The organism is Cedecea sp. B1(4) (assembly GCF_059414925.1).
This window is the reverse complement of the sequence record NZ_JCAHMZ010000008.1, coordinates 169182-226852: the sequence shown is the minus strand read 5'-3', so window position 1 is coordinate 226852 and position 57671 is coordinate 169182. Positions and strand designations below refer to the sequence as shown.

Below are 57671 nucleotides of genomic sequence, written 5' to 3'. Positions count from 1 at the left end.
TGGTTTTTTTATTGTAAAGCGTGGTACTTGGATTCATGGAAAACACCAACAAGCTCAAGCGCGGTTTGAGCACCCGGCACATTCGATTTATGGCGCTGGGGTCGGCGATTGGCACAGGGCTGTTTTACGGGTCGGCGGACGCCATCAAAATGGCGGGGCCGAGCGTTTTGCTGGCGTATATCATCGGCGGCGTGGCGGCCTATATTATTATGCGCGCGCTGGGCGAAATGTCGGTGCACAATCCCGCAGCCAGCTCGTTTTCTCGCTATGCTCAGGACAACCTTGGGCCGCTGGCTGGCTATATTACCGGCTGGACCTACTGCTTTGAGATTTTGATTGTTGCCATCGCCGACGTGACCGCATTCGGGATCTACATGGGTATCTGGTTCCCGGCGGTGCCGCACTGGGTCTGGGTACTGAGCGTGGTGCTGATTATCTGCGCCATCAACCTGATGAGCGTGAAGGTGTTCGGCGAGCTGGAGTTCTGGTTCTCATTCTTTAAAGTAGCCACCATCATCATCATGATTATTGCCGGGATCGGCATTATCGTGTGGGGGATTGGCAACGGCGGCCAGGCGACCGGTATCCACAACCTGTGGAGCAACGGCGGCTTCTTTAGCAACGGCTGGCTGGGCATGATCATGTCTCTGCAGATGGTGATGTTTGCCTACGGCGGGATTGAGATTATCGGCATCACCGCAGGCGAAGCGAAAGATCCGCAAAAATCCATTCCGCGCGCGATAAACTCCGTGCCGCTGCGTATTCTGGTGTTCTACGTGGGGACGCTGTTCGTCATCATGTCCATTTATCCTTGGAACCAGGTGGGCACCGAGGGCAGTCCGTTTGTGATGACCTTCCAGCATATGGGCATTACCGCTGCAGCCGGTATTCTGAACTTTGTGGTTATCACGGCTTCGCTCTCGGCGATTAACAGCGATGTGTTTGGTGTGGGCCGCATGCTACACGGCATGGCCGAGCAGGGGAGCGCGCCTAAAATCTTCGCCAAGACTTCCCGCAACGGTATTCCGTGGGTCACCGTTGTGGTGATGGCCTGCGCGCTGCTGCTGGCGGTTTACCTGAACTACATCATGCCGGAAAACGTCTTCCTGGTGATTGCGTCGCTGGCAACGTTCGCCACCGTTTGGGTCTGGATAATGATCCTGCTGTCGCAGATTGCCTTCCGCCGCCGCCTGTCGCCGGAAGAGGCGAAAGCGCTGAAATTCCCGATCCCCGGAGGCGTAGCGACGACCATAGTGGGCCTGGTGTTCCTGGTGTTTATTATCGGGCTGATTGGTTACCACCCGGAAACCCGTATTTCGCTGTACGTGGGCTGCGGCTGGATTGCGCTGTTGCTTATTGGATGGGTTGTTAAGCGCCGGGTTAAGGCGCAGTCATTGCCAGTTTAGTGGCCGATTCGGTTAGAACGTCGTGTCAGGTTTTACCCTCTCCCGGAAGGGAGAGGGGATAAATAGCGTTCCCCTCATTCGCTTTTCCCCCTCGCCCCTTTGGGGAGAGGGCCGGGGTGAGGGGAATAATTTCTCCCGCCTCCACCCCTCCTGTCCTCCCCCAAATTAACCCGGAATGATGAGTGATAAAGCCTTATGCTGTGGCAAGGTGGCGTCATTTTTAAGCGATGGGAAAGTTACTATGTTGAATGCCTGGCACCTGCCGGTGGCACCGTTTATCCAGAAGCGGGAACGCAGCCTTGTCATTACCCTGTGGCTGGCGGGGGACGACCTGCCGGAAAAAGTGATTCTGCGCGGCGAAAAAGATAACGAAGAGATTTCTCTGGTCATGGTGCGCCAGAAACAGGCTCCCCTTGAGGGCGCTGTCGCCTGGAAAGTCACCCTCGATACCGCCGAAGGGCAGCCGCGCCGTCGCTACAGCTTTAAGCTACTCTGGCAGGACAGGCAGCGCTGGTACACACCTCAGGGCTTCCAGAAAACGCCGCCAGCCCGGTTGGAACAGTTCGCTTTTGATACGCCGGATGATGGCCCGGATTGGGTGCAGGATCAGGTGTTCTATCAGATCTTCCCGGATCGTTTTGCGCGCGGGGCTCATCGCCAGCCGGAGCAGGATAACGTTTATTTTCATCACGCGGCCGGGAGGGATATCGTCCGCCGGGAGTGGCATGAGCCTTTAACCGGGGAAGCCGGAGGATCGACGTTTTACGGCGGCGATCTGGACGGTATCAGTGAAAAGCTGCCGTACCTGAAAAAGCTTGGCGTGACGGCACTTTATCTGAACCCTATTTTTACCGCGCCCAGCGTGCATAAGTACGACACTCAGGATTACCGGCAGGTAGACGAGCAGTTTGGCGGTAATGCCGCTTTCCTGCGGCTGAGGGAAAATACGCGCCGGCAGGGGATGAAGCTGATGCTGGACGGCGTTTTTAACCACAGCGGCGATACGCACGGCTGGTTTGACAGGCATCAGAACGGTGAGAATGGCGCCTGCCATCACCCACAGTCTCCGTGGCGCGACTGGTACAGCTTTTCTGACGAAGGGTTGGCGCTGGACTGGTTGGGCTATTCCAGCCTGCCTAAGCTGGATTATCGCTCGGCCACGCTGGTGGATGAGATCTATCGCGGCGAGCAAAGCATTGTGCGGCACTGGCTGCGGGAGCCCTGGGGCATTGACGGCTGGCGGCTGGACGTAGTGCATATGCTGGGAGAGGAAGGCGTGGCGAAAAATAATCTTCAGCACGTCAGCGGCATTACCCAGGCGGCAAAAGAAACCAAACAGGAGGCTTACGTCCTCGGCGAGCACTTTGGCGATGCCCGGCAGTGGCTGCAGGCCGATGCCGAAGATGCCGCCATGAACTATCGCGGTTTTACTTTCCCGCTGTGGGGATTTTTGGCAAACACCGATATCTCTTACGAGCCGCAGGATATTGACGCCCAAATCTGTATAGCCTGGATGGAAGAGTATCGCTCGGCGCTTTCCCATCAGCAGCAGCTGCGTATGTTTAACCAGCTCGACAGCCACGATACCGCCCGTTTTAAGTCGATTCTTGGTAAAGATGTTGCCCGCTTGCCGCTGGCCGTCATCTGGCTGTACGCCTGGCCCGGCGTGCCCTGTATTTATTACGGCGATGAGGTGGGGCTGGATGGCAACAACGATCCTTTCTGCCGCAAGCCTTTCCCGTGGCAGAAACAGGATCAGGATTTAGATCTGCTGGCGCTTTATCAGCGGCTCGGCAAGCTGAGGAAGCAAAGCCGGGCGCTTCGTCACGGTGGTTGCCGGATCATCTACGCTGAGCAGGACGTCGTAGTGTTCGTGCGTGCTTATCAAAACGAACGTGTTCTGGTGGCCATCAATCGCGGCAGCGAGGTTCAGGCCACGCTCCCGTGGGATGCCTTGCTGAGCGGCAGAGCCTGGACGCAGATCGAAGGCGAGGCGGCGCTCAATAACCGCGAGCTGAGCTTGCCTGCCGTCAGCGCCGCGGTCTGGCGCAGTCTTTAGGTCGGTGACCCGACGGGGAATGATTTAGCTCTCCGTCGGGGGCTGATAAAGGGCGTTGACCAAATCCCCTTCAATAATCTTTTCTCGCCACCAGCGTGCGGCCAGGCCTTCACCCCGGTTATGCCAGCCGATGTAGGTCACGTCCGTCTGGCGGAACGATACAACCGGTTTTTCAATTAATTTGCCGCGGCTCAGGAGTGGCTGGGCGATGTGGCGGGGTAAAAATCCGCAGGCCAGGCCCGATACTAAAATAGCGACCTTGCTCGGGAAGTCGTACACCACCACGCGTTCTTGTTCTTCAATGTAATTGGTGTTGATTGGCTGGCAGTAACGTGCCGTATCGCCAATGATGGCCGCACGATGGCGGCAAACTTCGTCGCTGGAAAGCACATGTTCCGCTTTTGCCAGCGCGTGCTTGGGGGAGACGACAAACACGTTGTCCAGCGTGCCCAGCATCTTGTAGGCGTACTCGGATGACGTCGGCGGCTCGTTAATGGCGCCGAGAATAATGTTCGCGCCGTTGTGGGTCAGTTCTTCCCAGGCACCTGCCAGCGTATGGTGGGTAAAATTAAGCGTGGTTTGCTGATCGAGGGCGTAGAACTCCTCTATCAGCGGCAGCAGCAGGTGGAAGGGAAATGAACCATCCAGCGCAATAGTCAGCGTTTTTTCCCAGCCGGAGGTGGAGCGCAAAGCCTGGCTTTCCAGATCCTTCGCGGCGCTGAGCACCATCCGTCCTTTTTCCAGCACAATTCTGCCGGTGTCGGTAAATTTTGCCCGATGGCCTGAGCGATCCAGCAGTTTAATATTCAGATCGTTTTCTAGCTTCTGCACCATATAACTCAGCGCCGCAGGTGTTTTAAACAGCGATTCAGCGGCGGCGGCAAAGCTGCCGTGTTTGTCTAAGGCATCAAGAATAAGCAGCACATCTAAATTTACACGCATAGTGATAATCCGTTCGGGCTTGTCCTTGCAAAAGTCTATCACCAAAAAATTAAATAAGACGTTAGAAAATTCCGGCTATCAACCCTGCAGCAGTATGCAGAAAATAAAGCGTCATCCAGAGATGGATACCTTAATAACTCATTGATAGCTGAGGGAATAAAATGTCTATTCGTGAACTGATTGACCCAACTAACTCCGCCCTTATTTTTATCGATCACCAGCCGCAAATGGCTTTCGGCGTGGCGAATATCGATCGCCAGACCCTGAAAAATAACACCGTGGCGCTGGCAAAGGCGGGCAAAATATTTAAGGTGCCGACGATTTATACCTCCGTCGAAACCAAAAGCTTCAGCGGCTATATCTGGCCTGAATTATTAGCCGTTCATCCTGAAATTAAGCCCATTGAGCGTACTTCCATGAACTCCTGGGAAGATAAAGCCTTTGTTGAGGCGGTGAAGGCGACGGGCCGTAAAAAACTGATTATTTCAGCGCTGTGGACCGAAGTGTGCCTGACCTTCCCGGCGCTGATGGCGCTGGGAGAAGGCTTTGAAGTGTATGTGGTGACCGACACGTCCGGCGGGACTTCTGTGGATGCCCACGAACGCGCCATTGACCGGATGGTGCAGGCCGGTGCCGTGCCGGTGACCTGGCAGCAGGTTCTGCTGGAGTACCAGCGCGACTGGTCACGCAAAGAAACTTATGACGCGGTGATGAACCTGGTTCGTGAGCACAGCGGGGCTTACGGCATGGGCGTCGACTACGCTTATACGATGGTTCACGGCGCGCCGGAACGTAAAGCCTGATGGATCACACTCGGGGCGGGTTCGCCGCTCCGTTTTTCCTCCCCATTCTGACTCAGGAATTGCGGCATGGCCGACAACAATACCGTTACGCTGGTGATCACCCACGCAATCCGGCCAGGCGAGGCAGTTCGCTACGAGCAATGGCTGGAAAAGATCATGCCGACCGCCGCTCGTTTCCCCGGTCACCTTGGGGTGCATGTGATTCGCCCCACGGCCGGGAACGACACCTATAACGTGGTGATTCGCTTCGACACGCTCGAGCATCTCAATGCCTGGACTGACTCCCCTGAACGCCATCGCCTTGTGGCAGAGATCAAATCCTCCCTTGCCGATGACGACAAAGTGCAGGTGCACACCGAAACGGCCTTCTGGTTTACCCCGGAAAGCGCCACGGTGAAACGCCCGCCGCAGTGGAAGCAGTTCCTGATCACGCTGCTGGTTATCTTCCCCAGTACCAACCTTGTGCCGTGGGTGACGGGTATGTTGTTCCCAGGTTTACGCGGCACGCTTCCCGGGCACTTGCTTAACGATGCCTGCGTGGTAGCGCTGGTGGTCTGGCTCTGGATGCCGATGGTGACGAAGCTGTTTGCCGGTTGGCTAAAAAAAGCATGATTTCTCAGGAGTCCCTGATTATGTCTCAACATGCCTCACTGATTTTGACTCATGGCCAGTTTCACACGCTGGATAAAGAGAATCCGCTTGCCGAAGCGGTAGCGATTAAAGAGGGTAAAATTCTGGCGGCGGGCAGCACCGCCTATGTGATGAGCTTTGCCGGAGAAGGTAGCCAGGTCGTCGATTTGAAAGGCCACACGGTGATCCCCGGCCTGAACGATTCGCACCTGCACCTGATTCGCGGCGGGCTGAACTACAACCTTGAGCTGCGCTGGGAAGGTGTGCCTTCGCTGGCCGATGCCCTGCGCATGCTAAAAGAACAGGCGCTGCGCACGCCGTCTCCGCAGTGGGTACGCGTGGTGGGTGGCTGGACAGAGTTCCAGTTTGCCGAACGCCGCATGCCTACCATCGAAGAACTTAACGAGGCCGCGCCCGATACGCCGGTATTCGTTCTGCATCTGTACGACAGAGCTTTGCTCAACCGTGCCGCGCTGAAAGCGGTGGGCTATACCAAAGAGACGCCAAACCCGCCAGGTGGCGAGATTGTCCGTGACGGCAACGGGAATCCGACAGGAATGCTGGTGGCGAAGCCTAACGCGATGATCCTTTATTCTACGCTGGCAAAAGGGCCGAAACTGCCGCTGGAGATGCAGGTGAACTCAACGCGGCAGTTTATGCGTGAGCTGAACCGCCTGGGCGTGACCAGCGCGATTGACGCGGGCGGTGGTTTCCAGAACTACCCTGAGGATTACCAGGTTATCGACGAGCTGCACAGTAAAAAGCAGATGACGGTGCGCATTGCCTATAACCTGTTTACCCAGCGCCCTCAGCATGAGCTGGAAGATTTTGAAAAATGGACTGACATGCTGACGCCGGGGCAGGGTACCGATTTCTACCGCGCCAACGGGGCCGGCGAAATGCTGGTGTTCTCAGCGGCGGATTTTGAAGACTTCCTGCAGCCCCGCCCGGATTTGCCGGACGGCATGGAGCAGGAGCTGGAGCGCGTGGTGCGCCATCTGGTTGAACACCGCTGGCCGTTCAGGCTGCATGCCACCTACAACGAGTCCATCAGCCGTATGCTGGACGTGTTCGAAAAGGTTAATCGCGATATTCCGTTCAACGGCCTGCACTGGCTGTTTGACCACGCGGAGACGATTACCGAACGCAATATCGACCGGGTTAAGGCGCTGGGCGGTGGGATTGCGGTTCAGCACCGCATGGCTTTCCAGGGCGAATACTATGCAGAGCGCTACGGGATTGAGGCGGTGAAACAAACGCCGCCGGTGGCGAAAATGCTCGCGGCGGGCGTACCTGTGGGGTTAGGCACTGACGCCACGCGCGTGGCCAGCTACAACCCGTGGACAGCGCTTTACTGGCTGGTGTCCGGGCGCACGGTGGGCGGTATGCAGATGTACGACGAGAATAACCGTATGTCCCGCGATGTTGCCCTTGAGCTATGGACCGCAGGCAGCGCCTGGTTCTCTAACGAGCAGGGCAAGAAAGGGCGGATTCAGGCGGGGCAACTGGCTGACCTGGTCGTGCTGTCTCAGGACTACTTCAGCGTGCAGGAAGAGGCTATCAAGGGTATTGAATCAGTGATGACCGTGGTGGATGGAAAAGTGGTTTACGCCACCGGAGCCTTTACGCCTCTGGCTCCGCCAGCCATTCCCGTTGTGCCTGACTGGTCGCCTGTGGTGAACGTGCCGGGGCATTACCGTTCCGCACCGCCAGCGGCGGCAAAAGTGGGGATGATAGCATCGGTGCATCAGTGCTGCGGGAGCTGCAACGTCCACGGGCACCAGCATGATGTGGCGCGTAATTCCTCGATTCCCGTCGGCGATGAGACGGCGTTCTGGGGCGTGATGGGCTGTTCCTGCTTCGCCTTCTGACAAAAACAAAACAGGCCGCAATCGCGGCCTTTTCTTCGAACTTGCTTAGCGATTACAGCTTAGCAACGTTCTCGCTCAGGTACTTAGCAACGCCGTCCGGAGACGCGTTCATGCCTTCTTTCCCTTTTTCCCACTGAGCCGGGCACACTTCGCCGTGCTCTTCGTGGAACTGCAGCGCGTCAACCATACGCAGCATTTCGTCGATGTTACGACCCAGCGGCAGATCGTTCACAACCTGGTGGCGAACGATACCGGCTTTGTCGATCAGGAAGGAACCGCGCAGCGCAACGCCCGCTTCCGGGTGTTCGATGCCGTAGGCTTGCTGGATTTCACGTTTGATATCAGCAACCATCGCGTATTTCACTTCGCCGATGCCGCCTTTATCTACAGGGGTTTTACGCCATGCGTTGTGAACGAACTCGGAGTCAAAAGATACACCAACGACTTCTACGCCACGTTTCTGGAATTCTTCGTAACGCTTGTCGAACGCGATCAGTTCAGACGGGCAAACGAAGGTGAAGTCCATCGGCCAGAAGAACACAACGGTGGCTTTACCGTTGGTGTGTTTTTTGAAGTTGAAGTTTTCAACGATTTCGCCATTGCCCAGAACGGCAGCAGCGGTAAAGTCAGGGGCTGGACGAGTAACCAGGACCATATGTACTCCTGTTAATTTTGTTAAAGTGAATGTTAACGCAACGGGGGGAGTATAGGGGCTCCATTCCATGTAGCTCAATGGCATCTTGCCAATCAATCAGATAGGTTTTGGCTATCAAAAAGACGCATATCTTGATGCCGATAACCAAGATAGCCCTTTTTCGAAAAAGGGCAAGTTGTTCTAACGTGAACCGGGAACGATCACAAACTTTTTTGTTCCGCCATCGCCATCATGCGCGGGTAGAACTGCCAGAACAACGCCTCCAGTTGGTCATAATGGGCGTCGAGATCGTGCCAGGAATCTCGCAGGGCATCGAGTTTTGGTCTACGGCTTGCCATCCCATTGAGAACGTTAGCAATAAAGTCCATATCCTGATAACGCTCCAGCCAGCGTTCACGCCACAAATAGTTATTAAGATTAATGAAACGCGGCGGCGTGTCGTCAAGCTTGGGCACAATTTGCCCGCGAGCATAGGCGACAAAATTTTCAAGCTCGATATCCGGGCAGACTTTATGCCAGTGGCGCGACAGGAAGTGGTCCCACATGACATCCAGAGAAATCGGCGACACTCGCCGCGTCTTTGGGCTGAACCAGCCGCGGGCTAGAGCCACTTCCGGCAGTCCGTCCGTCAGGACATCGACTCTGCGGTGCATATAAATGCCGGCCACGACCTCGGGTGAAAAGCTGTCGTCCGGGCTGCCACGCACGAAATCCGCCAGCAAATTTCCCAGCAGTGAACTTTGGGCCAGATGTGCCAAATGCAGGTGGGCAAGAAAATTCATCGAATAGTTATTCCATTTATGGCGTTAAAACGGCTTGAGCAGGGTAAACGTGTTGCAGGGAAAGCCCCCTGCCACTAGACTAAGCCGCCTGTTTTTAAGTCTGAGTGCTATACCATGCGCGTTGCTGATTTTTCCTTTGAACTGCCTGAATCCCTGATTGCTCATTATCCGCAAGCCGAGCGCAGCAGCTGCCGCTTGCTGTCACTTGACGGGCCGACGGGCGCATTGGCGCATGGCACTTTCACCGATTTGCTCGACAAGCTCAACCCCGGTGACCTGCTGGTGTTCAACAACACCCGCGTAATCCCGGCTCGCCTGTTTGGCCGTAAAGCCAGCGGCGGGAAAATTGAAGTACTGGTCGAGCGTATGCTGGATGATAAACGCATTCTGGCACACATTCGCGCCTCTAAAGCGCCAAAACCTGGCGCTGAGCTGCTGCTGGGTGATGATGAAAGCGTACACGCCACCATGGTTGCGCGCCACGATGCGCTGTTTGAAGTCGAGTTTAACGACGAGCGCGCCGTACTGGATATCTTAAATAACATCGGCCATATGCCGCTGCCACCGTACATCGACCGCCCAGATGAAGAAGCCGACCGCGAGCTTTATCAAACGGTTTATAGCCAGAAGCCGGGGGCGGTTGCTGCGCCGACAGCAGGTCTGCACTTTGACGAGCCGCTGCTGGAAAAACTGCGCAATAAAGATGTCGATATGGCGTTCGTCACGCTGCACGTCGGGGCGGGGACGTTCCAGCCGGTGCGCGTGGACAGCATCGAAGACCACATCATGCACTCTGAGTATGCCGAAGTGCCTCAGGACGTTGTGGACGCAGTGCTGGCCTGTAAAGCGCGTGGCAATCGCGTTATTGCGGTCGGAACCACGTCGGTACGTTCCCTGGAAAGCGCTGCTCAGGCTGCGAAAAACGACCTGATCGAGCCGTTCTTCGGCGATACCCAAATCTTCATCTACCCGGGCTATCAGTACAAAGTGATCGACGCGCTGGTGACGAACTTCCACCTGCCGGAGTCTACGCTGATTATGCTGGTCTCCGCGTTTGCTGGTTATAAAAATACAATGCACGCTTACCACGAAGCGGTGAAAGCGGAATATCGCTTCTTTAGCTACGGCGACGCGATGTTCATTACTTGTAATCCGCAGGCGATAAACGAACGCCCGGGGGCGTGATTGCCCCTCACCCTAACCAGGTCTTCTTTTCCCCTCTCCCTTCCAGGGAGAGGGCCGGGGTGAGGGTAACCCACCCCAGCTTATTCCGCCGTGAGCACCGCCCACGGCGTTAATTGACTCACCAGACTGTTTCTCTGGTGCTGGAGGAAATGTGAAATTTGAATTAGATACCACCGACGGCCGCGCACGACGCGGTCGCCTGGTCTTTGAACGTGGCACCGTCGAAACCCCGGCCTTCATGCCGGTGGGCACTTACGGCACCGTAAAAGGGATGACGCCGGAAGAAGTTGAAGCCACGGGCGCGCAGATTATCCTGGGCAATACCTTCCATTTATGGCTGCGTCCTGGCCAGGAAATCATGAAACTGCACGGCGACCTGCATGATTTTATGCAGTGGAAGGGCCCAATCCTGACGGACTCCGGTGGTTTCCAGGTATTCAGCCTGGGCGACATCCGTAAGATCACCGAAGCGGGCGTGCATTTCCGCAACCCGATCAACGGCGATCCTATTTTCCTCGATCCTGAAAAATCCATGGAAATTCAGTACGATCTGGGTTCCGATATCGTCATGATCTTCGACGAATGTACGCCGTACCCAGCGGACTGGGATTACGCGAAACGCTCCATGGAAATGTCCCTGCGTTGGGCGCAGCGTAGCCGCGATCGCTTTGATTCCCTTGAGAATAAAAATGCGCTGTTCGGTATTATTCAGGGCAGCGTTTACGAAGATTTACGAGATATCTCGGTAAAAGGTCTGGTAGAGATTGGCTTTGATGGCTACGCTGTCGGCGGCCTGGCGGTAGGTGAGCCTAAGGAAGACATGCACCGTATTCTGGAGCACGTTTGCCCGCAGATTCCTGCCGATAAACCACGTTACCTGATGGGCGTAGGTAAGCCGGAAGACCTGGTTGAAGGGGTTCGTCGCGGTATCGACATGTTCGACTGCGTCATGCCAACTCGTAATGCTCGTAACGGTCACCTGTTCGTGACGGACGGCGTAGTGAAAATCCGCAATGCTAAGCATAAAGATGACACCGCCCCGCTCGATGCCGAGTGTGATTGCTATACGTGTCGCAATTATTCACGTGCCTACTTGCATCATCTCGACCGTTGCAACGAAATACTGGGCGCGCGTCTCAATACCATTCATAACCTGCGCTATTACCAGCGTTTAATGGCTGGTTTACGTCAGGCCATTGAAGAGGGTAAATTAGAGCACTTCGTGACTGATTTTTACGAGCGGACAGGTAAGCCGGTTCCACCTTTGAACGTTGATTAATTTAATAATGAGGGAATTTTAATGAGCTTTTTCATTTCTGATGCTGTCGCTTCTGCGGGTGCTGCTCCAGGACAGAGTCAATGGACTTTGATTCCAATGTTGGTGGTCTTCGGCCTGATTTTCTATTTTATGATCCTGCGTCCGCAGCAAAAGCGTACCAAAGAGCATAAAAAACTGATGGACTCCATCTCCAAGGGTGATGAAGTGCTGACCAACGGTGGCCTGGTTGGCCGCGTAACTAAAGTAGCTGAAACTGGCTACATTGCTATCGCGCTGAACGATACCACCGAAGTGGTTATCAAACGTGATTTCGTAGCTGCCGTTCTGCCGAAAGGCACCATGAAGGCGCTGTAATTTTCGTTTTCCCTAAGGGAACTACACGTGTTAAACCGTTATCCTTTGTGGAAGTACATCATGCTGATCGCCGTGTTGGCGATTGGCCTGCTGTATGCGCTTCCCAACCTGTATGGTGAGGATCCGGCAGTTCAGTTAACTGGCGTGCGCGGTGCCGCCGCCAGTGAACAAACGCTGATCCAGGTCGAAAACACCTTAAAACAAGAAAATATCACCGCTAAGTCTGTGGCGCTTGAAGAGGGCGCTATTCTCGCTCGCTTCGACTCTACCGATACCCAGCTCCGTGCGCGTGAAGCGCTGATGAGCGTGATGGGTGACAACTATGTCGTGGCGCTTAACCTTGCTCCTGCAACCCCTCGCTGGATGTCGACTATCGGTGCGAACCCGATGAAGCTCGGCCTTGACCTGCGCGGTGGCGTCCACTTCCTGATGGAAGTCGATATGGACACAGCGCTGGGCAAGCTCCAGGAACAAAATATCGATGGCCTGCGCAGCGACCTGCGTGACAAGGGCATTGCTTATACCAACGTGCGTAAAGCCGACAATTACGGCGTAGACATCGTCTTCCGTGATTCAAGCGCGCGCGACTCTGCAAGAGATTACCTCTCCTCCCGCCATCGCGATCTGGTGTTCTCCAACCAGGGGAGTAATACGCTGCGTGCCGTGATGAGCGATGCTCGTCTGAGCGAAGCGCGTGAGTACGCGGTCCAGCAGAACATCAACATCCTGCGTAACCGTGTGAACCAGCTTGGCGTTGCCGAACCGCTGGTACAGCGCCAGGGTGCTGACCGCATCGTGGTTGAGCTGCCGGGTATTCAGGACACCGCACGTGCGAAAGAAATCCTGGGTGCAACCGCTACGCTGGAATTCCGCCTGGTAAATACCAACGTGGATGCCTCTGCGGCAGCGTCTGGCCGCGTGCCGGGTGACTCCGAAGTGAAGCAGACTCGCGAAGGCCAACCGGTTGTGCTGTACAAGCGCGTGATTCTGACCGGGGACCATATCACTGACTCCACGTCCAGCATGGATGAATACAACCAGCCTCAGGTAAATATCTCCCTGGACAGCGCTGGCGGTACCATCATGTCTAACTTCACCAAAGACAACATCGGCAAGCCGATGGCGACCCTCTTTGTGGAGTACAAGGACAGCGGTAAGAAAGACGCGAATGGCCGTTCCGTCCTGATGAAAGAAGAAGAAGTTATCAACGTGGCGAACATTCAGTCTCGCCTGGGTAACAGCTTCCGCATCACCGGGATCAGCAATCCGAATGAAGCTCGCCAGCTCTCTCTGCTGCTGCGCGCGGGTGCGCTGATTGCGCCGATTCAGATTGTTGAAGAACGTACCATCGGCCCAACGCTGGGTCTGGAAAACATCAAGCAGGGCCTGGAAGCGTGTCTGGCAGGTCTGGTGGTCTCTATCATCTTTATGGTCTTCTTCTATAAGAAGTTTGGCCTGATTGCGACCTCTGCGCTGCTGGCTAACCTGGTGCTGATTGTGGGGATCATGTCCCTGCTGCCTGGGGCGACGCTGACCATGCCGGGTATTGCAGGTGTTGTCTTAACCCTTGCGGTAGCGGTGGATGCCAACGTACTGATTAACGAACGTATCAAAGAAGAACTGCGAAACGGGCGTTCGGTACAGCAGGCCATTGATGAAGGCTACAAAGGCGCGTTCAGCTCCATTTTCGATGCCAACATCACCACGCTTATCAAAGTTATCATCCTGTATGCCGTGGGCACCGGGGCGATCAAAGGGTTTGCTATTACCACCGGTATTGGCGTTGCGACCTCGATGTTTACCGCAATCGTCGGCACCCGTGCCATCGTGAACCTGTTGTACGGCGGCAAACGCATCAACAAGCTGTCTATCTAAGGAGTGCGTTGTGGCACAGGAATATACTGTTGAACAATTGAACCACGGCCGTAAAGTCTATGACTTTATGCGCTGGGACAACTGGGCCTTCGGCATCTCCGGCATTCTGCTGATCCTTTCCGTCGCGATTATCGGCGTGAAAGGCTTCAACTGGGGCCTGGACTTTACCGGCGGTACGGTTATCGAAATCGGGCTGGAAAAACCAGCCGAGCTGGACACCATGCGCGCCGCGCTGCAGAAGGCGGGCTTTGAAGAGCCGCTGGTGCAGAACTTCGGCAGCAGCCGTGACATCATGGTTCGCATGCCGCCTGCTAAAGGCGAAACCGGCGGCCAGGTGCTCGGCAGCAAGGTTGTGAGCGTGATTAACGAAGCGACCAGCCAGAATGCGGCAGTGAAGCGTATTGAGTTTGTCGGCCCAAGCGTGGGTGCGGATCTGGCTCAAAATGGTGCGATGGCGCTGCTCGTCGCGCTGTTGTCGATTCTGGTGTACGTAGGGTTCCGCTTCGAGTGGCGTCTGGCTGCCGGTGTGGTTATCAAGCTGGCGCACGACGTGGTGATTACCATGGGTGTGCTGTCGCTGTTCCACATTGAAATTGACCTGACCATCGTCGCGTCGTTGATGTCGGTTATCGGCTACTCGCTGAACGACAGCATCGTGGTTTCGGACCGTATTCGTGAAAACTTCCGCAAGATCCGCCGCGGGACGCCTTACGAGATCTTTAACGTCTCCCTGACCCAGACGCTGCAAAGGACCTTGATCACTTCCGGTACCACCTTAGTGGTTATCCTGATGCTGTATCTGTTCGGTGGGGCGCTGCTGAAAGGCTTCTCCCTGACGATGCTTATCGGTGTCACCATCGGTACCGTGTCTTCTATCTACGTCGCCTCTGCGCTGGCGTTGAAGCTGGGCATGAAGCGCGAGCATATGCTGCAGCAAAAGGTAGAGAAAGAAGGGGCAGATCAGCCGTCCATTCTGCCGTAATAGCGTTAAGCGTTTGATAAAACCGCAGCCTTCGAGCTGCGGTTTTTTTTCGCCCGGTGTTTTTCTCCTGACAGTATGGTGTCAGGAGGGGGTCAGCAGACTCGTGGTTACTGACAACACAGGAGAAACACAATGAGCACACTCATCAACTGGTTTGAGATCCCCGTTACCGATATGGCGCGAGCGGTCGCTTTTTACCAACGTGTACTGAACGCTGAATTTCGTCGCGAAACGATAGCTGGCGTGGAGAATGCGGTATTTTCGTATAACCAACCTGCCACCGGCGGCTCTTTGGTGAAGGGGGAGCGGTTTGTGCCTTCAGAGACAGGCGCGGTGATTTATCTTTATACGCCCGATATCGTTAAAGCATTACAGCAGGTAGAAGTGGCGGGAGGCCGGCTGGATTTTGGTCCGCAGGTGTTGCCCTATGATATCGGCACGATTGCGTTAATGATCGACAGCGAGGGCAATCGCGTCGGGTTGCATCAGCCGGTTTAAGTCTTAATACTGACGCTAAAGCCTGCCGCCCGGGCAGGCCTTATTTTCCCGGAACGCCCATGAGCCGAAGAGCCGATCGATTATTTCAGATAGTGCAAATCCTTCGCGGCAGGCGGCTGACGACGGCTGCACAGCTTGCCGAACGGCTGGAGGTCTCGGAGCGAACTATCTACCGCGACATTCAGGATCTCTCCCTCTCCGGCGTGCCGATAGAAGGGGAGGCGGGCTGCGGCTATCGCCTGCTGGCAGGGTACGATCTTCCTCCGCTGATGCTGACGACCGGGGAAGTTGAGGCGGTGATTGCGGCGTTAAGAATGGTGCAAACCTGGAGTGGAGAATCGCTGGCCAAATCTGCCGAGTCCGTGCATGAAAAACTCCTCGCAGTGCTCACTCCGGAAAAGCGTAGGGTTGCCGAACGTAGTCGTATAATTTCGCCTAATTTTAATAAGTTTCCGCAGGTGAAAGCCCGGTTCGATCTGTTTCATGCCGCCATCGACAAATTCCAGGTTGTTCATCTTCTTTATGAGGATGAAAAAGGGGAATTGACGGAGCGGGATATTCACCCTCTTGGGCTGTCATTTTGGGGAGAGGTCTGGCTGCTGGTGGCCTGGTGCGAAGCCCGGAATGATTATCGTAGCTTCAGGCTGGATCGCTGTCGGGATATCCATTTAACCGGACGGGTGTTTCAGGAGCGCCACGATCGTTCTCTGCAGGCTTTTATTGCGCTTCAGAAGGCCAAAGGCTATCTGCCTGAGAAATAAAAAAACCGGCCAGTTGGCCGGTTTTTTACAGGTGGCGGCGATTAGAAGTTGTAACCTACCACGAAGTAGCCGCCCCAGCCGGTTGCGCGAACGGTTTCAGTCATCCAGTTCAGCTGGGTGCCGTCGTTCCACTGGCCGCCGTTATGGAAGTAACGGGCCACGATGGAGTAGTGCAGGTGATCGTAGTTCAGCGACAGGATGTGGCTGGAAGCGATGGAGTTGCTGGTACGCTGCTTCAGACCGTTAGTGCCGTAGCCGCTGTCTTTGCCCAGATCTGAACCCCAGTCAAAGTTGGTGAAACCGATATAGCTCAGGTTACCGCCCCACAGGGAGGTGATCGGCACGAAGTATTTCACCTTGAAACGGTAGCCGTCCCACTCGTTTTCGTTGCTCGCTTTATAGTTCTGCCACTGGTATTTGGCATACACGTTCATCGACAGGCTCATCGGCAGGCCGGTATCGATGTCGGTACCCAGACCCATGTACCAGGTGCTTTGGCGACCCGTCGCGTTACGGCCCATATCGTAAATGTAGTTGTTCGCGAAGTACCACTCTTTGAACGGACCAAAGCTCAGGTCGGTCCCGGTCAGCTTATCGATGGAGAAGCGAGGTTCGATTTCCATAAACAGTGGGGAACCGTGGTTCCAGATCCCTTTCGCCTGGGTGTTACCGCCGAAGAAGACTGGCGCATCCACGTAGCCGTAGAAATCGAACCAGTCTTTTTTGGCGAATGCTTCATATTCCAGGTAGGTATCGTTGCGCAGCTGAGGCCCGAAACGGGTGTGATAGCTGCCGACAACGTTAACGCTCTGGTGCCACCAGTCGGAGAGGTATTCGCTGTTTTTTGCTTCTTCTGCGCTGGCAGAGAAAGAGCTGGAAAGCGCCAGAACGGTGCCGGCTGCCAGAATAATTTTTTTCATATTTTTAGCCACTGTTTACGTAATTTTGGTGCGATGCGGATGTGAGATGTCATCCCTGGCCGCCGGTCTCAGGGGAAGGACCTTTGCAGCGCGACTATTATAGAAATCCCTGCTCACAAAAATATGTTCTATTTCACATTCTTCTCATATGCGTAATCGATTGCGTTCACGTTTGCGCACATTAAAAACGGCGTGATTGTACCTGCTTCGTCAAATTACGCAAACGTATGCCGGGTTGTTACATCTAAATGTGATGTGGATCACTCTAAGGGCGAAGTGATAATAGTGGGGCTGCTTCACATATTGTGCGGGGCGTGAGAAAGAGTGTGACAAGCTCTCTCGTCGAAAAATGTATCTTAGTCACCTTTTTGTTTCATCGCTTTCGGGAGAACGGGGTGACTTCGACCCTCACCCCGGCCCTCTCCCAGAGGGAGGGGGGGAAAACTGCCGATGATTTATTCCCTCTCCCTTTTAGGGAGAGGGCTAGGTGGAGGGTAAGAAGCGAAGCTGTGGTTGAAGCGAGCGCCGGACAAGGGGGCGAAAGAATTATTGCGCCGGTGCTGGCTGCGCGGAAGAAACTGGCTGGATATCATGAACGCGCACAAACCCTAATTGATCGGGCGTGATACCGGACAGGCGAAGCGGAATCGACACGTCGCTTGGGGCGAGAATGCTGGCCGGGGCGTCTATGGACTGCGTTTGCACATTAACTTCCTGGAAACTGTCGGTGGTGCCCTGGATCTGCCCCCATTCTACTTTGCCGCTAAATGCCGGCAGCGGATCGTTCGACTCCCCTTGAATCAGCAGCGTGGCGCGGGTGCCGTTGGCTTCAGCCGCAACGTTTGTCAGCGACATTTTCAGGTTACCAATCTGGCTGTTGAGGCGCGCTGCCGTGTTTGAACCCGGTAGCAGATAAACGCCGCTGGTCGACTTCGCGTTCAGGGCATTCTGCTGGGTCAGCTTCACCGTTTGCTGGCTAAGTTTAGTCATTTCCTGATTTAGCGAACCAATTTGGCTGCGCATCTGACGCACTTCAGTTTGCTGGGCACAAGCGGTCAGGCTTATCAGGCTTGAAACCAGGATGATTCTTAAGTAAGTCTTTGTCATGGTTAGTTTTTCCTTGCTAAGGTTCGCTGATTTAAGCGTAGTACTTCGCGCTTGAAAAGTCATATTTGATGTTGCAGTGTCGGCGCTGTCTTTGTACTCCCACAACTTCGCGGTAAACTATTGTTCATCTTTATAATCCCAGCAGGAAACGCTATGCATTGCCCATTCTGTTTCGCCGTGGACACCAAAGTTATCGACTCTCGCCTGGTGGGTGAAGGTTCCTCCGTACGCCGTCGGCGCCAGTGTCTGGTCTGTCACGAACGCTTCACGACTTTCGAGGTTGCGGAGCTGGTGATGCCGAGAGTGGTGAAGAGTAATGAGGTGCGCGAGCCGTTTAACGAAGACAAACTGCGCAGCGGCATCCTGAAAGCGTTGGAAAAACGTCCGGTCAATTCTGACGACGTGGAAATGGCCATCAGCCATATTAAGTCGCACCTTCGAGCAACCGGCGAACGCGAAATCCCGAGTAAACTCATCGGTAACCTGGTGATGGAGCAGCTCAAAAAGCTGGATAAAGTCGCCTATATTCGGTTTGCTTCGGTCTACCGTAGCTTTGAAGATATCAAAGAATTTGGTGAAGAAATCGCCCGTTTACAGGATTAATGCCGATGTCCCTTGATGAACAGTTTATGGCTCGAGCGCTTGAGCTGGCTAAGCGCGGGCGTTTTACCACTGCACCGAACCCGAATGTCGGCTGCGTGATAGTTAAAGACGGCAAGATTGTGGGGGAAGGGTTCCACTTTCGCGCCGGTGAACCTCATGCGGAAGTTCACGCTTTGCGCATGGCAGGCGAACAGGCCCGGGGCGCAACGGCTTACGTTACGCTCGAACCCTGCAGCCACCATGGCCGCACGCCACCGTGCTGTGATGCCTTGATTGCCGCAGGCGTTTCTCGCGTGGTAGCCGCCATGCAGGATCCTAACCCGCAGGTTGCCGGCCGGGGCCTCTACCGCTTGCAGCAGGCGGGCATTGAAGTCAGCCACGGCCTGATGATGAACGAAGCTGAAGCGCTGAACCGCGGGTTCCTCAAGCGTATGCGCACGGGTTTTCCATTTATCCAGCTTAAGCTTGGTGCTTCGCTGGATGGCCGTACCGCGATGGCAAGCGGAGAGAGCAAATGGATTACCTCTCCCCTGGCGCGTCGCGATGTGCAGCGCCAGCGTGCGCAAAGTGCCGCGATTCTTTCCAGCGATGCGACCGTATTGGCAGATAACCCGTCATTAACGGTGCGCAGGGATGAGCTGGATAGCGCCAGCCAGGCTATTTATTCCCAACAGGATTTACGTCAGCCGATTCGTATTGTGCTGGATCGTCAAAACCGGGTAACGCCACAGCACCAAATTATTGCCAATCCGGGGCAAACCTGGCTTGCCCGCAGCCAGGCGGATGAACAATCCTGGCCGGAGGACGTCGAGCAACTGCTGGTGCCTGAACATAATGGGCATCTTGATTTGGTCGTGTTAATGATGCAGCTTGGCAAACGGCAGGTGAATTCTGTCTGGGTTGAGGCCGGGGCAACGCTTGCCGGGGCGCTGTTGCAGGCAGGCCTGGTGGATGAGCTGATTGTCTATGTCGCACCTAAATTATTAGGCAATGATGCCCGCGGTTTGTGCGAGCTTCCTGGCCTTGAAAAACTTGCTGATGCGCCGGAGTTCAGCTTTAGCGAAGTCCGCCAGGTTGGCCCCGATTTGTGCCTGCATTTGACGCCCATTTACGGACGCCAGTAAAACGTAAGCAGTCACGAAAAGATTATGATAAAATCCGCCCCCCTGCGGGGCTAAACAGAACCCGTAAAGGAAGATTATGAACATTATTGAAGCTGCTGTTGCTACTCCTGACGCTCGCGTCGCCATCACCATCGCGCGTTTTAACAACTTCATCAATGACAGCCTGCTGGAAGGTGCTATCGACGCCCTGAAACGCATTGGTCAGGTGAAAGACAAAAACATCACCGTAGTTTGGGTGCCGGGCGCTTACGAGCTGCCGCTGGCCGCTGATGCACTGGCTAAAACCGGTAAATACGATGCTGTTATCGCGCTGGGTACCGTGATTCGCGGAGGCACTGCACACTTCGAATACGTTGCCGGCGGTGCCAGCAACGGTCTGTTAAGCGTAGGCCAGGACAGCGGTATTCCCGTTGCCTTCGGCGTGCTGACCACTGAAAGCATTGAACAAGCCATCGAACGCGCTGGCACTAAAGCCGGTAACAAAGGTGCAGAAGCTGCACTGACCGCGCTTGAAATGATTAATGTATTGAAAGCCATCAAGGCCTGATTTTTGTAAGGGGAAATCCGTGAAACCTGCTGCTCGTCGCCGCGCCCGTGAGTGTGCCGTCCAGGCGCTCTACTCCTGGCAGTTGTCTAAAAACGACATTGCTGATGTCGAATACCAGTTCCTGGCGGAACAGGACGTCAAAGATGTTGACGTTGTCTACTTCCGCGAGCTGCTGAGCGGCGTGGCTACCAACAGCGCGTATCTGGATGGGCTAATGAAGCCTTACCTGTCCCGTCTGCTTGAAGAGCTGGGTCAGGTGGAAAAAGCGGTACTGCGCATTGCGCTGTTTGAACTGTCCAAACGTGATGATGTGCCATATAAAGTGGCCATCAACGAAGCGATTGAGCTGGCGAAAACCTTCGGTGCCGAAGACAGCCATAAGTTCGTTAACGGCGTTCTCGATAAAGCTGCTCCCGCTATTCGTCCCCACAAGAAGTAATCTCCTGGCCGGGTTTTCCCGGCCTTCTTTTTTCCTGCAACTGACATTCCTGAGGTATCACGCATGGCATGCGGTGAGTTTTCCCTGATTGCCCGTTACTTCGATCGCGTTACAAGTTCTCGTCGTGATGTGGAAGCCGGTATTGGCGACGACTGTGCGTTGCTGTCGGTACCCGAAAAACAACTGCTGGCGATCAGCACCGATACGCTGGTGAGCGGTAATCACTTCCTGCCGGATATCGACCCGCGTGATTTGGGCTACAAAGCGCTGGCGGTGAATTTAAGCGATCTGGCCGCAATGGGCGCAGATCCGGCCTGGCTGACGCTGGCGATCACGCTCCCGGAAGTGGATGAAGCGTGGCTGGAGGCATTCAGCGACAGCCTGTTTGAACAGCTGGATTATTACGATATGCAGTTGATTGGCGGCGACACAACCCGTGGCCCGCTCTCTTTGACGCTGGGTATTCACGGCATGATCCCGGCTGGCCGGGCGCTGAAGCGCAGCGGTGCAAAAGCAGGGGACTGGATCTATGTCACCGGCACGCCGGGCGACAGCGCGGCTGGTCTGGCAATTCTGCAAAAGCGTCTGCAGGTTTCGAATACACAGCATGCGGATTATCTGCTTAAGCGGCATCTGCGCCCAACGCCGCGTGTTTTACACGGGCAGGCGCTGCGCGATCTGGCCAACAGTGCCATCGATCTCTCAGATGGGTTGATTTCCGATCTCGGTCATATCCTGAAAGCCAGCGACTGCGGGGCGCGTATCGATCTCGATTTGCTGCCGTATTCCGAAGCGTTGCGTGAGCACGTGGAGCCAGAACAGGCGCTGAAATGGGCGATGTCCGGGGGCGAAGACTATGAGCTGTGCTTCACCGTGCCGGAGCTAAATCGCGGGGCGCTGGAAGTGGCTATCGGCAATCTGGGCGTGCCTTACACCTGTATCGGGCAGATTGTTTCTGCCTCTGAAGGGCTGCAGTTTACCCGTGAAGGGAAGCCGGTGACGCTGGAGATGAAGGGTTACGATCACTTTTCCTGGTAGCTGGTCATGACCCTTACCCCAACCCTCTCCCTTTAAGGGAGAGGGAGCAAAACCCAAAGTCGAAAGAGTGAACCTGCGAGGGCGATTATTTATATCCCGCCACGGGATGCCGTTGATACGGCGTCTCCAGCTCGGCAATCTCCTCGGGTTTCAACGTTAAATCTACCGCACCAAGCAGGTCGTCCAGCTGTTCCTGCCTTGATGGGCCAATAATAGGTGCGGCAATACCCGGTTTACTAAGTAGCCAGGCCAGCGCCACCTGCGCGCGTGAAACGCCCCTATCTGCCGCGATATTTGCCAGCCGCTCGGCGATAAGCGCGTCGTTTTCGTTATTGGTCTGGTACAGCGATTTGCCCACTTCATCCGAGACGGATCTTGCTGTGGTATCTCCCCATGGACGAGTCAGCTTGCCTCGTGCGAGCGGACTCCAGGGGATCACCGCAATTTTTTCTTTGTAGCACAGCGGGAGCATCTCCAGCTCTTCTTCACGGTAAATCAGGTTGTAGTGATCCTGCATGGTAACGAATCTTGCCCAGCCTGCCTGAGACTGCAAAGTCAGGGCCTGAGCAAACTGATCGCTGCGCATTGAAGAGGCGCCGATATAACGTGCTTTCCCGGCCTTAACCACGTCGTTAAGTGCCTCTAGCGTCTCTTCAATAGGCGTGCTGTAGTCCCAGCGGTGGATTTGCAGCAAATCGACGTAGTCGGTGCCGAGCCGTTTCAGGCTTTCGTCGATCGAACGCAGGATCTGTGGGCGGGAGAGGCCCTGAGGCAGATCGCCAACTTTGTTGTAAACCTTAGTGGCAACCACAACGTCCTGGCGGCGAGCGAAGTCGCGCAGCGCGCGGCCTAAAATCTCTTCGCTGCTGCCGTCGGAGTAGTTATTTGAGGTGTCGAAGAAATTGATGCCGTTTTCCAGCGCGCGGCGGATTATTTCCCGGCTGCTCTCTTCGGGAAGCGTCCAGGCATGGCTGCCGCTGTCCGGTTCGCCAAAGGTCATACAGCCGAGGCAAAGGCGGGAGACATTGAGGTCGGTGGTGCCTAGCGGGTTGTATTGCATGATATCGCTCCTGCTATGTAGGAAGATCTATTAAGCATAGCAGGCCGTACACGTCATCCTTCAAACCACAGCGGTGTTGGCGGCGCTCTCATACCCGAATCACTTACCTAAGTAAGCTCATCGGGATATGCTCGCTTGCCGTCGTGCTGTGGGTTGAATTATTGAGTGTACGGATGAAGTTAACCCACCCAGCTCCGAATCTTAGCTTCGATCCCGGCCGCATCAAGGCCAATCGCAGCGCGCGCTTCTTCCTGGGTGCCCTGAGGAATGAAGAAATCAGGCAGGCCGAGGTTAAGCACCGGAACCGGTTTACGGTGAGCCATCAGCACTTCGTTAACGCCGCTCCCGGCCCCGCCCATAATGGCGTTCTCTTCAATCGTCACCAGAGAGTCGTGGCTGGCGGCAAGTTCCAGAATCAGGGCTTCATCCAGTGGCTTAACAAAACGCATATCGACCAGCGTGGCATTCATCGCTTCGGCTACCGCTGCGGCTTCCGGCAGCAAAGTGCCGAAGTTGAGCAGCGCAATTTTTTCGCCTTCGCGTTTCACTACACCTTTACCCAGCGGCAGCTCCACGAGCGGTTCCAGCTCTGCGCCGGTTCCGGTCCCACGCGGGTAACGCACGGCGCTTGGACCTGCGCTGTAGTGGTAACCCGTGTGCAGCATCTGGCGGCATTCGTTTTCGTCGCTTGGCGTCATGATAACCATATCCGGGATGCAGCGCAGGAAGGAGATATCAAAAGCGCCCTGGTGCGTCTGGCCGTCAGCACCGACAATGCCTGCGCGATCGATGGCAAACATCACCGGCAGCTTCTGAATCGCTACGTCGTGAATCACCTGGTCGTAAGCGCGCTGCAGGAAGGTGGAATAGATCGCAACCACTGGCTTATAGCCGCCAATCGCCAGGCCCGCAGCGAAGGTCACTGCGTGCTGCTCGGCAATCGCCACATCAAAGTACTGGTCAGGATACTGGCGCGAGAATTCCACCATGCCGGAGCCTTCACGCATGGCAGGCGTGATTGCCATCAGCTTGTCATCGTGGGCTGCGGTTTCGCAGAGCCAGTTGCCGAAAATCTTCGAGTAACTTGGCAGGCCACCGGTGCTTTTCGGCAGTGTCCCGCTCTGCGGATCGAACTTAGGCACCGCGTGGAAGCTGATCGGATCTTTTTCTGCCGGGGCGTAGCCGCGCCCCTTTTTGGTCATGATATGCAGGAACTGCGGGCCTTTCAGACTGCGCATGTTCTTCAGCGTATTCACCAGGCCAATGACATCGTGGCCGTCGATAGGCCCGATATAGTTAAAGCCGAGCTCCTCAAACAGCGTCCCTGGCACCACCATGCCTTTGATATGCTCTTCGGTACGCTTCAGCAGCTCTTTGATTGGCGGCACGCCGGAGAAAACTTTTTTGCCACCCTCGCGTAGCGTGGAGTAAAGCTTGCCGGAAAGCAGCTGCGCCAGATGGTTGTTCAGCGCGCCGACGTTCTCGGAAATCGACATTTCGTTGTCGTTAAGCACCACCAGCATGTCCGGGCGGATATCGCCGGCATGGTTCATCGCTTCGAAGGCCATCCCGGCGGTAATTGCGCCATCGCCAATCACGCAAACGGTTTTCCGGTCTTTCCCTTCCTTTTCAGCGGCAACGGCGATCCCGATACCCGCGCTAATGGAGGTGGAAGAGTGGCCTACGCTCAGCACGTCGTACTCGCTTTCCGCGCGCCATGGGAACGGATGCAGGCCGCCTTTCTGGCGAATGGTGCCAATTTTATCGCGGCGGCCGGTCAGAATTTTGTGCGGGTAGGCCTGGTGGCCGACGTCCCAGATGAGTTGATCGAACGGCGTGTTATAGACGTAGTGCAGCGCCACGGTCAGTTCGACCGTGCCGAGGCCGGAGGCAAAGTGCCCGCTGGAGCGGCTTACGCTGTCGAGCAGGTAACGGCGCAGCTCATCGCAAAGCTTAGGTAAGCTCTCTTTAGGCAGCACTCGCAGATCCGGGCTGGCATCCACCAGAGCGAGGGTCGGGTATTTGGCGATATCAAAACTCATCAGAAATCTAAACTCATCGTTGTTATACGTTATTTATCACGGTGGATAATGTAGTTGGCTAACGCTTTCAGTGCCGCCGTGTCCAGCGACAGCTCGGCAAGTTCGGCCAGAGCCTGCAGTGCTTCCTGATAGAGATCCTGCGCTTTTGCCTGCGCCTGTTCAAGCCCCAGCAGCGCCGGATAGGTACTTTTGCCCAACTGCTGGTCGGCACCCTGGCGTTTGCCTATCGTAGCGGTATCGCCGACAACGTCCAGGATGTCATCCTGAACCTGGAAAGCGAGGCCGATGCTTGCAGCATAGCGGTCCAGAATCGGCAGGGCTTTTCGGCCTGCTTCACCAGCGCTCAGCGCGCCCAGGCGAACGGCGGCGCGAATCAATGCCCCGGTTTTATGGCGGTGAATGCGTTCCAGGGAAGCCAGGTCAACTTGCTTGCCTTCGGCTTCTAAATCCAGCGCCTGGCCGCCACACATACCTGCCACACCGCTGGCGGTGGCTAATTCCGAAACCATGGCTAAGCGATCGGCAATATCAACGCCGGGCATTGGCGCATCACTCAGTATAGAAAACGCCAGCGTTTGCAGGGCGTCTCCGGCCAAAATGGCGTTCTCTTCGCCAAATTTTATGTGGCAGGTCGGCTGCCCACGACGTAAATCGTCGTTATCCATGGCCGGTAAATCATCGTGAATCAGGGAGTAGGCGTGAATGCATTCCACTGCCGCAGCAGGCGCGTCGAGCGCTTCGTCGGCGACGCCAAACATTTCGCCGGTGGCGTACACCAGGAACGGGCGCAGGCGTTTACCGCCCAATAGTGCGCCATAGTGCATCGCTTCAACCAGTGGACTGTTCTGAAACGGCAGCGGCGCCAGAAAGCGCGCAATAGCGTCGTTAACCCGTACAACGTGGGCCTGAAGCTGTTGATTAAAATCCATATTACTCGGCGTCCGGGGTAAAGGGAGTCAGAGGGGCATCTTCGTTGTCGCTCAGTAAGATCTGTACGCGCTGCTCTGCCTGCTGGAGTTTCACTTGCCCCTGGCGAGCCAGCTGCACGCCGCGCTCAAATTCGTTTAACGCCTCTTCAAGGGCAAGATCGCCGCTTTCCAGACGAGTAACTATTTGCTCAAGTTCGACCAGTGCGGTTTCGAAGCTGGCCGGAGATTCGGTTTTTTTCGGCATGGTGAATGTCTGACTCTGTTTTAATTCGACGCCGACATGGTAGCGGAGTCAATGTGATTATCAAGCTAGCTCGTGCAAGTCGGTTAAGGTGCGCAGTCTTTGTGGGATGGTGATATACTTGCGCGCCTCGGATGCAGGTGGCATGACGCCGCTGCAAGTACTTCTTTCTATGCCCGCGTGCTGCGCAGCCAGCCCGGCTGACTAAACGAACCCTTACCGCCATGAAGTTTATCATTAAATTGTTCCCGGAAATCACCATCAAGAGCCAATCTGTGCGCATACGCTTTATTAAGATGCTCACCGGGAATATTCGTAACGTTTTAAAACACTACGATGAGAGCCTGGCGGTTGTTCGCCACTGGGACAACATTGAAGTTCGCGCCAAAGATGAAAACCAGCGTATCGCCATTCGTGAAGCGCTGACCCGCATTCCGGGTATCCACCACATTCTTGAAGTTGAAGATGTGCCGTACACTGACATGCACAATATCTTTGAGCAGGCGCTGGAGCTGTACCGCGACAAACTGGAAGGTAAGAGCTTCTGCGTGCGCGTAAAACGCCGTGGCAAACACGAATTTAGCTCCATTGAAGTTGAGCGCTACGTTGGCGGCGGCCTGAATCAGCACATCGAATCCGCGCGCGTTAAGCTCAACGATCCGGACGTGACGGTTAACCTTGAGATTGAAAACGATCGCCTGCTGCTGGTTAAAGGCCGTTACGAAGGTATCGGCGGTTTCCCAATCGGGACTCAGGAAGACGTACTGTCGCTGATTTCCGGTGGCTTCGACTCCGGCGTGTCCAGCTACATGCTGATGCGTCGCGGCTGCCGCGTGCATTACTGCTTCTTCAACCTGGGCGGTGCTGCTCATGAAATCGGCGTGAAGCAGGTGGCACATTATCTGTGGAACCGCTTCGGCAGCTCTCACCGTGTGCGTTTTGTTGCCATTAACTTTGAGCCAGTGGTCGGCGAGATCCTGGAGAAAGTGGAAGACGGGCAGATGGGCGTTGTGCTGAAACGTATGTTTGTGCGCGCCGCCTCTCAGGTTGCCGAGCGCTATGGCGTTCAGGCACTGGTGACCGGCGAAGCGTTAGGCCAGGTGTCCAGCCAGACGCTGACCAACCTGCGCCTTATCGACAACGTTTCCGATACGCTGATCCTGCGTCCGCTGATCTCTCACGACAAAGAGCACATTATCGATCTGGCCCGTGAAATCGGTACCGCTGATTTCGCTCGCACCATGCCAGAATACTGCGGCGTGATCTCGAAAAGCCCGACCGTGAAAGCTGTGAAGGCGAAGATTGAGGAAGAAGAGCAGAAGTTTGACTTCTCGATTCTGGATCGCGTGGTTGCCGAGGCGACCAATATCGATATTCGCGATATTGCGACCCAGACGAAGCAGGACGTCGTGGAAGTCGAAACGGTTAATGCGTTTGGCGCCAACGAGGTATTGCTGGACATTCGCTCCAACGACGAAGTGGACGAGAAACCTTTTGCGCTGGAAGGCGTTGAGGTTGTGGCGCTACCGTTCTACAAGCTGAGCACTAAGTTCGGCGATCTCGACCAGAGCAAAACTTACCTGCTGTGGTGCGAGCGTGGCGTGATGAGCCGCCTGCAGGCTCTGTATCTGAGCGAGCAGGGCTTTAAGAATATTAAGGTTTACCGCCCGTAAAGGACTGACCCTCACCCCGGCCCTCTCCCTAAAAGGGAGAGAGCTCTGGTTAGCTCGATTTCTCGAAAGAAGAGGGCGTGCACCGTCCTGGTTCCCTCGTCCCTCTGGGGAGAGGGTTAGGGTGAGGGGTTCTTACTGGTAATCCCTGAAGCTATAAATCCCCGCCGCCAGCACCAGCTGCTGCGACACTTCATGAGCCTTTTCGCGGCTCACCAGCAAATCGATAATCTTCAGTGCAAAATCAATCGCGGTTCCCGGCCCCTGGCTGGTGAGCAGGTTAACTCGTGGGTCCCAGACAACACGTTTATCCTGCCATTGCCCTTCGGGAATGGTGTCCTTCAGGCCTGGAAAACCGGTCATGTTGCCTATCGGGAACAGCTCGTGCGGGACCAGAACAGTGCCTGCCGCCGCACAAATGGCGGCAACGATTCGGCCTGACAGATGAAACTGGCGCACGGTCTCGACCAGCAGCGGGCTGTCGCGGAAGCATTCGGCACCTTTCAGGCCGCCAGGGAGCACCACGATGTCAAAATCGCCGTCGGCGACTTCAACCAGCGGTGCATCCGCCAGTAATTTCACGCCGCGTGAGCAAACAATTTTCAGGTCGCCATCGGGAGCAACGCTTGCCGTCGTCACCTTGATCCCGGCGCGGACCAGCAGATCGATAGTGGTAACCGCTTCGGTCTCTTCAGTGCCAGGTGCCAGGCAGACCAGCGCTTGTGCGCTCATATTCATTCTCCTTACGTTTAACCTGCTCATAGAGCCGGGCATTCACAGGCACAGGGACGCCGTGAGCTCTCGCTCTGCGCAACAGGTAGCCGGTGATATAGTCAATTTCCGTGTGGCGCTCCAGGTGGATGTCCTGCAGCATCGATGAGGTATTTTCTGCCGTGCTTTCAATCACCTGCCCGACATAATCCAGCAGGCTTTCGGGCGAGGTGTGGTGGCCCTCGCGCGTCATCACCTGGGCTACTTCTTCACAAATGCTGGCCACTTCATCGAGATGATTCTTCAATTCGCCGTTAGTGCAGTTGTACAGCGTGGTCAGCGGGTTTATCACGCAGTTTACCGCGAGTTTGTTCCAGCTCGCCGGCTGAATATTGTTGTGCCAGGCCACATCGGGCAGCGCGGCATGGAGTGTATCTGCAAGGTAGCTGAAGTCGCTGGCTTTAGCGTTCCCCGGACCAACGTGAGTGATGCCGGAAGCGACGTGCACAATCACGTTTCCGTCTCTTTTCGCGGCCTGAGTGGTTAATCCGAGCAACAAAGGTTGGGGCAATCCGTTTAGCTCATCCAGCGTCCCCATCCCGTTATGCAGCAACAATATCGGACAGCTCGAAGGCAGTTGGGCTGCCAAAGTGCGCACGGCATCGGAAACCTGCCACGCTTTGAGCGTCACCAGCAGGAGGTCGCTGGTGGCGAGAAATTCGGGATCGTTAGCCGTGAAGGACTCGTTAAAGACGCTGCCATCGGTGGTATCGAGCAGATTGACGTGGCAATACGGCTGCGGCACACGCAGCCAGCCCTGAAGCTCATGCCCTTGCTTGTGAAGTGCGGTCAACCAGAGCTGACCCAGCGCACCGCAACCCAGCACGGTGATTTTCATTATTGCCTCCCCATTCGCACACTACGCGAATGCTAAACTTACTTTCTATTATAGCGTTATCGGCTTCCCGGCTCTTTAACAGGTTGTTTTGCGCAGCCCAGCGGGTATTATGCAACGCAAACCAGAGAGGGAGAAAACACATGCCATCTTTTGATATCGTTTCTGAAATCGACCTGCAGGAAGTAAACAACGCGGTAGAGAACGCCGAGCGCGAGCTGGCGACCCGTTTTGACTTCCGCAACGTGCCGGCAAGCTTTGAGCTGAATGAAAAAAATCAGACCATCAAAGTTGCCAGCGAATCTGACTTCCAGGTAAACCAACTGCTGGATATCCTGCGCGCCAAGCTGCTTAAGCGCGGCATCGAAGGCAGCTCTATTGATGTGCCTGAAGAGTTTGTTCACAGCGGCAAAACCTGGAGCGTGGAAGCTAAGCTGAAACAGGGTATTGAAGCAAGCGTTGCGAAGAAAATCATTAAGCTGATTAAAGACAGCAAGCTGAAGGTTCAGACCCAGATTCAGGGCGAAGAGATCCGCGTGACGGGTAAAGCTCGCGATGATTTACAGGCCGTAATGGCGCTGATTCGTGGCGGCAATCTGGGGCAGCCGTTCCAGTTTAAGAACTTCCGCGACTGATTCACTCCCTCTCCTGAAAAATGAGAGGGAATGCTGCTTAATCCCTCACCGCATCAGGTGAGGGATGTTCTATCCTTTCACTACCTGCTCAATCTCATATCTGTTCGTCAGCTTGCTGTCGATTTTCACATACGCGCTGCGTTCTTCTGGAATGATATTCGCTTCACTCACGCCTGGCTGAGCCAGCAGCCTTTCACGCAAATGTTCGTCGTTCGCACTGCTTTCTGGCAGCTCAATGCGCAGGCTGCTGACGTAAGGCGGCTCCTGCATTGTCCAGCTGACGAATAGCCAGACCATCGCCAACACCGCGCCCGCCAGGAAGACGGTTTGCGAATCAAACAGCCCGTTCAGCCAGCCGCCGAGCGAGCCGCCGATGGCTACGCCGATAAACTGGCTGGTGGAGTAGATGCCCATGGCGGTGCCTTTGTAGCCCGCCGGAGATTCTTTGCTGATAAGTGAAGGCAAAATCGCTTCCATCAGGTTAAAGGCGAGGAAGAACAGCTGCACGCCAATCACCAGATCCCAGAAGTGCGGGCCCGCCCCCCAAAGCACGATCTCAGCAATCAAAAGTACCACCACGCAGCCGACAAAGACGTGCTTCATGCGGCGTTTAACTTCGGCATAAATAATAAAGGGTACGACCGAAACAAACGAAATCAGCATGGTGCAGAGATAGACTTTCCAGTGCTGAGCCGCTGGAAACCCCGCTTGTTCAAGCTGGCCCGGTAGGGCGACAAAGGTGGACATCAGCATGATGTGCAGGCACATGATGCCGAAATTCAGCTTCAGCAGCTTTGGCTCCATCATCACTTTGCGGAAGCAGCCTTTGACCATTCCCGACTCGCGGTTAAGCACGTGCGTTTTGCTATTCGGGACCAGCCAAATCGTAATCAGAATGCCGCAGCTGGCTAAGACGGCAATCATCCAGAACAGCGCCTGCAGGCCAAGCGCCTGAGTAATGATCGGGCCGAGCACCATCGCGATGGCGAAGGTTACCCCGAAGCTGACGCCGATAAAGGCCATCGCTTTGGTTCGGTTCTGTTCACGGGTTAGATCGGAGAGTAGCGCCATAACAGCGGCGGCGATTGCGCCGGATCCCTGCAGTGCACGGCCTAAAATGACGCCCCAAATGGCGTCGCTCAAGGCGGCAATAACGCTGCCGAGCACAAAGATAGCCAGCCCGCCAACGATAAGCGGCTTGCGGCCAATACGGTCAGAAAGCAGGCCGAAAGGGATCTGGAAGACGGCTTGCGCCAGGCCATAAATGCCGATTGCCAGGCCGATGAGCGCTTCGCTTGCGCCCTGCAGCGCCATACCCCAAGTGGTAAGAACCGGCAATACCATAAACATACCCAGCATACGCAGGGAAAAGACAGTGCCTAAACCCCACGTCGCACGCAGCTCGACGGGCGTCATTTTGTAATCGTTCATTACCACCTCAGATAAAAAGTCGGCCTTAGTGTAGTGCGAGGGCAGGGGTGGGTAAATCGTTAGTTATTTAGCAGATATTACAGGGCAGGTGCTTTGATGATACTGATAAAAAAGGGCACCGAGGTGCCCTTTTATGCTTTTCGCGACTTACCAGACGTAAGTCAGCAGATTATGTGAGTCTGGCACCATGAAATCGACCGACATCATGACGCTCAGCGAGGTAATGGCCACGATAGAGAAGATGAACAGCTTGCGCGCCCAGACCTTATCGTCTTCCACTTTATAGCCCCGCAGCGCCATACCCAGCCACCAGACGCTGACCGCCGCGGCGACGATCAGATATTTGTATCCGGCATAGCCGCCCAGAGAAAGCATCAGCGTCGCCACCGCAAAAGCGATGATGTACAGCGTGATGTGGTTCTTGGCGACGGAAATGCCTTTTACCACCGGCAGAACCGGAATATTGGCGGCCTGGTAATCTTTAAAGCGGAAGATGGCAATCGCATAGGAGTGCGGCATCTGCCACAGGCTAAAGATAGCCAGCAGGATAGCGGCGCCGGTGTCGAACTCGTTGGTCACGGCGCAGTAGCCGATAACCGGAGGAGCCGCACCGGACAAGCTGCCGATGAGCGTGCCGTAGACCGAGTGGCGTTTCATGTAGAGGCTATACACCCCGACATACACCACGAAGCCCATCACGGCCAGCCACATTGCCAGCGGATTTGCACCAAACCACAGCAGCATGAAGCCAGCAATACCCAACACGGTGGCGTACACCAGCGAAATTTTCGGTGAAATCAGGCCTTTAACCAGCACCCGATTTTTCGTTCTCTCCATCTTCTGGTCGATATCGCGGTCGATAAAGTTGTTGTAAACACAACCTGATGCGACCACCAGTGATACGCCAACCAGCGTATAGAGGAACAGCGGGTAATTAATATTGCCCTTCGAGGCCAGTAAAAATCCCCCAATGACAGAAATTAAATTACCGAAAATAATTCCTGGTTTCGTTACTTGCAGGTATTGCTTAATCATACATGCCGCTCTTAGTGAACCATCATGTTCAGGTTGAGGTTCCACATAATCCAGATCGAGCCAATCACCAGAATGGCAATAATCAGCACCGTAAAGGCGAAGGCCACCAGGTTCCAGCGCTCACTCGACGAGGTGTTCAGATGCAGGAAGCACACGAGGTGCACCAGAATCTGGACGACTGCAGTTACCAGGATCACGGCAAGCATGGTGCCGTGAGAGGCCGTGCCTTCCATTACAATCCAGAACGGAATAGCCGTCAGGATGATAGACAGGATAAAACCTGTCATGTAGGTCTTCACGCTACCGTGGTGGGCGCCGCTATGTTCAGTTGAATGACTCATTACATTGCCCCCATCAGATAGACTACAGAGAATACGCAGATCCAAACCACGTCAAGGAAGTGCCAGAACAGGCTCAGGCACATCAGACGCGCACGGTTAGTGCTGGTCAGGCCGCGGCGGGAAACATGAATCATCATGAATGCCATCCACACCAGACCGGAAGTTACGTGCAGACCGTGGGTACCGACCAGCGCGAAGAACGCTGACAGGAAGCCGCTGCGATCCGGGCCGAAGCCTTCTTTGATCAGGTGATGGAATTCATAGATTTCCATCCCAACGAAGCCTGCACCGCACAGGAAGGTCAGCGCCAGCCAGGAGATAACCTGGCTTTTGTTGCCTTTATTCATGGCGATGATCGCCATGCCGTAGGTGATGGAGCTCACCAGCAGCAGGGCAGTTTCAACGGCCACGAACGGCAGCTCGAAGATGTCTTTCCCTGCCGGGCCACCTGCGGTGCCGTTCACCAGAACGGCATAGGTCGCGAACAAGCAACAGAACAGAATGCAGTCGCTCATCAGGTAGATCCAGAAACCAAAGACCTTATTGGTTCCCGCATCGTGGTGCCCGTGCTCCGCGGCGTGGGCGTTATTTACAGTCTCAGTTGCCATTTTTCAGCCCTGCTTTGGTGAGTTCTTCGAAATGCTGATTTTCCAGTTTTTCGACTTCAGCCACCGGAACATAGTAATCCACATCTTCGTCGAAGCTTTTCGCAATCCAGGTGATAACGATGCCGGCAAAGCCAACAATCGCCAGCCACCAGATGTGCCAGATCATGGCAAAGCCAAACACGGTGCTGAATGCAGCGATGATGATACCGGCTGCGCTGTTACGCGGCATATGAATCTCTTCATAGTGCGCAGGCTGCTTGTACGCTTCACCTTTCTCTTTCATCTCCCAGAATGCATCACGCTCGTGAACGTGCGGCAGGTGGGCGAAGTTATAGAACGGAGGTGGGGAAGACGTTGCCCACTCCAGCGTACGGCCACCCCATGGGTCACCGGTCAGATCGCGGTTCTGCTCGCGGTCACGGATAGAAACGTAGAACTGAATCAGCTGGCACAGAATGCCCAGAGCGATCAGCGCCGCACCACAGGCTGCAACAACCAGCAGGGTGTGGAACTGTGGATCGATCTGCTGGCTCAGACGACGGGTCATGCCCATGAAGCCCAGCACGTACAGCGGCATAAATGCCACGAAGAAACCGATAATCCAGAACCAGAAGGCGCGTTTGCCCCAGGTTTCGTTCAGCGTGAAGCCGAACGCTTTTGGCCACCAGTAGGTCAGACCTGCGAAGCAACCGAAGACCACGCCGCCGATGATAACGTTGTGGAAGTGTGCAATCAGGAACAGGCTGTTGTGCAGCACGAAGTCCGCGCCCGGCACCGCCAGCAGAACACCGGTCATCCCACCGATAGAGAAGGTGACGATGAAGCCAATGGTCCACAGCATCGCGGAGTTAAAGACGATGCGGCCCTGATACATGGTGAACAGCCAGTTGAAGATCTTCACCCCGGTCGGGATGGCGATAATCATGGTGGCAATACCGAAGAAGGCGTTTACGTTCGCCCCGCTGCCCATGGTGAAGAAGTGGTGCAGCCAAACGATGAACGACAGAACGGTAATCGCGATGGTCGCCCACACCAGGGAGGTGTAACCGAACAGACGCTTTTTAGAGAAGGTTGCAACCACCTCAGAGAACACACCAAACACCGGCAGCACCAGGATATAAACTTCCGGGTGGCCCCATGCCCAGATGAGGTTGATGTACATCATCATGTTGCCACCCATATCGTTGGTAAAGAAATGGGTGCCAAGGTAGCGGTCTAGGGTCAGCAGCGCGACGGTCACGGTGAAGATTGGGAACGCGGCGATAATTAGTACGTTAGTACACAGCGAAGCCCAGGTGAACACCGGCATTTTGAACATGGTCATACCCGGGGTACGCATGTTCAGAATGGTCACAAAGAAGTTAATACCCGTCAGTGTCGTACCGATACCGGACAGCTGGAGACTCCAGATCCAGTAATCGACCCCGACGCCTGGACTGTACTCAATCCCCGATAGCGGTGGATAAGCTACCCAGCCGGTCTGAGCGAATTCGCCCACGCCCAGTGACAGGTTAACCAGCACCACGCCGACAACGGTGAACCAGAAGCTCAGGTTGTTCAGGAACGGGAAGGCAACGTCACGCGCGCCAATCTGTAAAGGCACAACGATGTTCATCAGGCCGATAACAAATGGCATCGCCACGAAGAAGATCATGATAACGCCGTGGGCGGTAAAGATCTGATCGTAGTGGTGAGGCGGCAGGAAGCCTGCTTCGCCGGCGGAGGCCAGCACCTGCTGGCTACGCATCATTACCGCATCGGCAAAGCCGCGCAGCAGCATGACGATAGCGACGATAACGTACATCACGCCGAGGCGTTTGTGGTCAACGGAGGTTAGCCACTCTTTCCATAAATATTCCCACTTACCGAAGTAAGTGATAGCCGCAAGCAGCGCCAGTCCCCCGACGATGATTGCCGCAACCGTAACCATGACAATTGGCTCATGGTACGGGATTGCATCCAGTGTAAGTTTTCCGAACATCGTATTATTCCTCGGCCCCTTAGTGAGAGGTTTCCGCGTGACTCATGTCCATGCCTTCCATACCTTCCATGCCTTTCATATCGTCATGGGAAGCCTGTTCACCTTCCGGCTTGGCCATGTGCATGCTCCCGTGTCCCATAAATTTGTTAATCACGTCTTTAAACAAATCAGGTTTAACACTGGAGAAGTATTCGACTTTGTTGTATTCGCTTGGCGCGGCCAGTTTCTCGTAGGTCGCCATATCGTTCATGACTTCAGGAGACTGTTTCGCTTTAGCAACCCATTGGTTAAAGGTGTCCATGTCCGGCGTGGCGATAGCCTTGAACTTCATGCCGGAGAAACCTTTACCGCTGTAGTTTGACGAAATACCGTCGTAGGTGCCGGCTTCATCGGCAATCAGGTGCAGTTTGGTCTGCATACCTGCCATTGCGTAGATTTGGCTACCCAGGCGCGGAATAAAGAAGGAGTTCATCACCGAGTTAGAGGTGATTTTGAATTCCACTGGGGTATTGGCCGGGAAGGCGATTTCATTCACCGTAGCGATACCCTGCTCCGGATAGATGAAGAACCATTTCCAGTCCATGGCGATAACTTCGATGGTCACCGGCTTCGCTTCATGTTCCAGCGGGCGGCTAGGTTCAAGAGAGTGAGTGGTTTTCCAGGTCAGTACCGCGAGGAAGATAACGATAAGGATAGGAATCGTCCAGACTACAGCTTCCACTTTGTTCGAGTGCGACCAGTTAGGGCTGTATTTGGCGTCTTTGTTGGATGCCCGATACTTCCAGGCAAAACCGATAGCCATTGCAATTGCAGGGATAACGACAATCAACATCAGGCCGATGGCCGTCAGTATCAGTGAACGTTGTTCCAGTCCGATCTGTCCTTTGGGATCCAGGAGTGCAGAATCACAGCCACTGAGTAAAAAAGCGCCTGCGATTAATGACAACCATCCCAAACTTTTATTGTATTTCCTGAGTCTCATTTAACGACCTCAATTCCAGGGAGCTCTATTGTCGTTTAAAGTGTGCCGGCATTTTACGGGAAGGTTACATTACTGTAAACATGAATGGCGCAGTGTCAGTAGGGTGTTACCGGGTTCTGCCTACGATGTCACACAGAATGCAACAAACTGTAAAATCTAGCGTTGGTGCGCGGGCTCCGCAGGTTATAACGAAAACCTATGTTGGCGGAAATAGTCCGGGGAAATGAGTATAACCAGTCAAATTAAAATACATTTGATTAACAATGCGGCAGCATTTGTCACATGTTTCCAACAAATATTAATTTCTCACCGGGCTGAATCGTTAAGGATAATCTTTTAATGCTTATTGAACAAAGTAATTAAAGAAAACTGTATTTAATTACGATAAATCGTCCTCGACGGTAACATTTAATGGCCTGGGTAATTAATAGACAAAAAAAGTAACTTTCCGGTATTAATTACATTTCATCTAGGGCATTAAACGCCGATTGCTTTTGGTTTTGGGTGTTTTATATACAGACAGGGTGAGTGTCTTTAAGGCGCGTCTGGTCATATTTTATCCGACACCTGGCACGCTAACTTTACTGTGCGAGCGTCGCTGCCATGTCTCATAAAGCAAAAAAGCCCCCGGTTTATGCCGGGGGCTTTTGCATCAAACGTTGTGCATCAGAACATCAGTACCATCCACGGGTAGCTGATAAGCATCAGCGAACAGAGGAAAATGGCGCCAAAGATGGTACCCATTCGCCAGTAATCTTTGGTTGGCAGGTAGCCGCTGCCGTAGTAAATCGGGCTTGGGCCGGTGCCGTACGGGGTGATGATCCCCATCACGCCGAGTGAAGTCACCATCATCAGGCAGAAGACAGGCATATTGATACCCGGAATTGATGCGGCGATGGTCAGCGTGGCCGGCAGCAGGGCGGTGGTGTGCGCCGTGGTGCTGGCAAACAGATAGTGCAGCAGGTAGAACGCCACCAGCAGCATCACCGCCGATACCTGCGGGTCGAAGCCGTGCAGCAGCGCGGCACCTTCTTTACCCAGCCAGGCAATAAAGCCCACGCGCGCGAGGCCATCGGCCAGCGCTACCAGGGTGGCAAACCAGGCAAAGGTATTCCAGGCCGGTTTATTGCTGATAATGTCGTTCCAGTTCAGCACGCCGGTCCACAGCATCAGGATAATAACCAGCAGAGCGGCCATTGCAGGCTCAATCCACGCGGCGGCAAAAATCCACATCAGCAGGGCGCTACAGACAAACAGCAGCAGCAGGATTTCGTTGCGCGACAGTTTGCCCAGTTTTTCCAGTTCTGCGGCAGCCCATTTCGGCACTTCGTCATTCACCTTCACTTCCGGCGGGTAGAACCAGTAAGCCAGCAGCGGCATGGTGAGGATCAGCAGCACGCCCAGCGGCAGGAAGGCCAGGAACCACATGCCCCAGGAGATCTCAAAGCCGATGATGCTTTTCACCAGCGCCAGCGCCAGCAGGTTCGGTGCCAGCGCGGAGAGGAACATCGAGCTGGTGATACAGGCCGCACTGATCGCCACCCACATCAGGTAAGAGCCAATCCTGCGCGAGCTTGGGTCATTGGGCAGAGAGCCATACAGCGGCGGCAGGTTAGCAATAATCGGGTAAATAGTGCCCCCACTGCGCGCGGTGTTAGACGGAGTGAACGGGGCGAGAAGCAGATCGGCGAAGGTGATCGCGTAACCCAGCGTCAGGCTGCGTCGGCCCAGGTACTTCACCAAAATCAGCGCCAGGCGGCGGCCAAACTGCGTTTTGTCGTAGCCGGCGGCAAACATAAAGGCGCCGAAGATCAACCACACGGTGGAGTTGCTAAAGCCGCTGACCGCCCACTGGAAGGACTGGCTCGCCAGCTTAAATTTAGGATCTGCCAGCTCGGCCGGGCTAAACAACAGCCACTGGCTGAAAAGTGCGATAACCACGATGCCTGTCAGCCCGATAACTGCTCCTGGTAAGGGTTCGAAGATCAGCCCGACAATCATGCCGACGAAGATGGCGAAGAAGTGCCATGCGTAGGGCTCTAATCCGGCCGGAACCGGAAGCAGTAATATAATGATGCTGATAAGGATAGGTAAAAATAGCAATATCAAGCGCTTTTTATTCCCCGCATCCGGGGGCGATGCTTTCGCTGTCGCGCTTATTGGTGAGGTGTTAGTCATAGCCTGTGCCTTAAAGTTATCATGATGAATTCGATTAATATTCCCTGCAAAACCTGTTTCCCGACTTTTATTTCCACCTCATCTTTTATAGGCAGAATTTTATACATTCATGATAGTTTTTTTAACCGGTGCAAATCTGACCGCCCATCGCACCTGCTACCTGTCTCCATTTAACCTCATATTTATTGAGTGATAAGCGATTGTTTCTTGAATCCTTCATCATACTGAAACAATAGGAGATTATCCCTTCTTTTGCGCTCCTGCTGGCCGTGTCAGGTATTTGATTTTGGTTTCTGTATAGCAAAAAGCCAACGATTATATTTAACTAAAAAAATCCGGTTCATTTATATCCATAGTCTTTAGGTGGTTAAAGATCAAATCGTAACCTGATGTAAATATGCCACTTCGCTGATTGCCATCGACTATTCAGTAGAAGCAGAGTGATATAAAACCTTTTGTTATTTATGGTTATTATTTGTATTTGCTTTTTTTAAGGTGTTGACTAACATTCGAAAAATATATTCCGCAAAATTGCCGTTTCTGTTCCCTAATTCAAATTACGTTACTCCTGATAATTGTGTTGCCTGCCGGGGCTGTTCATTGAGTGCCGGACAATGTCGACCTCACCTGCTGGAATGATAAAGAATGAACTCCAAAACTCCGATCCTGAAGCCACTTACCCTGCCCAACGGCGCGGTGCTGAAAAATCGCCTGATCATGGCGCCGATGACCACCTGTACCGGTTTTTACGACGGTAGCGTGCCGAGCGATTTGGTTGAGTATTATCGCGAACGTGCCGGCACGATCGGTACCGTCATTGTTGAATGCTGCTTTATCGATCCTAAAGGCCCCGCTTTCCCTGGCGCGCTGGCTATCGACAGCGATAACAAAATCCCAGGACTCGCGCGCATTGCCAGCGCGATTAAATCCCGCGGTTCTAAAGCCATTCTGCAGATTTATCACGGCGGCCGAATGGTTGAACCGGAGCTGATTGGCGGCAAGAAGCCCGTCGCGCCAAGCGCGATTGCCGCACCGCGTGAAGGAGCCACGACGCCAGAAGCCCTGACCACCGAAGAAGTGGATGTGATGATCACCAAGTTTGGCGATGCCGTTAACCGTGCCATTAAAGCCGGGTTCGACGGCGTGGAGATCCACGGCGCAAACACTTATCTGATTCAGCAGTTCTATTCGCCAAACTCCAACCAGCGTGACGATAAGTGGGGCGGCAGCCGCGACAACCGCGCTCGCTTCCCGCTGGAAGTGCTCGAAATCACCCACAAAATGGCCAGCCGCTTCGCCGATGCTTCCTTTATTATCGGCTACCGTTTCTCGCCGGAAGAGATTGAGGTGCCGGGCATTCGCTTTGACGACACCATGTACCTGCTGGAAAAGCTGGCGGAAAGGGGCGTGGATTACCTGCACTTCTCCGTGGGTTATTTCAAACGTGCGTCGATCGTCGATACCAAAGATCCGACCATGTTGATCAACAAGTATCTGACGATGCGGTCTGAAACGCTGGCGAAAGTGCCGGTTATCGGGGTGGGCGGGGTTGTTAACCGCAGCGATGCCGAAGAAGCGCTGGGCCTGGGTTACGACCTGATTGCCGTCGGTAAAGCCTGTATTGCCTACCCGGACTGGGCCGATCGCATTCTAAAAAATGAAACGCTGGATCTGTTCATTGACAGCACCAAGCGCGAAGAGCTGCTGATTCCCGAGCCGCTGTGGCGATTCTCGCTGGTCGATGCCATGATCCGCGACACCAGTACGTCTGGCCGTAAATACAAAGCCGGGGTCTTCCAGGAAAAAGTGGAGGCCGAAGCGCTCAAGCTCAAAATCAGCGTCACGCTCGACACTGACCGTATCACCGACATTACTCTGGTGCAGGACGATTCGGTGGATGTCGATTTCACCCCAAGTTTCGAAATTTTGCGCTCGCGTATGCTGGTGGCCAACAGCCCGTATGTGGATGCCGTGACCGGGGCAACGGCACAAAGTGAGGCCCTGAAGAAAGCGGTCTCCCGCGCGATGACCACCTCCAGCAAAGAGCATGTGATTGAAGAAGGCGGCAACCCGGATGCACCTCAAAGTTATGATGTGGCGGTGATCGGCAGCGGGGGCGCAGGCCTGGCGGCGGCTATTCGTGCTTCCGATGCCGGTGCCCGAGTGGTGATCATCGAGAAGATGCCAACCATCGGCGGTAACACCATCAAAGCCTCCGTGGGTATGAACGCCGCGGAAACGCGCTTCCAGGCGATGAAGGGCATCAAAGACAGCAAAGAGCTGTTCTACGATGAGACGCTGAAAGGCGGTAAATTCAGAAACAATACCGAGCTGCTTAAAGAGTTCGTCGAGCGCGCGCCAGGCGCCATTGACTGGCTGGCAAGCCTGGATATCGTCCTGAACGACATTACCATCACCGGCGGGATGAGCATTGACCGTACACACCGCCCGGCAGACCGCTCGGCCGTTGGTGGCTTCCTGATAAGCGGCCTGGTCAACAACGTCAACCAGCGCAGCATTGACGTTCTGCTGGATACCACCGTGGAAGAGATTCTGCATGAAAACGGCGTGGTAACCGGGGTTAAGGTCGCGAACGAATATAACGAACACCATATTCTGCTAGCGAAAAGCGTGGTTGTGGCTACCGGTGGCTTCAGCGCCAACCGTAAAATGGTTGTTCACTACCGCCCTGAGCTGAAAGGTTTTGTGACCACCAACCATAAAGGTGCGACCGGGAGCGGTATTGCCCTGCTGGAGAAGATCGGCGCCGGTACGGTGGACATGGATCAGATCCAGATCCACCCGACCGTGGAGCAAACTACTTCTTATCTGATCTCCGAGTCCATTCGCGGCGGCGGGGCCATTCTGGTCAGTCAGGAAGGGCAGCGCTTCTTCAATGAGCTGGAAACCCGTGACAAGGTTTCCGCAGAGATTATCGCTCTGCCGGAGAAAAGTGCCTGGATCCTGTTTGATGAGCAGGTACGCCAGAACAACAAAGCGGCGGATGAATATATTGCCCGTGGGTTTGTGATCAGTGCGACAACGGCGGAAGAGCTGGCGGTGAAGCTGAATATGGATGCGCATGCGCTGCAGCAAACGTTGGATCGCTACAACGGCTTTGTGAAGCAGAAAAAGGACGAAGACTTTGGGCGTACCACCGGAATGCGTTTCCCACTGGACACCGGGCCATACTACGCGATCCGCATTGCACCTGGGGTTCACCACACGATGGGCGGTGTCACCATTAACACCAGCGCAGAAGTGGTAACCGAACAGCATCAGGTGATTCAGGGCGTCTGGGCTGCAGGTGAAGTGGTGGGCGGCATTCACGGTGCAAACCGCATCGGCGGCAACGCCGTCGCCGATATCATCATCTTTGGTACACTTGCCGGGCAAAACGCGGCAGCACACGCGCTGGCTTAAGGTGATAAAAAAGCCGGAAGGGTGACCTTGCCGGCTTTCTCATACCGGGCGGTCATCCGCCCGGTTTTTTATTCTTATCAGATAAGTGCCGTTTTGCGCAGGGCGAGGAAGTCCAGCAGACCGCCAAACAGAATCCCACCGATGGCGAACAAAGCGCCCCATTCCAGCAGCTGTAAACCAAACGCCCATTCGGTCAGCCCAAGCGCATTGCTGATAATAACCAGCAGCCACGCCGCCAGCAGCAGGCAGCCAAAGCCCAGAATACGCAGCGCCAGGCGGTAAGCCGGAGCAAATTCACTGCGCGTCATGAAGGTTTCGTTTTGCTGGGTGAACTCCAGCGTGCGCTTACAGACCAGTAATAATAGGATCCCCGGTACTGCGGCGACGACGGAGAACAGGTAGAACGTCGGCCAGCCGTGGGCTTCCACGAACCAGCCGGCAATCGGGCCGACATACACGCGGCCCACGGCGGAAAGCGCGGAAAGCAGAGCAAACTGGGTGGCTGAAAATGACTTATTGCACAACGTCATCAGCAGCGCCACGAAGGCTGCAGTACCCATGCCGCCGCAGAGGTTTTCGAAGAACACCGCGCTCGCCATGGTAATCATGTCTTTATCCGTTACCGACAGCAGCCAGTAACCGGCGTTGGACACGCCCTGCAAAATGCCGAAGATCAGCAAGGCGCGGAACAGCGTCAGCTTTTGCATCAGCATTCCGCCAAGCAGCGCGCCGAAAATGGTGGCGCACAGCCCCAGCGTTTTATTCACCACGCCGACTTCACCGGCATCAAAGCCAACGCCGCGGATCAGGAACGTGGTGGTCAGGCTCATGGCGAAGGCATCGCCCAGCTTATAAAGCACAATCAGCAGCAAAATCAGCCAGGCATTGTTGCGGCCAAAGAAGTCACGCAGCGGTTCAACGACGGCGCGCTCCAGGCTTTTAGGGACGGGGACGGCATCTGTAGGCTCTGGCGCCAAAAGCGTGGCGATAATACAGGGCACAAGCAGGGCTGCCATCAGCCAGTAGGTGGCCTGCCAGCCTAAATAGCGGTCCGCCAGCCAGAGCGCGAGACCGCCGGAAACCAGCATTGCCAGGCGGTAGCCCAGCACGCTGATGGCGGCACCGGTCCCGCGTTCCTCGGCAGACAGAACGTCAGTTTTCCAGGCATCAAAGACGATATCCTGGGAGGCAGAACAGAAGGCGATGATCACCGCCAGGGCAGCCATCCAGCGCAGCTGCGAGGAGGGTTCAAGGAACCCCATGGCGGCAATTGCCACCAACAACAGAATTTGCGTGATTAGCAGCCAGCCACGACGACGCCCGAGCAGCGGCGGGGTATAGCGGTCCATTACCGGCGACCAAAGAAACTTAAAGACGTAGGCCTGGCCCACAAGCGAGAAGAAACCGATGGTTTTCAGGTCGATATTTTCGACGGTCATCCAGGCCTGAAGCGTACCTGAAGTCAGGGCTAGAGGCAGGCCGGACGCAAAGCCCAGAATCAGTAAAATGGCTGATTTTGGCTGCTGAAAGATGCGCAGATAATGATTGGACATAGGGGAATTGTACAAACTCTGTTGTTGGCCCGCGTGAGCAGGCCAGCGGGGTAAAAATTAACGAGCGTTCTGCTTGACGAAGTCGTGAACGCTGGTGTCCTGAGCCATATCCGCGATGGTATCGGTCAGCACGGAGTTAACCGCGTCAGCGATATTTTTATTGGTAGCCTGGAACGCGCCTTCAACGTTATAGCTGGAGCGGTAGTTCTTAGTCATTTTGTTACCGTTCTTCGCGGTAGCAATGATGGAGATATCCGCTTTAGTGGCGATGTTGTAGCGCACGTTACCCTGGGAAACGTCTGCATACAGCTGGTTAACGATGATCTGCAGGTCAACCGGGCTGTTTGGCCCAATCATATAACCGCGCGCGGTCATCTGCTTCTCCAGCACTTCCTGCAGCAGGAAGCGCAGATCGCGAGATGGCGTCAGCGTGACTAGCTGATTGTCGCGGGTCACCTTCGCTAGCGCCTGGCTGGTACGCTGATCGGCACCGTTGATGCTTAGCGTCACGCCCATCAAACTTGGATCCTGCTGTGGCAGGGTGATCTTTGGTGACACTTCAATGGTGGTTGGCGGTGTTGCGCAGCTGGCCAGCATAAACATGGCAACCAGCGGGAAAAGTAATTTTTTTAACATGTTCGCTTTCTCAATGTACTCAAAGGGCAGGCTGATAAAAAATCACGCCATCATAACACTGCGGTCGTGCAGGGGAAGTGCTTAACGCACGGAATTTCATCGCGTTGCCATTTTTCCGGGCTTCAGCAAAACCTTCTGACACTTTTCATTCGGTTTAGTGCCTTAACCCTATGAACGTTCTGATAACCGGGTGAAGAAAGGCCCGCGAAAGTTAAATTTTTGTTGTGTTCAAAGCAAAATCTGGCTAAAAGCGGCTAACATTTAAAGGGATGAGTGGCATCTCTACGTTGTCGAGGAGAAAGTTCATGCTGATACGCGAGCAGATAGAAGAGAAGTTAAAAGCCGCCTTTACCCCCGCGTACCTGGAAGTCGTGGATGAAAGCTATCGTCACAATGTCCCGGCGGGCTCCGAAAGCCATTTTAAGGTGGTGCTGGTTAGCGATCGTTTTACCGGCGAACGCTTTTTAAACCGCCACCGCATGATTTATGGCACATTAAGCGCGGAACTGGCAGGCCCGGTACACGCGCTGGCGCTGCATACTTACACCGTCAAAGAGTGGGAAGGGCTGCAGGACACGGTGTTTGCCTCCCCGAACTGCCGTGGCGCGGGCAGCATTGCCTGATTAACCGCTAAGCGTTTGCAACTAAGGGAACTTTTCCGTTATGTTGCGGTATGTATACTGCGTTTCCCAAAACGGCCTGCGGGCCGTTTTGTTTTGTCCGTCTCTTTAAGGGAGCGGGCAAAGAAGAATAAATGACAAAGAAGTGTGAAAAAGGCCGCAGCCGAGCGCTATTGCCGTTCTCGACTCACCCCTGTGATGCCGCTATAATGCTGCGTCTTATTTTTTGAATGTCTTCGGGATGATTCTGACGACAGGGAATGTGTTTCTGATTCAGAGAACATCCTGGTTCTGTGAAGCCACCAGGGCTTCCAGAGTTGACCGAGCACTGTGATTTTTTGAGGTAACAAGATGCAAGTTTCAGTTGAAACCACTCAGGGCCTTGGCCGCCGTCTCACGATTACTATCGCTGCAGACAGCATCGAAACCGCTGTAAAAAGCGAGCTGGTCAACGTAGCTAAAAAAGTACGTATCGATGGCTTCCGTAAAGGCAAAGTGCCGATGACCGTCGTTGAGCAGCGCTACGGTGCTTCCGTTCGTCAGGACGTGCTGGGCGAGCTGATGAGCCGCAACTTTATTGATGCGATCATCAAAGAGAAGATCAATCCGGCTGGCGCACCTAACTATGTGCCGGGCGAATACAAACTGGGCGAAGACTTCACCTACGCGGTAGAGTTTGAAGTGTACCCAGAAGTTGAGCTGCAGGGTCTGGAAGCCATCGAAGTTGAAAAACCGGTTGTTGATGTGACCGACGAAGACGTTGATGCGATGCTGGACACCCTGCGCAAGCAGCAGGCGACCTGGAAAGACAGCGACGCTGCAGCGACTGCAGAAGATCGCGTTACCATCGATTTTACCGGTTCCGTTGACGGCGAAGTGTTCGAAGGCGGCAAAGCCTCTGACTTCGTGCTGGCAATGGGTCAGGGTCGTATGATCCCTGGCTTCGAAGACGGCATCGTTGGCCACAAAGCGGGCGAAGAGTTCACTATCGAAGTAACCTTCCCGGAAGAATATCACGCTGAAAACCTGAAAGGGAAAGCGGCGAAGTTCGACATCGTGCTGAAGAAAGTTGAAGCGCGCGAGCTGCCAGAATTCACCGAAGAGTTCATCAAGCGTTTCGGCGTTGAAGATGGTTCCGTGGCTGGCCTGCGTACCGAAGTGCGTAAAAACATGGATCGCGAACTGAAAGGCGCCGTGCGTAACCGCATCAAGTCTCAGGCAATCGACGGTCTGGTTAACGCTAACAACATCGACGTGCCAGCTGCGCTGATCGACGGCGAAATCGACGTTCTGCGTCGCCAGGCTGCACAGCGTTTCGGTGGCAACGAGAAACAGGCTCTGGAACTGCCACGTGAACTGTTCGAAGAGCAGGCTAAACGCCGCGTTGTTGTTGGTCTGCTGCTGGGCGAAGTGATTCGTACCCACGAGCTGAAAGCTGACGAAGAGCGTGTTAAAGGTCTGATCGAAGAAATGGCTTCTGCCTACGAAGATCCGACTGAAGTCATCGAGTTCTACGGTAAAAACAAAGAGCTGATGGACAACATGCGCAACGTTGCGCTGGAAGAGCAGGCTGTTGAAGCCGTTCTGGCTAAAGCGAAAGTGTCCGAAAAAGCGACCACTTTCAGCGAGCTGATGAACCAGCAGGCGTAAGTGCTTTTTGGCTGATTAGCCAAAAAACGCAGCATCGGGCCCGTCACCTTTTGGTGGCGGGCTTTTTTTATTGCTAAATCACACGATAAGCCATCAATAAAACCCCATTTCAGGGTTAGCGTAACAACAAAAGGTTGTTATGCTTGAAACAGGGCAAATCATCCCCATTATTCGGGTGAGGTTCCATTAACAATCCCTGACTGACTCCGTCCAGAATCGGCGCAAGGAACATAGTCAATATCCTGCGTCTCAAGTAGAATCAGTACAGTAGGCTTAATTACTCCAGGAGACGGACATGTCATACAGTGGCGAACGAGATCAATTAGCACCCCATATGGCCCTGGTGCCGATGGTTGTTGAACAAACATCCCGCGGCGAACGTTCATACGATATCTATTCTCGTCTGCTTAAGGAGCGCGTCATCTTCCTGACCGGTCAGGTAGAAGATCATATGGCTAACCTGATTGTGGCGCAGATGCTGTTTCTGGAAGCAGAAAACCCGGAAAAAGATATCTATCTTTACATCAACTCTCCGGGTGGCGTAATTACGGCCGGGATGTCGATTTACGACACCATGAAGTTTATTAAGCCTGACGTCAGCACCATTTGTATGGGCCAGGCTTGCTCGATGGGCGCATTCCTGCTGACCGCTGGGGCAAAAGGTAAGCGTTTCTGCCTGCCGAACTCCCGCGTCATGATTCACCAGCCGCTGGGCGGCTATCAGGGCCAGGCGACGGATATCGAAATCCACGCTAAAGAGATCCTGAAAGTGAAAGCACGTATGAACGAGCTGATGGCGGAACATACGGGCAAATCGCTTGAACAAATCGAGAAAGACACCGAGCGCGATCGTTTCCTCTCCGCAAGCGAAGCGGTAGAGTACGGTTTAGTCGATTCGATCCTGACTCACCGTAACTAATGCCCGAAGCTTTAGGCCGCTATACTATAGTCAAAGTCGCGGCCTGACTTAACGCTTCACTATCGGCTGCGCCGTAGAATGGCACTTGTGCTACCGGTGGTAGCACACAGAAACAGAGAAGAGGTTTTACTGATGACAGATAAGCGCAAAGACGGTTCAGGCAAACTGCTGTACTGCTCTTTTTGCGGCAAAAGCCAGCATGAAGTGCGCAAGCTGATTGCCGGGCCGTCAGTGTATATCTGCGATGAGTGTGTCGATTTATGTAACGACATCATTCGCGAAGAGATTAAAGAAGTTGCGCCGCACCGTGAACGCAGTGCGTTGCCGACGCCGCACGAAATTCGCCACCATCTTGACGATTATGTTATCGGCCAGGAGCAGGCGAAGAAAGTGCTGGCGGTTGCGGTTTACAACCACTACAAACGCCTGCGCAACAGTGACACGTCCAACGGCGTTGAGCTGGGTAAAAGCAACATCCTGCTGATCGGCCCGACCGGTAGCGGTAAAACGCTGCTGGCAGAAACGCTGGCTCGCCTGCTGGATGTGCCATTTACCATGGCCGATGCAACCACGCTGACCGAAGCAGGTTACGTGGGCGAAGACGTTGAAAACATCATTCAGAAGCTGCTGCAGAAATGCGACTACGACGTACAGAAAGCCCAGCGCGGCATCGTGTATATCGATGAGATCGATAAAATCTCCCGCAAATCTGATAACCCGTCCATCACCCGTGACGTGTCCGGTGAAGGTGTACAGCAGGCGTTGCTGAAGCTGATTGAAGGCACCGTGGCTGCCGTTCCACCTCAGGGTGGCCGTAAGCATCCGCAGCAGGAGTTCCTGCAGGTTGATACCTCCAAGATTCTGTTTATCTGCGGCGGCGCATTTGCAGGCCTGGATAAAGTTATCGCCAACCGCGTGGAAACGGGTTCTGGTATCGGCTTTGGCGCAACGGTAAAAGCGAAGTCTGAGAAAGCCAGCGAAGGCCAGCTGCTCGGTCAAGTTGAACCGGAAGATCTGATCAAGTTTGGTCTGATCCCTGAGTTCATTGGTCGTCTGCCGGTAGTCGCAACCTTAAGCGAACTGAGCGAAGACGCGCTGATCCAGATCCTGAAAGAGCCGAAAAATGCTCTGACCAAACAGTATCAGGCATTGTTCAACCTGGAAGGCGTAGAGCTGGAATTCCGTGATGAAGCGCTCGACGCGATTGCGAAGAAAGCGATGATCCGTAAAACCGGTGCTCGTGGCTTGCGTTCCATCGTGGAAGGCGCGCTGCTGGACACCATGTACGATCTGCCATCTCTGGACGACGTGGAAAAAGTGGTGATTGACGAGTCCGTCATCGCTGGCCAGTCCAAGCCGCTATTAATTTATGGTAAGCCGGAAGCGCAGCAGGCATCCGGTGAATAATTCGCCAGAATAACCAGTCAGTTAATAAGAAAATGGGGGATTTTATCCCCCATTTATTTTTCCTGCATTCCCACAGTTGAATGTCCGGGAAACAGCCCCATATACTGATTTACTTGTTGGTGGAGCGGAAGCGTTCACCAAATCACCTGGCGGACATTAAACTAAGAGAGAGCTCTATGAATCCTGAGCGTTCTGAACGCATTGAAATCCCCGTATTGCCGCTGCGCGATGTGGTGGTTTATCCGCACATGGTTATTCCACTGTTTGTCGGGCGTGAAAAATCCATTCGCTGCCTGGAAGCTGCAATGGACCATGATAAGAAAATCATGCTGGTGGCGCAGAAAGAGGCTTCGACGGATGAGCCAGGTGTTAACGACCTGTTCACTGTAGGTACCGTTGCTTCAATTCTGCAGATGCTGAAACTGCCCGACGGTACGGTAAAAGTACTGGTAGAAGGGCTTCAGCGCGCGCGTATCACCACGCTGTCTGACAACGGCGACCACTTCTCTGCGCAGGCGGAGTACCTGAACTCGCCGGCGATTGAAGAGCGCGAGCAGGAAGTGCTGGTTCGCACCGCAATTAATCAGTTTGAAGGCTACATCAAGCTGAACAAAAAAATTCCACCAGAAGTGCTGACGTCGCTGAACAGCATCGACGATCCTGCACGTCTGGCCGATACCATTGCTGCCCATATGCCGCTTAAGCTGTCGGACAAGCAATCTGTGCTTGAGATGTCCGATATCAACGAACGTCTCGAATATCTGATGGCGATGATGGAGTCGGAAATCGATCTGCTGCAGGTGGAGAAACGCATTCGCAACCGCGTTAAAAAGCAGATGGAAAAAAGCCAGCGCGAGTACTATCTGAATGAGCAAATGAAGGCGATTCAGAAAGAACTGGGCGAAATGGACGACGCGCCTGATGAAAATGAAGCGCTGAAGCGCAAAATTGACGCGGCAAAAATGCCGAAAGAAGCGCGCGAGAAAACCGAAGCCGAGCTGCAGAAGCTGAAAATGATGTCGCCGATGTCTGCGGAAGCTACCGTGGTGCGCGGCTACATCGACTGGATGGTTCAGGTTCCGTGGAACGCCCGCAGCAAGGTCAAAAAAGATCTGCGTCAGGCGCAGGAAATCCTCGATACCGATCATTACGGTCTGGAACGTGTGAAAGATCGCATTCTGGAATACCTCGCAGTCCAAAGCCGTGTCAACAAGCTGAAAGGGCCAATTCTTTGCCTGGTTGGGCCGCCGGGGGTAGGTAAAACCTCTCTGGGCCAGTCCATCGCTAAAGCCACGGGTCGTAAATACGTGCGTATGGCGCTGGGCGGGGTGCGTGACGAAGCGGAAATCCGTGGTCACCGCCGGACTTACATCGGCTCTATGCCGGGTAAACTGATTCAGAAGATGGCCAAAGTCGGCGTCAAAAACCCGCTGTTCCTGCTGGATGAAATCGACAAGATGTCTTCCGACATGCGCGGCGATCCTGCTTCTGCGCTGCTGGAAGTCCTTGATCCAGAACAGAACGTGACGTTTAACGATCATTACCTGGAAGTGGACTACGATCTCAGCGACGTGATGTTTGTGGCGACCTCTAACTCCATGAACATTCCGGCTCCGCTGCTGGATCGTATGGAAGTGATTCGCCTGTCTGGCTATACCGAAGACGAAAAGCTGAACATTGCCAAACAGCACCTGCTGCCGAAGCAAATTGAGCGCAACGCCCTGAAAAAAGGCGAGCTGAAAGTGGATGACAGCGCCATTGTGGGCATTATTCGCTACTACACTCGTGAAGCGGGCGTCCGTAGCCTGGAGCGTGAAATCTCCAAACTGTGCCGTAAAGCGGTGAAACAGCTGCTGCTGGATAAATCGCTCAAGCACATCGAAATCAACGGCGACAACCTGAAGGATTACCTTGGGGTACAACGCTTTGATTACGGCCGTGCCGACAGCGAAAACCGCGTAGGCCAGGTGACCGGGCTGGCGTGGACGGAAGTGGGCGGCGATTTGCTGACCATCGAAACCGCCTGCGTACCGGGTAAAGGCAAACTGACTTATACCGGCTCCCTCGGTGAAGTTATGCAGGAGTCTATCCAGGCGGCGCTGACCGTCGTCCGTGCTCGTGCGGAAAAACTGGGTATCAACGGTGACTTCTACGAAAAACGTGATATTCACGTTCACGTGCCGGAAGGGGCAACGCCAAAAGACGGCCCAAGCGCCGGTATCGCAATGTGTACCGCGCTGGTGTCCTGCCTGACAGGGAACCCGGTTCGTGCCGATGTGGCAATGACCGGTGAAATTACCCTGCGTGGCCAGGTATTGCCGATTGGTGGCCTGAAAGAGAAACTGCTGGCAGCGCATCGTGGCGGCATCAAAACCGTGCTGATCCCAGACGACAACAAGCGCGATCTGGAAGAAATTCCGGACAACGTGATTGCAGACCTGACGATTCATCCTGTGAAGCGTATTGAGGAAGTTCTGGCCCTCGCGCTGCAGAATGAGCCTTCCGGCATGCAGGTGGTCACCGCAAAATAGTGACCTGACGCAAATACAGTCAATAAAATTAGGGCTGGTAAGTGAATTGTCACTTGCCAGCTTTTTTTTGTGTCGCTAATTTAGTTGCTGGCTGAGCTTATCGTCCACAACTCCTGTTGTAAGGGCATGACGAGCCTGTTATAACTGCTGCGCGGTCGCGCCTGAGGGATATCAGGTGCGATATAAATTATAAAGAGAGGAAGAGAAGAGTGAATAAATCTCAACTGATAGACAAAATTGCCGCAGGTGCTGATATTTCTAAAGCCGCGGCTGGACGTGCATTAGATGCTGTTATTGCTTCTGTTACTGAATCTCTGCAGTCCGGGGAAGACGTAGCACTGGTAGGTTTTGGTACCTTTGCTGTTAAAGAGCGTGCTGCCCGTACTGGCCGCAACCCTCAAACCGGTAAAGAAATCACCATCGCCGCAGCAAAAGTACCAGGCTTCCGTGCTGGTAAAGCGCTGAAAGACGCTGTTAACTGATTTATTGGCCCCGACTGACTGGGGTAGATGGTGTCAGGTATCGCAGGGGCGCATCATTTGATGTGCCTTTTTTATTGCCTGAAGCCGAATTTTACGCAGGTGTTGATGATTTGCAGCGGGTTTCTTGTCACAATACGCCCTTGCGCGCAGCACAGGGCAGCTTGAGTCATTAAGGATGCCAGCTTAGCGCCTGCGCAGGTTTACCAAGTCATACTACAGCGGAGTGTTGTTACACCATGATGGACAATTTACGAGCGGCGGCTAACCATGTCGTGCTCAAGATCATTCTGGGTTTGATTATCTTGTCATTCGTTCTGACTGGCGTGGGTAGCTACCTGACTGGCGGTAACAATAATTATGCCGCAAAAGTAAATGGCCAGGAGATTGGCCGTGGCCAGTTCGAAAATGCCGTAGCGAACGAACGTAATCGTCAGCAGCAGCAGCTGGGCGACCAGTTCTCCGTTCTTGCCGGTAACGAAGGCTACATGAAGCAAATGCGCCAGCAGGTTCTCAACCAGCTGATTGATGAATCGCTGCTTGACCAGTACGCCAAACATCTGGGCCTCGGTATCAGCGACGAGCAGGTAAAAATGGCTATCTTCAGCCAGCCAGCCTTCCAGACTAACGGTAAGTTCGATAACGCTCGCTATAACGCCATCATCGGCAACATGGGATTAACTGCCGACCAATATGCACAGGCGCTGCGCAATCAGCTCACCACCGACCAGCTGATCAAAGCCGTGGTCGGTACCGACTTTATGCTCACCGGCGAAACCGACGAGCTGGCGGCATTGGTCTCCCAGCAGCGCGTCGTGCGTGAAGCCACAATCGACGTGAAAGCGCTGGCCGCGAAGCAAGACGCTTCCGATCAGGAAATCAACGCCAACTACGAGCAGAACAAAAACCGCTACATCACCCCTGAACAGTTTAAAGTTAGCTACATCAAGCTGGACGCGGCTTCCATGCAGGAAGAGGCCAGTGATGCGGACGTTCAGGCTTACTACGACCAGCACAAAGACGAATTCACCCAACCGCAGCGTAACCGCTACAGCGTGATTCAGACTAAAACCGAAGATGAAGCGAAAGCGATTCTCGACGAGTTGAACAAGGGCGGCGATTTTGCTGCACTGGCGAAGGCCAAGTCTGCTGACATCATCTCTGCCCGCAACGGCGGTGATATGGGCTGGCTGGAAGCCTCCACCACGCCTGACGAACTGAAAAATGCCGGCCTGAAAGAAAAAGGTCAGCTGTCCGGCGTCGTTAAATCTTCCGTTGGTTTCCTGATCGTTCGCCTGGATGACATCCAGCCTGCCGTTGTGAAGCCGCTGGCGGAAGTTCGCGATGGCATCGTGGCTAAAGTGAAGCAGGAAAAAGCCGTTGATGCTTACTATGCGCTGCAGCAGAAAGTGAGCGATGCCGCGAGCAACGACAACGAATCTCTGGCAAGCGCTGAGAAAGTCGCAGGTGTTAAAGCGGTTGAAACTGGCTGGTTCGGCCACGACAACCTGCCGGAAGAGCTGAACTTCAAACCGGTTGCCGACGCTATCTTCAGCGGTGGTCTGGTGGGTGAAAACGGTTCGCCGGGCAGCAACTCAGACATTATCACCGTCGATGGCGATCGTGCTTTCGTCCTGCGTGTTTCCGAGCACAAAGCTGAAGCGGTTAAACCACTTACCGAAGTGCGTGACCAGGTGATTGCCGCCGTGAAGCAGCAGAAAGCGGAGCAGCAGGCGAAACTGGATGCTGACAAACTGCTGAACGCGCTGAAACTGGGCAAAGGCAGTGACGAACTGAAAGCGACGGGCCTGAGCTTCGGCGAAGCGAAAACCCTGAGCCGTACCGGGCAGGATCCGATCAGCCAGGCCGCCTTTGGACTGCCTCTGCCGGCGAAAGACAAGCCGAGCTATGGCGTCGCCAATGATATGCAGGGCAACGTTGTGCTGCTGTCTCTGGATGAAGTGAAAGCAGGCTCTATGCCGGACGAGCAGAAAAAAGCGATGGTGCAGGGGATCACCCAGAACAATGCCCAGATTGCTTTCGAAGCGCTGATGTCCAACCTGCGCAAAGAAGCGAAGATCAAACTGGGCGATAGCATCGACCAACAGCAGTAATCCTCGCAAATTTTTGCAACGCAGTGTAATACCTGAAGGCCGCTTTCGCGGCCTTTTCCACATTTTAAATCCGGCGTTTGTTCCTGATTTTTATCCTCGCTATGGTGACCGGGCTGTCAACATACATGGAGGACACAGCATGACATCAGGCATTAAAGCATTTTCACTTTCCCTCGTTCTGGCCGGTTTACTTGGCTGCGCCCCGGCATATGCCGCCGCAGAAAAAGCAGGTTCGGCCTCTGCCAGCTCGGCAGCGACGCAGCCTAAAGCTGCCCCCGCCAAAACGGCGGAGCAAGGGGAGGGGCTGGTGAGTATCAATAGCGCCCCGGCGGAAGAACTTGCCCAGAAAATGAATGGCGTGGGATTGAAAAAGGCGCAGGCCATCGTCAGCTACCGTGACGAATTCGGCCCGTTTAAAACGCTAGATCAGCTGCAGGAGGTCCCGGGCATTGGCGCATCGCTGGTAGAACGTAATCTGGCTCGCATAAAACTTTGAGTTTACGTGCTCAGGCTTCCACCTGAAGAGGAAAGTTTGCTACGCTGAGTTAGAGGTCATACCAGTTGTCGGGGTATGGCCTCCCTTACCTTCACCTGATGACAACAAAAACAGAACAAGGGCTTCGCGCTATGCAGACACATATCAAAGTTCGTGGATACCACATGGACGTCTATCAACACGTTAACAACGCCCGTTATCTTGAGTTCCTCGAAGAGGCCCGCTGGGAAGGGCTGGAAAAAACGACGGGCTTCCAGTGGATGACGGAACACAACATCGCTTTTATCGTGGTGAACATCAATATTAGCTACCGCCGTCCGGCGGTACTTGGGGATCTGCTGCGCATTGACAGCAAACTCCAGCAGATTAACGGTAAAAGCGGTGTGTTGAGCCAGGTGGTGACGCTGGAGCCTGAAGGCGAAGCCGTGGCCGACGCGCTGCTGACCTTCGTCTGCATTGATTTAAAGACGCAAAAGGCCGTTCCGCTGGAAGGTGAACTGCGTGAGAAACTGGAACAGATGATGAGTGCCTAAAATCGCCGACAAAGAGGGAAAAGCCTAGGTTTCCCTCTTTGTTATTATCAGCCGAAAATCAATGAATTGATTTTCTGGTCTTTTTTACGAACTGTCCGGTATTTCTTCTATCGACAGAGGTTTGTAACCACGCCGTTATGTTTTATTTGAGGCCAGTTTTTTGCTTCATTGCGGCCATGACTGCGGGTTTATTGGCCAGATAGTGGTTCAGGCCATTAGCTCGCAGGTTACAGGCGGCACATTCGCCACAGCCGTCGCCCTGGATGCCGTTGTAGCAGGTCAGCGTCTCCTGGCGGACCGTTTCCAGGCTCTGCCAGTAATCGGCCAGCGCCCAGGTTTCCGCTTTGTCCAGCCACATCAGCGGCGTTTCAAACCGGATATCTCTTGCCATCCCGAGGCTTACCGCATGGTTAAGTGCTTTGACAAACTCGTCGCGGCAGTCCGGGTAGCCAGAGAAGTCCGTTTCGCAGACGCCGGTTATCACGGACTCCGCTTCAACCTGATAAGCGTAAATCGCCGTCAGGGTCAGGAACAGGATATTGCGGCCTGGGACGAAAGTGCTTGGGATGCCTTTGTCCTCAGGGTTGTAACCCGGCACCGGAATGCTGTCTCGCGTCAGGCTGCTCACCGCCAGTTCGTTCAGCAGGGTAACGTCCAGAACTTTATGCGCACGGGCGCCAAGCTTCAGCGAGAGCTTTTGGGCCACGTCAATTTCTGCCCGATGGCGCTGACCATAATCAAAGGTTACACAGTGGACTTCATCGTATTGCTGTAAGGCTTGAATAAGGCAAGTGGTGGAGTCCTGTCCGCCGCTGAAAACCACGACTGTACGTTTCATTCTCTATCCTGTCGTTCATTAGGGTGTCTGGAAAAGGGTATGGTAACGTCCCGACAGGACGTGAGCCAGTTTCTTCACGTCATTCCCGGCGGTGGGAGCCAGGCTTCGCAGAAATCAAACCAGCCCCAGGCATTCAGTTCAATACCGTTCACGCCGGGTGGAGCGCTTATCTGGTAGCGATAATTAAACAGCGGTGTGACCACGGCATCCCGCATCAGGCCATGAAAAACGTCTTTCAGCCCTTCATTACGTTCATAAGAAGGAGGGGATGCCTGCACGGCATCCAGCGTGGCCTGCAGATGGGCATAATGGCCGGCGCTTAATAAATTGGGCCACAATACATCGCTGCGCAGCCATTGCTCCAGGGTGTATTCCGGCGCTTCGCCAATTAGCCTGTCGCCCATCACGATATCTGCTTGGGCTAAATCTTCGCAGCCAGCCCAGGTTTTAGCATCGTGAAAAATTACCGTCAGTTCGCAGCCGCGCTCTGCCAGATAGTGCCTGAGCTGAAGAGCCATCGCATGAAGCTCGACCGGCAAATGGTAAACCAGCGTCAGTTTTTTCGGTAACGTGACGGCTGTGTGCGCATCCCAGCCGGGAATCTGCCAGCCAGGGATCATCTCTCTATTGGGCGTGATCAGCTCACTGTTAAGCGGCAGCGAGCCTATCATCTCTGGCTCCCGGACAATCTGCATGATTGTTCTGGCCTGCTCTGCGCTGAGCCTTCCCTGTGGCCTGATGCCCAGATAGCAAAAGCCCAGGCTGATGCTATTACTGACCGGGCGCAGGTTCTCCAACTCATCCTGCTGGCCGATGGCGATTTGCACCGGATGCAGGCAGCTTGTGCCGAGCGTGGTTTCGAAGAGCTGCGGGGTGATCCAGTATTCGATGGCTTTCAGCAGCGGGTGTTTCAGATGATAACTTTCAAAGCTTTCCAGCCGCACCAGGTTCGGCTTGAAGCTGACAATGCGGAATGGGCCGCAGCCCAGTTGTGTATCCTGCGGATGGGCCAGGCGGCTGCAGTAGCTCGCCAGGCGATGCGCGAGCCAATAGTCTGGCCGATGCAAAATAAAGCGCAGGCACTGCGCGTGAGGGATCTCAATACGCTTGACGCTGATAAACAGCCGCCGCAGGGCGGGCAGCTCGATCAGCATCATCAGCCGCTGTTGAAGCTGATGGGTTTCTACGGGTTCGCCGTTGTGCCAGTGCAGGGTTGAGCGAATAAAAAAGTCCCAGCACAGGCCATTATTTGATATTTGCCAGTGGTGGGCGAGGTCAGGCTGGGGCTCCGGGCTTTCACGGGTAAAACGCGTGAGGCCGGAAAACACCTGCCCGGCGAGGTGCTGCTCGGCCCGACCCGGCAGAAAACCAGGGGCAACGGGATCGAGAGGGCGATAATAAGGAATACGCAGCGTGGGGACATCGTTTTGCCACTGGCCGCCGAGGAACGGCTGTAATAGCTGGCGAAGCTGTTCCGGCGCAAGCTGAGCCAGCTCCAGCGCATTCTGATGCTGGCCCTTATCCAGAACCTGTTCCATCATGCCGGAACGGACGTTTTCCGGCGAAACCAGAAACGTCAGGTCACCGCGTTTACCACGGCCAGACTGGGCGCGCCAGCGCAGCCAGCCCGCGTCTTCAAGCTGATTAAGCAGCGTCCTGACGTGGCGATCGCTACAAAAACAGCGCTCGGCCAGTTCGGCAACGGTCACCTGCTGCGGTTCCCCGCCGGAAGGCTGCCATAAACGCTGGAATTGATTGAGCCGATTCAGAAGTCGCATAATAAACCCGGAACATTTTTTCCCAAGTATTCACTATTAGTTCCGTATATTCCAGAGGATACTTTTGCCTGTCACGATCACTTCTGGAGTAACCA

The 57671-nt window shown here is 54.4% G+C and carries 52 protein-coding genes (1 of these 52 only partly in view); 30 read left to right on the top strand and 22 right to left on the bottom strand.

Annotated elements, in window-relative coordinates; all coding sequences use genetic code 11:
• The first annotated feature begins 35 nt into the window (after window positions 1-35).
• Both proY and malZ read left to right on the top strand, forming a co-directional pair.
• Window positions 36-1406 (top strand): proline-specific permease ProY, encoded by a 1371-nt coding sequence (gene proY, locus ACR6JA_RS18195; RefSeq protein WP_494494030.1) that lies wholly within the window; start codon window positions 36-38, stop codon window positions 1404-1406.
• A gap of 241 nt (window positions 1407-1647) precedes the next feature.
• Window positions 1648-3465 carry a maltodextrin glucosidase gene (gene malZ, locus ACR6JA_RS18190; RefSeq protein WP_494494031.1) on the top strand — a complete coding sequence of 606 codons (1818 nt, stop codon included), beginning with the start codon at window positions 1648-1650 and terminating at the stop codon, window positions 3463-3465.
• Window positions 3466-3489: 24 nt separating this feature from the next.
• Here the strand turns inward: malZ and ACR6JA_RS18185 are convergent, their stop codons facing one another.
• The gene (locus ACR6JA_RS18185; RefSeq protein WP_494494032.1) at window positions 3490-4407 is read right to left on the bottom strand and encodes a LysR family transcriptional regulator; all 918 of its coding nucleotides are present in this window, start codon (window positions 4405-4407) and stop codon (window positions 3490-3492) included.
• Window positions 4408-4568: 161 nt separating this feature from the next.
• Here ACR6JA_RS18185 and ACR6JA_RS18180 point away from each other — a divergent pair, with 161 nt between their 5' ends.
• The 3 genes from ACR6JA_RS18180 to ACR6JA_RS18170 all read left to right on the top strand — a co-directional run bounded on the left by ACR6JA_RS18180 (window position 4569) and on the right by ACR6JA_RS18170 (window position 7711).
• Window positions 4569-5210: a hydrolase gene (locus ACR6JA_RS18180; RefSeq protein WP_213713168.1), complete on the top strand. Its 642-nt coding sequence runs from the start codon at window positions 4569-4571 to the stop codon at window positions 5208-5210.
• Window positions 5211-5276: 66 nt separating this feature from the next.
• Complete coding sequence (locus tag ACR6JA_RS18175; RefSeq protein ID WP_213713170.1) at window positions 5277-5822, top strand: antibiotic biosynthesis monooxygenase; 546 nt, start codon at window positions 5277-5279, stop codon at window positions 5820-5822.
• Between the two features lie 20 nt (window positions 5823-5842).
• On the top strand, window positions 5843-7711 hold the full coding sequence (locus tag ACR6JA_RS18170) for an amidohydrolase (RefSeq protein ID WP_494494033.1): 1869 nt from the start codon (window positions 5843-5845) through the stop codon (window positions 7709-7711).
• Between the two features lie 52 nt (window positions 7712-7763).
• On the opposite strand, the gene ACR6JA_RS18165 is transcribed toward ACR6JA_RS18170, so the two are convergent.
• Both ACR6JA_RS18165 and acpH read right to left on the bottom strand, forming a co-directional pair.
• The gene (locus ACR6JA_RS18165; RefSeq protein ID WP_008454530.1) at window positions 7764-8366 is read right to left on the bottom strand and encodes a peroxiredoxin C; all 603 of its coding nucleotides are present in this window, start codon (window positions 8364-8366) and stop codon (window positions 7764-7766) included.
• 200 nt (window positions 8367-8566) lie between these two features.
• Window positions 8567-9148 carry an ACP phosphodiesterase gene (gene acpH / locus ACR6JA_RS18160; RefSeq protein ID WP_213713174.1) on the bottom strand — a complete coding sequence of 194 codons (582 nt, stop codon included), beginning with the start codon at window positions 9146-9148 and terminating at the stop codon, window positions 8567-8569.
• A 114-nt stretch (window positions 9149-9262) separates the two neighbouring features.
• On the opposite strand from acpH, the gene queA reads away from it, so the two are divergent.
• The 7 genes from queA (at window position 9263) to ACR6JA_RS18125 (ending at window position 16082) form a co-directional block, all read left to right on the top strand.
• Window positions 9263-10333 (top strand): tRNA preQ1(34) S-adenosylmethionine ribosyltransferase-isomerase QueA, encoded by a 1071-nt coding sequence (gene queA / locus ACR6JA_RS18155; protein ID WP_494494034.1) that lies wholly within the window; start codon window positions 9263-9265, stop codon window positions 10331-10333.
• Window positions 10334-10484: 151 nt separating this feature from the next.
• Complete coding sequence (tgt, locus tag ACR6JA_RS18150; RefSeq protein ID WP_213713176.1) at window positions 10485-11612, top strand: tRNA guanosine(34) transglycosylase Tgt; 1128 nt, start codon at window positions 10485-10487, stop codon at window positions 11610-11612.
• A 21-nt stretch (window positions 11613-11633) separates the two neighbouring features.
• Window positions 11634-11966 (top strand): preprotein translocase subunit YajC, encoded by a 333-nt coding sequence (gene yajC, locus ACR6JA_RS18145; RefSeq protein ID WP_008454538.1) that lies wholly within the window; start codon window positions 11634-11636, stop codon window positions 11964-11966.
• 27 nt (window positions 11967-11993) lie between these two features.
• Window positions 11994-13841 carry a protein translocase subunit SecD gene (gene secD / locus ACR6JA_RS18140; protein WP_213713178.1) on the top strand — a complete coding sequence of 616 codons (1848 nt, stop codon included), beginning with the start codon at window positions 11994-11996 and terminating at the stop codon, window positions 13839-13841.
• A gap of 10 nt (window positions 13842-13851) precedes the next feature.
• Complete coding sequence (secF, locus tag ACR6JA_RS18135; protein WP_008454542.1) at window positions 13852-14823, top strand: protein translocase subunit SecF; 972 nt, start codon at window positions 13852-13854, stop codon at window positions 14821-14823.
• A gap of 132 nt (window positions 14824-14955) precedes the next feature.
• A complete protein-coding gene (locus ACR6JA_RS18130) occupies window positions 14956-15321 on the top strand; it encodes a VOC family protein (protein WP_213713181.1) in 366 nt (121 codons plus the stop codon).
• A gap of 59 nt (window positions 15322-15380) precedes the next feature.
• Window positions 15381-16082, top strand: coding sequence for a helix-turn-helix transcriptional regulator (locus ACR6JA_RS18125; protein WP_039290745.1), 702 nt, complete (start codon window positions 15381-15383; stop codon window positions 16080-16082).
• A 41-nt stretch (window positions 16083-16123) separates the two neighbouring features.
• Here the strand turns inward: ACR6JA_RS18125 and ACR6JA_RS18120 are convergent, their stop codons facing one another.
• Window positions 16124-17002, bottom strand: a complete 879-nt coding sequence (locus ACR6JA_RS18120; RefSeq protein WP_039290746.1) for a nucleoside-specific channel-forming protein Tsx — start codon at window positions 17000-17002, stop codon at window positions 16124-16126.
• 546 nt (window positions 17003-17548) lie between these two features.
• Window positions 17549-18109, bottom strand: coding sequence for a SadB/YajI family lipoprotein (locus ACR6JA_RS18115; RefSeq protein ID WP_008454551.1), 561 nt, complete (start codon window positions 18107-18109; stop codon window positions 17549-17551).
• Between the two features lie 153 nt (window positions 18110-18262).
• Between ACR6JA_RS18115 and nrdR the strand changes: the two genes are divergently transcribed.
• The 5 genes from nrdR (at window position 18263) to thiL (ending at window position 21860) form a co-directional block, all read left to right on the top strand.
• Complete coding sequence (nrdR, locus tag ACR6JA_RS18110) at window positions 18263-18712, top strand: transcriptional regulator NrdR (protein WP_008454553.1); 450 nt, start codon at window positions 18263-18265, stop codon at window positions 18710-18712.
• Window positions 18713-18717: 5 nt separating this feature from the next.
• The gene (gene ribD / locus ACR6JA_RS18105; protein ID WP_494494035.1) at window positions 18718-19836 is read left to right on the top strand and encodes a bifunctional diaminohydroxyphosphoribosylaminopyrimidine deaminase/5-amino-6-(5-phosphoribosylamino)uracil reductase RibD; all 1119 of its coding nucleotides are present in this window, start codon (window positions 18718-18720) and stop codon (window positions 19834-19836) included.
• Window positions 19837-19912: 76 nt separating this feature from the next.
• Window positions 19913-20383: a 6,7-dimethyl-8-ribityllumazine synthase gene (gene ribH / locus ACR6JA_RS18100; protein ID WP_008454557.1), complete on the top strand. Its 471-nt coding sequence runs from the start codon at window positions 19913-19915 to the stop codon at window positions 20381-20383.
• A gap of 19 nt (window positions 20384-20402) precedes the next feature.
• Window positions 20403-20822 (top strand): transcription antitermination factor NusB, encoded by a 420-nt coding sequence (gene nusB, locus ACR6JA_RS18095; RefSeq protein ID WP_008454563.1) that lies wholly within the window; start codon window positions 20403-20405, stop codon window positions 20820-20822.
• Between the two features lie 63 nt (window positions 20823-20885).
• Window positions 20886-21860, top strand: coding sequence for a thiamine-phosphate kinase (thiL, locus tag ACR6JA_RS18090; RefSeq protein WP_213713190.1), 975 nt, complete (start codon window positions 20886-20888; stop codon window positions 21858-21860).
• 85 nt (window positions 21861-21945) lie between these two features.
• Here thiL and ACR6JA_RS18085 read toward each other — a convergent pair whose 3' ends face one another.
• The 4 genes from ACR6JA_RS18085 to xseB form a co-directional block, all read right to left on the bottom strand.
• Window positions 21946-22920, bottom strand: a complete 975-nt coding sequence (locus ACR6JA_RS18085) for an aldo/keto reductase (protein WP_494494036.1) — start codon at window positions 22918-22920, stop codon at window positions 21946-21948.
• A 179-nt stretch (window positions 22921-23099) separates the two neighbouring features.
• Complete coding sequence (gene dxs / locus ACR6JA_RS18080; protein WP_213713195.1) at window positions 23100-24962, bottom strand: 1-deoxy-D-xylulose-5-phosphate synthase; 1863 nt, start codon at window positions 24960-24962, stop codon at window positions 23100-23102.
• 29 nt (window positions 24963-24991) lie between these two features.
• The gene (ispA, locus tag ACR6JA_RS18075; protein WP_494494037.1) at window positions 24992-25891 is read right to left on the bottom strand and encodes a (2E,6E)-farnesyl diphosphate synthase; all 900 of its coding nucleotides are present in this window, start codon (window positions 25889-25891) and stop codon (window positions 24992-24994) included.
• Window position 25892: 1 nt separating this feature from the next.
• On the bottom strand, window positions 25893-26135 hold the full coding sequence (gene xseB, locus ACR6JA_RS18070; RefSeq protein ID WP_494494038.1) for an exodeoxyribonuclease VII small subunit: 243 nt from the start codon (window positions 26133-26135) through the stop codon (window positions 25893-25895).
• A 221-nt stretch (window positions 26136-26356) separates the two neighbouring features.
• Between xseB and thiI the strand changes: the two genes are divergently transcribed.
• Window positions 26357-27805 (top strand): tRNA uracil 4-sulfurtransferase ThiI, encoded by a 1449-nt coding sequence (gene thiI, locus ACR6JA_RS18065; protein ID WP_008454575.1) that lies wholly within the window; start codon window positions 26357-26359, stop codon window positions 27803-27805.
• A gap of 132 nt (window positions 27806-27937) precedes the next feature.
• Here thiI and yajL read toward each other — a convergent pair whose 3' ends face one another.
• Both yajL and panE read right to left on the bottom strand, forming a co-directional pair.
• Window positions 27938-28534: a protein deglycase YajL gene (gene yajL, locus ACR6JA_RS18060; protein ID WP_008454578.1), complete on the bottom strand. Its 597-nt coding sequence runs from the start codon at window positions 28532-28534 to the stop codon at window positions 27938-27940.
• Window positions 28494-29411, bottom strand: coding sequence for a 2-dehydropantoate 2-reductase (gene panE, locus ACR6JA_RS18055; protein ID WP_213713198.1), 918 nt, complete (start codon window positions 29409-29411; stop codon window positions 28494-28496). The genes yajL and panE overlap by 41 nt, the downstream gene beginning before the upstream one ends.
• A 140-nt stretch (window positions 29412-29551) precedes the next feature.
• On the opposite strand from panE, the gene ACR6JA_RS18050 reads away from it, so the two are divergent.
• On the top strand, window positions 29552-30043 hold the full coding sequence (locus tag ACR6JA_RS18050; RefSeq protein ID WP_008454581.1) for a YajQ family cyclic di-GMP-binding protein: 492 nt from the start codon (window positions 29552-29554) through the stop codon (window positions 30041-30043).
• Between the two features lie 69 nt (window positions 30044-30112).
• Here the strand turns inward: ACR6JA_RS18050 and ACR6JA_RS18045 are convergent, their stop codons facing one another.
• The 7 genes from ACR6JA_RS18045 to ACR6JA_RS18015 all read right to left on the bottom strand — a co-directional run bounded on the left by ACR6JA_RS18045 (window position 30113) and on the right by ACR6JA_RS18015 (window position 38599).
• On the bottom strand, window positions 30113-31474 hold the full coding sequence (locus tag ACR6JA_RS18045) for an MFS transporter (protein WP_494494039.1): 1362 nt from the start codon (window positions 31472-31474) through the stop codon (window positions 30113-30115).
• Between the two features lie 147 nt (window positions 31475-31621).
• Window positions 31622-32509, bottom strand: a complete 888-nt coding sequence (gene cyoE / locus ACR6JA_RS18040) for a heme o synthase (RefSeq protein ID WP_166876103.1) — start codon at window positions 32507-32509, stop codon at window positions 31622-31624.
• An 11-nt stretch (window positions 32510-32520) separates the two neighbouring features.
• Window positions 32521-32850, bottom strand: coding sequence for a cytochrome o ubiquinol oxidase subunit IV (locus ACR6JA_RS18035; RefSeq protein WP_008454594.1), 330 nt, complete (start codon window positions 32848-32850; stop codon window positions 32521-32523).
• Complete coding sequence (locus ACR6JA_RS18030; RefSeq protein ID WP_008454595.1) at window positions 32850-33458, bottom strand: cytochrome o ubiquinol oxidase subunit III; 609 nt, start codon at window positions 33456-33458, stop codon at window positions 32850-32852. Before ACR6JA_RS18030 ends, ACR6JA_RS18035 begins: the two co-directional genes overlap by 1 nt.
• Window positions 33448-35439: a cytochrome o ubiquinol oxidase subunit I gene (cyoB, locus tag ACR6JA_RS18025; protein ID WP_166866359.1), complete on the bottom strand. Its 1992-nt coding sequence runs from the start codon at window positions 35437-35439 to the stop codon at window positions 33448-33450. The genes ACR6JA_RS18030 and cyoB overlap by 11 nt, the downstream gene beginning before the upstream one ends.
• Window positions 35440-35458: 19 nt before the next feature.
• The gene (gene cyoA / locus ACR6JA_RS18020; RefSeq protein WP_039290768.1) at window positions 35459-36421 is read right to left on the bottom strand and encodes a cytochrome o ubiquinol oxidase subunit II; all 963 of its coding nucleotides are present in this window, start codon (window positions 36419-36421) and stop codon (window positions 35459-35461) included.
• A 666-nt stretch (window positions 36422-37087) separates the two neighbouring features.
• The gene (locus ACR6JA_RS18015) at window positions 37088-38599 is read right to left on the bottom strand and encodes an anion permease (RefSeq protein WP_494494040.1); all 1512 of its coding nucleotides are present in this window, start codon (window positions 38597-38599) and stop codon (window positions 37088-37090) included.
• Between the two features lie 645 nt (window positions 38600-39244).
• Here ACR6JA_RS18015 and ACR6JA_RS18010 point away from each other — a divergent pair.
• Window positions 39245-42022: a flavocytochrome c gene (locus tag ACR6JA_RS18010; protein WP_494494041.1), complete on the top strand. Its 2778-nt coding sequence runs from the start codon at window positions 39245-39247 to the stop codon at window positions 42020-42022.
• 77 nt (window positions 42023-42099) lie between these two features.
• Here the strand turns inward: ACR6JA_RS18010 and ampG are convergent, their stop codons facing one another.
• Both ampG and ACR6JA_RS18000 read right to left on the bottom strand, forming a co-directional pair.
• Window positions 42100-43575, bottom strand: a complete 1476-nt coding sequence (ampG, locus tag ACR6JA_RS18005; protein ID WP_494494042.1) for a muropeptide MFS transporter AmpG — start codon at window positions 43573-43575, stop codon at window positions 42100-42102.
• A gap of 57 nt (window positions 43576-43632) precedes the next feature.
• Window positions 43633-44211 carry a lipoprotein gene (locus ACR6JA_RS18000; RefSeq protein WP_008454604.1) on the bottom strand — a complete coding sequence of 193 codons (579 nt, stop codon included), beginning with the start codon at window positions 44209-44211 and terminating at the stop codon, window positions 43633-43635.
• A gap of 305 nt (window positions 44212-44516) precedes the next feature.
• Here ACR6JA_RS18000 and bolA point away from each other — a divergent pair, with 305 nt between their 5' ends.
• From bolA to ACR6JA_RS17955, 9 genes are all read left to right on the top strand, one after another.
• The gene (bolA, locus tag ACR6JA_RS17995; protein ID WP_494494043.1) at window positions 44517-44834 is read left to right on the top strand and encodes a transcriptional regulator BolA; all 318 of its coding nucleotides are present in this window, start codon (window positions 44517-44519) and stop codon (window positions 44832-44834) included.
• Between the two features lie 348 nt (window positions 44835-45182).
• Complete coding sequence (gene tig, locus ACR6JA_RS17990; protein WP_008454615.1) at window positions 45183-46481, top strand: trigger factor; 1299 nt, start codon at window positions 45183-45185, stop codon at window positions 46479-46481.
• Between the two features lie 295 nt (window positions 46482-46776).
• A complete protein-coding gene (clpP, locus tag ACR6JA_RS17985; protein ID WP_008454616.1) occupies window positions 46777-47400 on the top strand; it encodes an ATP-dependent Clp endopeptidase proteolytic subunit ClpP in 624 nt (207 codons plus the stop codon).
• 132 nt (window positions 47401-47532) lie between these two features.
• Window positions 47533-48807: an ATP-dependent protease ATP-binding subunit ClpX gene (clpX, locus tag ACR6JA_RS17980; protein WP_008454617.1), complete on the top strand. Its 1275-nt coding sequence runs from the start codon at window positions 47533-47535 to the stop codon at window positions 48805-48807.
• Between the two features lie 176 nt (window positions 48808-48983).
• Complete coding sequence (gene lon, locus ACR6JA_RS17975; protein WP_008454618.1) at window positions 48984-51338, top strand: endopeptidase La; 2355 nt, start codon at window positions 48984-48986, stop codon at window positions 51336-51338.
• Window positions 51339-51547: 209 nt separating this feature from the next.
• Window positions 51548-51820, top strand: a complete 273-nt coding sequence (gene hupB / locus ACR6JA_RS17970) for a nucleoid-associated protein HU-beta (RefSeq protein WP_008454620.1) — start codon at window positions 51548-51550, stop codon at window positions 51818-51820.
• Between the two features lie 236 nt (window positions 51821-52056).
• Entirely contained in the window at window positions 52057-53931 is a 1875-nt protein-coding gene (gene ppiD / locus ACR6JA_RS17965; protein WP_494494044.1) for a peptidylprolyl isomerase, read from the top strand.
• A 139-nt stretch (window positions 53932-54070) separates the two neighbouring features.
• On the top strand, window positions 54071-54427 hold the full coding sequence (locus ACR6JA_RS17960) for a ComEA family DNA-binding protein (protein ID WP_213713208.1): 357 nt from the start codon (window positions 54071-54073) through the stop codon (window positions 54425-54427).
• 131 nt (window positions 54428-54558) lie between these two features.
• Entirely contained in the window at window positions 54559-54960 is a 402-nt protein-coding gene (locus ACR6JA_RS17955) for a YbgC/FadM family acyl-CoA thioesterase (RefSeq protein WP_008454627.1), read from the top strand.
• A 142-nt stretch (window positions 54961-55102) separates the two neighbouring features.
• On the opposite strand, the gene queC is transcribed toward ACR6JA_RS17955, so the two are convergent.
• Both queC and ACR6JA_RS17945 read right to left on the bottom strand, forming a co-directional pair.
• Window positions 55103-55798: a 7-cyano-7-deazaguanine synthase QueC gene (gene queC / locus ACR6JA_RS17950; protein ID WP_494494045.1), complete on the bottom strand. Its 696-nt coding sequence runs from the start codon at window positions 55796-55798 to the stop codon at window positions 55103-55105.
• 74 nt (window positions 55799-55872) lie between these two features.
• A complete protein-coding gene (locus ACR6JA_RS17945) occupies window positions 55873-57576 on the bottom strand; it encodes an SgrR family transcriptional regulator (protein WP_213713212.1) in 1704 nt (567 codons plus the stop codon).
• A gap of 94 nt (window positions 57577-57670) precedes the next feature.
• Between ACR6JA_RS17945 and cof the strand changes: the two genes are divergently transcribed.
• Window position 57671: a 1-nt sliver of an HMP-PP phosphatase gene (cof, locus tag ACR6JA_RS17940; RefSeq protein WP_213713214.1), read on the top strand. It continues 824 nt past the right edge of the window; just 1 of its 825 coding nucleotides falls inside the window; only part of the start codon is in view: it crosses the right edge, with 1 base visible at window position 57671; the stop codon falls past the right edge of the window.

Coding starts and splice junctions, on each gene's coding strand:
- ACR6JA_RS18170 (WP_494494033.1), top strand. CDS start 5,843: ATGTCTCAACATGCCTCACTGATTTTGACTCATGGCCAGTTTCACACG.
- cyoB (WP_166866359.1), bottom strand. CDS start 35,439: ATGTTCGGAAAACTTACACTGGATGCAATCCCGTACCATGAGCCAATT.
- cyoA (WP_039290768.1), bottom strand. CDS start 36,421: ATGAGACTCAGGAAATACAATAAAAGTTTGGGATGGTTGTCATTAATC.
- nrdR (WP_008454553.1), top strand. CDS start 18,263: ATGCATTGCCCATTCTGTTTCGCCGTGGACACCAAAGTTATCGACTCT.
- xseB (WP_494494038.1), bottom strand. CDS start 26,135: ATGCCGAAAAAAACCGAATCTCCGGCCAGCTTCGAAACCGCACTGGTC.
- ACR6JA_RS18085 (WP_494494036.1), bottom strand. CDS start 22,920: ATGCAATACAACCCGCTAGGCACCACCGACCTCAATGTCTCCCGCCTT.
- malZ (WP_494494031.1), top strand. CDS start 1,648: ATGTTGAATGCCTGGCACCTGCCGGTGGCACCGTTTATCCAGAAGCGG.
- queA (WP_494494034.1), top strand. CDS start 9,263: ATGCGCGTTGCTGATTTTTCCTTTGAACTGCCTGAATCCCTGATTGCT.
- ACR6JA_RS17955 (WP_008454627.1), top strand. CDS start 54,559: ATGCAGACACATATCAAAGTTCGTGGATACCACATGGACGTCTATCAA.
- ACR6JA_RS18120 (WP_039290746.1), bottom strand. CDS start 17,002: ATGAAAAAAATTATTCTGGCAGCCGGCACCGTTCTGGCGCTTTCCAGC.
- bolA (WP_494494043.1), top strand. CDS start 44,517: ATGCTGATACGCGAGCAGATAGAAGAGAAGTTAAAAGCCGCCTTTACC.
- ACR6JA_RS18035 (WP_008454594.1), bottom strand. CDS start 32,850: ATGAGTCATTCAACTGAACATAGCGGCGCCCACCACGGTAGCGTGAAG.
- ACR6JA_RS18050 (WP_008454581.1), top strand. CDS start 29,552: ATGCCATCTTTTGATATCGTTTCTGAAATCGACCTGCAGGAAGTAAAC.
- ACR6JA_RS18130 (WP_213713181.1), top strand. CDS start 14,956: ATGAGCACACTCATCAACTGGTTTGAGATCCCCGTTACCGATATGGCG.
- ACR6JA_RS18175 (WP_213713170.1), top strand. CDS start 5,277: ATGGCCGACAACAATACCGTTACGCTGGTGATCACCCACGCAATCCGG.
- ampG (WP_494494042.1), bottom strand. CDS start 43,575: ATGTCCAATCATTATCTGCGCATCTTTCAGCAGCCAAAATCAGCCATT.
- thiI (WP_008454575.1), top strand. CDS start 26,357: ATGAAGTTTATCATTAAATTGTTCCCGGAAATCACCATCAAGAGCCAA.
- ACR6JA_RS18165 (WP_008454530.1), bottom strand. CDS start 8,366: ATGGTCCTGGTTACTCGTCCAGCCCCTGACTTTACCGCTGCTGCCGTT.
- ACR6JA_RS18010 (WP_494494041.1), top strand. CDS start 39,245: ATGAACTCCAAAACTCCGATCCTGAAGCCACTTACCCTGCCCAACGGC.
- clpP (WP_008454616.1), top strand. CDS start 46,777: ATGTCATACAGTGGCGAACGAGATCAATTAGCACCCCATATGGCCCTG.
- ACR6JA_RS18045 (WP_494494039.1), bottom strand. CDS start 31,474: ATGAACGATTACAAAATGACGCCCGTCGAGCTGCGTGCGACGTGGGGT.
- ACR6JA_RS18180 (WP_213713168.1), top strand. CDS start 4,569: ATGTCTATTCGTGAACTGATTGACCCAACTAACTCCGCCCTTATTTTT.
- queC (WP_494494045.1), bottom strand. CDS start 55,798: ATGAAACGTACAGTCGTGGTTTTCAGCGGCGGACAGGACTCCACCACT.
- ppiD (WP_494494044.1), top strand. CDS start 52,057: ATGATGGACAATTTACGAGCGGCGGCTAACCATGTCGTGCTCAAGATC.
- ACR6JA_RS18015 (WP_494494040.1), bottom strand. CDS start 38,599: ATGACTAACACCTCACCAATAAGCGCGACAGCGAAAGCATCGCCCCCG.
- thiL (WP_213713190.1), top strand. CDS start 20,886: ATGGCATGCGGTGAGTTTTCCCTGATTGCCCGTTACTTCGATCGCGTT.
- ribH (WP_008454557.1), top strand. CDS start 19,913: ATGAACATTATTGAAGCTGCTGTTGCTACTCCTGACGCTCGCGTCGCC.
- ACR6JA_RS17960 (WP_213713208.1), top strand. CDS start 54,071: ATGACATCAGGCATTAAAGCATTTTCACTTTCCCTCGTTCTGGCCGGT.
- ACR6JA_RS18115 (WP_008454551.1), bottom strand. CDS start 18,109: ATGACAAAGACTTACTTAAGAATCATCCTGGTTTCAAGCCTGATAAGC.
- dxs (WP_213713195.1), bottom strand. CDS start 24,962: ATGAGTTTTGATATCGCCAAATACCCGACCCTCGCTCTGGTGGATGCC.
- ribD (WP_494494035.1), top strand. CDS start 18,718: ATGTCCCTTGATGAACAGTTTATGGCTCGAGCGCTTGAGCTGGCTAAG.
- ispA (WP_494494037.1), bottom strand. CDS start 25,891: ATGGATTTTAATCAACAGCTTCAGGCCCACGTTGTACGGGTTAACGAC.
- ACR6JA_RS18000 (WP_008454604.1), bottom strand. CDS start 44,211: ATGTTAAAAAAATTACTTTTCCCGCTGGTTGCCATGTTTATGCTGGCC.
- ACR6JA_RS18125 (WP_039290745.1), top strand. CDS start 15,381: ATGAGCCGAAGAGCCGATCGATTATTTCAGATAGTGCAAATCCTTCGC.
- acpH (WP_213713174.1), bottom strand. CDS start 9,148: ATGAATTTTCTTGCCCACCTGCATTTGGCACATCTGGCCCAAAGTTCA.
- ACR6JA_RS18185 (WP_494494032.1), bottom strand. CDS start 4,407: ATGCGTGTAAATTTAGATGTGCTGCTTATTCTTGATGCCTTAGACAAA.
- tig (WP_008454615.1), top strand. CDS start 45,183: ATGCAAGTTTCAGTTGAAACCACTCAGGGCCTTGGCCGCCGTCTCACG.
- ACR6JA_RS18030 (WP_008454595.1), bottom strand. CDS start 33,458: ATGGCAACTGAGACTGTAAATAACGCCCACGCCGCGGAGCACGGGCAC.
- panE (WP_213713198.1), bottom strand. CDS start 29,411: ATGAAAATCACCGTGCTGGGTTGCGGTGCGCTGGGTCAGCTCTGGTTG.
- yajL (WP_008454578.1), bottom strand. CDS start 28,534: ATGAGCGCACAAGCGCTGGTCTGCCTGGCACCTGGCACTGAAGAGACC.
- clpX (WP_008454617.1), top strand. CDS start 47,533: ATGACAGATAAGCGCAAAGACGGTTCAGGCAAACTGCTGTACTGCTCT.
- proY (WP_494494030.1), top strand. CDS start 36: ATGGAAAACACCAACAAGCTCAAGCGCGGTTTGAGCACCCGGCACATT.
- yajC (WP_008454538.1), top strand. CDS start 11,634: ATGAGCTTTTTCATTTCTGATGCTGTCGCTTCTGCGGGTGCTGCTCCA.
- lon (WP_008454618.1), top strand. CDS start 48,984: ATGAATCCTGAGCGTTCTGAACGCATTGAAATCCCCGTATTGCCGCTG.
- ACR6JA_RS17945 (WP_213713212.1), bottom strand. CDS start 57,576: ATGCGACTTCTGAATCGGCTCAATCAATTCCAGCGTTTATGGCAGCCT.
- cyoE (WP_166876103.1), bottom strand. CDS start 32,509: ATGATTAAGCAATACCTGCAAGTAACGAAACCAGGAATTATTTTCGGT.